At 71.2% G+C, this 56386-nt stretch carries 51 protein-coding genes and 1 riboswitch (1 of these 52 cut by a window edge); of the genes, 30 read left to right on the forward strand and 21 right to left on the reverse strand.

What is annotated here, in order from left to right:
• On the forward strand, window positions 1–702 hold a 702-nt coding region (locus tag AB0O21_RS00005; protein WP_365164207.1), incomplete at its 5' end, for a M24B family metallopeptidase.
• A 48-nt stretch (window positions 703–750) separates the two neighbouring features.
• Here the strand turns inward: AB0O21_RS00005 and AB0O21_RS00010 are convergent.
• Window positions 751–1194 (reverse strand): ATP-binding protein, encoded by a 444-nt coding sequence (locus AB0O21_RS00010; protein WP_365164208.1) that lies wholly within the window; start codon window positions 1192–1194, stop codon window positions 751–753.
• Window positions 1195–1415: 221 nt separating this feature from the next.
• On the opposite strand from AB0O21_RS00010, the gene AB0O21_RS00015 reads away from it, so the two are divergent.
• The 9 genes from AB0O21_RS00015 to AB0O21_RS00055 all read left to right on the forward strand — a co-directional run bounded on the left by AB0O21_RS00015 (window position 1416) and on the right by AB0O21_RS00055 (window position 11169).
• Window positions 1416–2246, forward strand: coding sequence for a hypothetical protein (locus AB0O21_RS00015; protein WP_365164210.1), 831 nt, complete (start codon window positions 1416–1418; stop codon window positions 2244–2246).
• A 109-nt stretch (window positions 2247–2355) separates the two neighbouring features.
• On the forward strand, window positions 2356–3078 hold the full coding sequence (locus tag AB0O21_RS00020) for a YcnI family protein (RefSeq protein ID WP_365164212.1): 723 nt from the start codon (window positions 2356–2358) through the stop codon (window positions 3076–3078).
• Window positions 3079–3147: 69 nt separating this feature from the next.
• Window positions 3148–3801, forward strand: coding sequence for an SCO family protein (locus tag AB0O21_RS00025; RefSeq protein WP_365164214.1), 654 nt, complete (start codon window positions 3148–3150; stop codon window positions 3799–3801).
• On the forward strand, window positions 3798–4280 hold the full coding sequence (locus AB0O21_RS00030) for a copper chaperone PCu(A)C (RefSeq protein ID WP_365164216.1): 483 nt from the start codon (window positions 3798–3800) through the stop codon (window positions 4278–4280). The genes AB0O21_RS00025 and AB0O21_RS00030 overlap by 4 nt, the downstream gene beginning before the upstream one ends.
• Before the next feature lie 28 nt (window positions 4281–4308).
• The gene (locus AB0O21_RS00035; RefSeq protein WP_365164218.1) at window positions 4309–6300 is read left to right on the forward strand and encodes a copper resistance protein CopC; all 1992 of its coding nucleotides are present in this window, start codon (window positions 4309–4311) and stop codon (window positions 6298–6300) included.
• Window positions 6301–6305: 5 nt separating this feature from the next.
• Entirely contained in the window at window positions 6306–7583 is a 1278-nt protein-coding gene (gene efeB, locus AB0O21_RS00040) for an iron uptake transporter deferrochelatase/peroxidase subunit (protein ID WP_365164221.1), read from the forward strand.
• A gap of 42 nt (window positions 7584–7625) precedes the next feature.
• Window positions 7626–8561, forward strand: coding sequence for a prephenate dehydratase (gene pheA, locus AB0O21_RS00045; RefSeq protein ID WP_365164223.1), 936 nt, complete (start codon window positions 7626–7628; stop codon window positions 8559–8561).
• Window positions 8562–9088: 527 nt separating this feature from the next.
• On the forward strand, window positions 9089–10366 hold the full coding sequence (gene serS, locus AB0O21_RS00050; RefSeq protein WP_365164226.1) for a serine--tRNA ligase: 1278 nt from the start codon (window positions 9089–9091) through the stop codon (window positions 10364–10366).
• Complete coding sequence (locus tag AB0O21_RS00055; RefSeq protein ID WP_365164228.1) at window positions 10363–11169, forward strand: HAD family hydrolase; 807 nt, start codon at window positions 10363–10365, stop codon at window positions 11167–11169. The genes serS and AB0O21_RS00055 overlap by 4 nt, the downstream gene beginning before the upstream one ends.
• A gap of 147 nt (window positions 11170–11316) precedes the next feature.
• Here AB0O21_RS00055 and AB0O21_RS00060 read toward each other — a convergent pair whose 3' ends face one another.
• On the reverse strand, window positions 11317–11859 hold the full coding sequence (locus AB0O21_RS00060) for a hypothetical protein (protein WP_365164229.1): 543 nt from the start codon (window positions 11857–11859) through the stop codon (window positions 11317–11319).
• 161 nt (window positions 11860–12020) lie between these two features.
• Between AB0O21_RS00060 and AB0O21_RS00065 the strand changes: the two genes are divergently transcribed.
• On the forward strand, window positions 12021–13016 hold the full coding sequence (locus AB0O21_RS00065) for a histidine kinase (RefSeq protein WP_365164231.1): 996 nt from the start codon (window positions 12021–12023) through the stop codon (window positions 13014–13016).
• Window positions 13017–13026: 10 nt separating this feature from the next.
• Entirely contained in the window at window positions 13027–13677 is a 651-nt protein-coding gene (locus AB0O21_RS00070; RefSeq protein ID WP_365164234.1) for a response regulator transcription factor, read from the forward strand.
• Here the strand turns inward: AB0O21_RS00070 and AB0O21_RS00075 are convergent, their stop codons facing one another.
• From AB0O21_RS00075 to AB0O21_RS00095, 5 genes are all read right to left on the reverse strand, one after another.
• Window positions 13678–14313 (reverse strand): rhomboid-like protein, encoded by a 636-nt coding sequence (locus AB0O21_RS00075; protein ID WP_365164236.1) that lies wholly within the window; start codon window positions 14311–14313, stop codon window positions 13678–13680.
• 82 nt (window positions 14314–14395) lie between these two features.
• A complete protein-coding gene (locus AB0O21_RS00080; protein ID WP_365164238.1) occupies window positions 14396–15115 on the reverse strand; it encodes an ABC transporter permease in 720 nt (239 codons plus the stop codon).
• Window positions 15116–15130: 15 nt separating this feature from the next.
• Window positions 15131–16042 (reverse strand): ABC transporter ATP-binding protein, encoded by a 912-nt coding sequence (locus AB0O21_RS00085; RefSeq protein ID WP_365164240.1) that lies wholly within the window; start codon window positions 16040–16042, stop codon window positions 15131–15133.
• Window positions 16039–16926, reverse strand: coding sequence for an ABC transporter permease (locus tag AB0O21_RS00090; protein WP_365164242.1), 888 nt, complete (start codon window positions 16924–16926; stop codon window positions 16039–16041). Before AB0O21_RS00090 ends, AB0O21_RS00085 begins: the two co-directional genes overlap by 4 nt.
• A complete protein-coding gene (locus tag AB0O21_RS00095) occupies window positions 16916–17905 on the reverse strand; it encodes an ABC transporter ATP-binding protein (RefSeq protein ID WP_365164244.1) in 990 nt (329 codons plus the stop codon). Before AB0O21_RS00095 ends, AB0O21_RS00090 begins: the two co-directional genes overlap by 11 nt.
• Window positions 17906–18121: 216 nt before the next feature.
• Here AB0O21_RS00095 and AB0O21_RS00100 point away from each other — a divergent pair, with 216 nt between their 5' ends.
• From AB0O21_RS00100 to AB0O21_RS00115, 4 genes are all read left to right on the forward strand, one after another.
• Window positions 18122–18979, forward strand: a complete 858-nt coding sequence (locus AB0O21_RS00100; RefSeq protein ID WP_365164246.1) for a M24 family metallopeptidase — start codon at window positions 18122–18124, stop codon at window positions 18977–18979.
• Window positions 18980–18984: 5 nt separating this feature from the next.
• Complete coding sequence (locus AB0O21_RS00105; protein WP_365165382.1) at window positions 18985–20793, forward strand: SDR family oxidoreductase; 1809 nt, start codon at window positions 18985–18987, stop codon at window positions 20791–20793.
• A 68-nt stretch (window positions 20794–20861) separates the two neighbouring features.
• A complete protein-coding gene (locus AB0O21_RS00110) occupies window positions 20862–21746 on the forward strand; it encodes a metal-dependent hydrolase (protein ID WP_365165384.1) in 885 nt (294 codons plus the stop codon).
• A 10-nt stretch (window positions 21747–21756) separates the two neighbouring features.
• A complete protein-coding gene (locus AB0O21_RS00115; protein WP_365164248.1) occupies window positions 21757–22671 on the forward strand; it encodes a MerR family transcriptional regulator in 915 nt (304 codons plus the stop codon).
• A gap of 124 nt (window positions 22672–22795) precedes the next feature.
• On the opposite strand, the gene AB0O21_RS00120 is transcribed toward AB0O21_RS00115, so the two are convergent.
• Complete coding sequence (locus tag AB0O21_RS00120) at window positions 22796–23548, reverse strand: aquaporin (protein ID WP_365164250.1); 753 nt, start codon at window positions 23546–23548, stop codon at window positions 22796–22798.
• Window positions 23549–23681: 133 nt separating this feature from the next.
• Between AB0O21_RS00120 and AB0O21_RS00125 the strand changes: the two genes are divergently transcribed.
• The 3 genes from AB0O21_RS00125 (at window position 23682) to AB0O21_RS00135 (ending at window position 29238) form a co-directional block, all read left to right on the forward strand.
• Window positions 23682–24221 carry an RNA 2'-phosphotransferase gene (locus AB0O21_RS00125; RefSeq protein WP_365164253.1) on the forward strand — a complete coding sequence of 180 codons (540 nt, stop codon included), beginning with the start codon at window positions 23682–23684 and terminating at the stop codon, window positions 24219–24221.
• Between the two features lie 134 nt (window positions 24222–24355).
• Entirely contained in the window at window positions 24356–26224 is a 1869-nt protein-coding gene (locus tag AB0O21_RS00130) for an HSP90 family protein (RefSeq protein WP_365164255.1), read from the forward strand.
• Entirely contained in the window at window positions 26221–29238 is a 3018-nt protein-coding gene (locus tag AB0O21_RS00135) for a tetratricopeptide repeat protein (protein WP_365164258.1), read from the forward strand. The genes AB0O21_RS00130 and AB0O21_RS00135 overlap by 4 nt, the downstream gene beginning before the upstream one ends.
• Window positions 29239–29294: 56 nt before the next feature.
• Here the strand turns inward: AB0O21_RS00135 and AB0O21_RS00140 are convergent, their stop codons facing one another.
• A complete protein-coding gene (locus tag AB0O21_RS00140; RefSeq protein WP_365164260.1) occupies window positions 29295–30191 on the reverse strand; it encodes an LLM class flavin-dependent oxidoreductase in 897 nt (298 codons plus the stop codon).
• A gap of 146 nt (window positions 30192–30337) precedes the next feature.
• Between AB0O21_RS00140 and AB0O21_RS00145 the strand changes: the two genes are divergently transcribed.
• From AB0O21_RS00145 to AB0O21_RS00155, 3 genes are all read left to right on the forward strand, one after another.
• Complete coding sequence (locus AB0O21_RS00145) at window positions 30338–30850, forward strand: SigE family RNA polymerase sigma factor (protein WP_365164263.1); 513 nt, start codon at window positions 30338–30340, stop codon at window positions 30848–30850.
• A complete protein-coding gene (locus tag AB0O21_RS00150) occupies window positions 30840–31325 on the forward strand; it encodes a hypothetical protein (protein ID WP_365164265.1) in 486 nt (161 codons plus the stop codon). The genes AB0O21_RS00145 and AB0O21_RS00150 overlap by 11 nt, the downstream gene beginning before the upstream one ends.
• A gap of 118 nt (window positions 31326–31443) precedes the next feature.
• The gene (locus AB0O21_RS00155) at window positions 31444–32364 is read left to right on the forward strand and encodes a Cof-type HAD-IIB family hydrolase (protein ID WP_365164268.1); all 921 of its coding nucleotides are present in this window, start codon (window positions 31444–31446) and stop codon (window positions 32362–32364) included.
• On the opposite strand, the gene AB0O21_RS00160 is transcribed toward AB0O21_RS00155, so the two are convergent.
• From AB0O21_RS00160 to AB0O21_RS00175, 4 genes are read right to left on the reverse strand one after another with little or no spacing between them, the layout of a single operon-like run.
• A complete protein-coding gene (locus tag AB0O21_RS00160) occupies window positions 32361–34151 on the reverse strand; it encodes a GAF domain-containing protein (RefSeq protein ID WP_365164270.1) in 1791 nt (596 codons plus the stop codon). The genes AB0O21_RS00155 and AB0O21_RS00160 overlap by 4 nt on opposite strands.
• A gap of 24 nt (window positions 34152–34175) precedes the next feature.
• Window positions 34176–37706: a thiol reductant ABC exporter subunit CydD gene (gene cydD / locus AB0O21_RS00165; RefSeq protein ID WP_365164273.1), complete on the reverse strand. Its 3531-nt coding sequence runs from the start codon at window positions 37704–37706 to the stop codon at window positions 34176–34178.
• Between the two features lie 43 nt (window positions 37707–37749).
• Window positions 37750–38751, reverse strand: a complete 1002-nt coding sequence (gene cydB, locus AB0O21_RS00170) for a cytochrome d ubiquinol oxidase subunit II (RefSeq protein WP_365164276.1) — start codon at window positions 38749–38751, stop codon at window positions 37750–37752.
• An 18-nt stretch (window positions 38752–38769) separates the two neighbouring features.
• A complete protein-coding gene (locus tag AB0O21_RS00175) occupies window positions 38770–40275 on the reverse strand; it encodes a cytochrome ubiquinol oxidase subunit I (protein WP_365164279.1) in 1506 nt (501 codons plus the stop codon).
• Between the two features lie 189 nt (window positions 40276–40464).
• Here AB0O21_RS00175 and AB0O21_RS00180 point away from each other — a divergent pair, with 189 nt between their 5' ends.
• Window positions 40465–40833 (forward strand): cyclophilin-like fold protein, encoded by a 369-nt coding sequence (locus AB0O21_RS00180; RefSeq protein WP_365164281.1) that lies wholly within the window; start codon window positions 40465–40467, stop codon window positions 40831–40833.
• A gap of 16 nt (window positions 40834–40849) precedes the next feature.
• On the opposite strand, the gene hisC is transcribed toward AB0O21_RS00180, so the two are convergent.
• The gene (gene hisC / locus AB0O21_RS00185; protein ID WP_365164284.1) at window positions 40850–41929 is read right to left on the reverse strand and encodes a histidinol-phosphate transaminase; all 1080 of its coding nucleotides are present in this window, start codon (window positions 41927–41929) and stop codon (window positions 40850–40852) included.
• Window positions 41930–42290: 361 nt separating this feature from the next.
• On the opposite strand from hisC, the gene AB0O21_RS00190 reads away from it, so the two are divergent.
• The 3 genes from AB0O21_RS00190 to AB0O21_RS00200 all read left to right on the forward strand — a co-directional run bounded on the left by AB0O21_RS00190 (window position 42291) and on the right by AB0O21_RS00200 (window position 45842).
• A complete protein-coding gene (locus AB0O21_RS00190; RefSeq protein WP_365164286.1) occupies window positions 42291–43406 on the forward strand; it encodes a LacI family DNA-binding transcriptional regulator in 1116 nt (371 codons plus the stop codon).
• Between the two features lie 182 nt (window positions 43407–43588).
• A complete protein-coding gene (locus AB0O21_RS00195) occupies window positions 43589–44878 on the forward strand; it encodes a metallophosphoesterase (protein WP_365165386.1) in 1290 nt (429 codons plus the stop codon).
• 148 nt (window positions 44879–45026) lie between these two features.
• Entirely contained in the window at window positions 45027–45842 is an 816-nt protein-coding gene (locus AB0O21_RS00200) for a hypothetical protein (RefSeq protein WP_365164288.1), read from the forward strand.
• Window positions 45843–45912: 70 nt separating this feature from the next.
• On the opposite strand, the gene AB0O21_RS00205 is transcribed toward AB0O21_RS00200, so the two are convergent.
• A complete protein-coding gene (locus tag AB0O21_RS00205; protein WP_365164290.1) occupies window positions 45913–46845 on the reverse strand; it encodes a hypothetical protein in 933 nt (310 codons plus the stop codon).
• Between the two features lie 229 nt (window positions 46846–47074).
• Entirely contained in the window at window positions 47075–48229 is a 1155-nt protein-coding gene (locus AB0O21_RS00210; RefSeq protein ID WP_365164292.1) for a hypothetical protein, read from the reverse strand.
• A gap of 250 nt (window positions 48230–48479) precedes the next feature.
• On the opposite strand from AB0O21_RS00210, the gene AB0O21_RS00215 reads away from it, so the two are divergent.
• Complete coding sequence (locus AB0O21_RS00215) at window positions 48480–49592, forward strand: glycosyltransferase (protein ID WP_365164294.1); 1113 nt, start codon at window positions 48480–48482, stop codon at window positions 49590–49592.
• Window positions 49593–49677: 85 nt separating this feature from the next.
• Here AB0O21_RS00215 and thiC read toward each other — a convergent pair whose 3' ends face one another.
• Window positions 49678–51468: a phosphomethylpyrimidine synthase ThiC gene (thiC, locus tag AB0O21_RS00220; protein WP_365164296.1), complete on the reverse strand. Its 1791-nt coding sequence runs from the start codon at window positions 51466–51468 to the stop codon at window positions 49678–49680.
• Window positions 51463–51608: riboswitch (TPP riboswitch) on the reverse strand. Its footprint overlaps the gene before it by 6 nt.
• 73 nt (window positions 51609–51681) lie before the next feature.
• On the opposite strand from thiC, the gene AB0O21_RS00225 reads away from it, so the two are divergent.
• The gene (locus AB0O21_RS00225; RefSeq protein ID WP_365164298.1) at window positions 51682–53100 is read left to right on the forward strand and encodes a YibE/F family protein; all 1419 of its coding nucleotides are present in this window, start codon (window positions 51682–51684) and stop codon (window positions 53098–53100) included.
• Between the two features lie 232 nt (window positions 53101–53332).
• Here the strand turns inward: AB0O21_RS00225 and AB0O21_RS00230 are convergent, their stop codons facing one another.
• The 4 genes from AB0O21_RS00230 to AB0O21_RS00245 form a co-directional block, all read right to left on the reverse strand.
• Window positions 53333–53782, reverse strand: a complete 450-nt coding sequence (locus AB0O21_RS00230; RefSeq protein WP_365164300.1) for an SsgA family sporulation/cell division regulator — start codon at window positions 53780–53782, stop codon at window positions 53333–53335.
• A gap of 97 nt (window positions 53783–53879) precedes the next feature.
• A complete protein-coding gene (locus AB0O21_RS00235) occupies window positions 53880–54617 on the reverse strand; it encodes a helix-turn-helix domain-containing protein (protein ID WP_365165388.1) in 738 nt (245 codons plus the stop codon).
• Between the two features lie 291 nt (window positions 54618–54908).
• Window positions 54909–55136, reverse strand: a complete 228-nt coding sequence (locus tag AB0O21_RS00240) for a DUF5326 family protein (RefSeq protein WP_365164302.1) — start codon at window positions 55134–55136, stop codon at window positions 54909–54911.
• Window positions 55137–55317: 181 nt separating this feature from the next.
• The gene (locus tag AB0O21_RS00245; protein ID WP_365164304.1) at window positions 55318–55635 is read right to left on the reverse strand and encodes a cupin domain-containing protein; all 318 of its coding nucleotides are present in this window, start codon (window positions 55633–55635) and stop codon (window positions 55318–55320) included.
• 89 nt (window positions 55636–55724) lie between these two features.
• Between AB0O21_RS00245 and AB0O21_RS00250 the strand changes: the two genes are divergently transcribed.
• Together AB0O21_RS00250 and AB0O21_RS00255 are read left to right on the forward strand one after the other, a co-directional pair.
• A complete protein-coding gene (locus tag AB0O21_RS00250) occupies window positions 55725–56105 on the forward strand; it encodes a phage holin family protein (RefSeq protein ID WP_365164306.1) in 381 nt (126 codons plus the stop codon).
• Window positions 56106–56116: 11 nt separating this feature from the next.
• Window positions 56117–56386, forward strand: the 5' portion of a protein-coding gene (locus AB0O21_RS00255; protein WP_365164308.1) for a low molecular weight protein-tyrosine-phosphatase. 228 nt of this gene lie beyond the right edge of the window; 270 of the gene's 498 nt are visible here — the first part of the coding sequence; the start codon lies at window positions 56117–56119; its stop codon lies beyond the right edge, outside the window.

A 56386-nucleotide genomic window follows, 5' to 3' on the forward strand; every position in this document is an offset into this window, starting at 1 on the left:
TACATCGAGGGCACCTTCTTCCTGCGCGCCCGCGTCGAGGGCAACGACGTCGGCTACGGCTCCATCTGCGCCGCCGGCCCGCACGCCTGCACCCTCCACTGGGTCCGCAACGACGGCGACGTCCGCTCCGGCGACCTGCTGCTGCTCGACGCCGGCGTGGAGACCCACTCCCTCTACACCGCCGACGTCACGCGCACGCTGCCGATCAACGGCACGTACACCGACATCCAGCGCAAGATCTACGACGCGGTCTACGAGTCCCAGGAAGCCGGCATCGCAGCCGTCAAGCCGGGCGCCAAGTTCCGCGACTTCCACGACGCCTCCCAGCACGTGCTGGCCGAGAAGCTCGTCGAGTGGGGCCTGCTGGAGGGCCCGGTCGAGCGCGTCCTGGAGCTCGGCCTGCAGCGCCGCTGGACCCTGCACGGCACCGGCCACATGCTCGGCATGGACGTCCACGACTGCGCGGCCGCGCGCACCGAGGCCTACGTCGACGGCACGCTGGAGCCGGGCATGTGCCTGACCGTCGAGCCCGGTCTGTACTTCCAGGCCGACGACCTGACGGTGCCCGAGGAGTACCGCGGCATCGGCGTCCGGATCGAGGACGACATCCTCGTCACCGAGGACGGCAACCGGAACATGTCGGCCGGGCTGCCCCGCACCTCGGTCGAGGTCGAGGCCTGGATGGCCCGCCTCAAGGGCTGACGCACGAACGCCGCGCCGAGCTCGAGCTCTCCTGGCCCTGGGAACGGGTCAGGAGACCTTGAGCAGCGCGTCGTCGCGCCACTTCAGCATCTTGTCGAAACTGACCACCGCTCCCCGGCCCGGCCGGTTGCGGAACCGGACGTGATCGGCGAGCTCCTCGATCAGGTGCAGGCCCCGGCCGCTCTCGGCCAGGGAGGGTCTGCGACGGGCCACCGTCGCGGCAGGGAAACCCGGCCCCGAATCGCTCACCTCGATACGACAGCAGTCCCCGTCCAGATAGGCCGTGACGTGGTACGCCTCGGTCTCGTGCGGGAGATCGCCGTGCCCGCCGTGCTCCACCGCGTTCGCACACGCCTCGCCCAGGGCCACCGATAGGTCGAAGGAGATGTCCGGGTCCACCCCCGCGGTCTCCATCGTCCCGAGCAGCAGTCGCCTGGCGAGCGGCACGCTCGCGGCTTCGCGCCTCAAGTGGAGAGACCACCAGATGCTCATACGGTTACGTATTGCCGCCCGAAGGGGGTCGTAAGCGCTTCGTGGCCGACCGAGCGCGCAATGCCCCCGTTCGGCCGATGGCGACTCTCCCGGACAGCGGTGTATGCGCGTACGGCGCTGCGGCAGCGGCCCCCGTCTCAAGCCATCCCCAGAGCGGACTCAAGGGACCTTCCGGACCTGCCGTATGGAGGGCGTCAGCGCAGTGCGATGATGGCCCGGCCATGACTGCCCCCCACGCGACGCACGCCGGAACCGCCCTGCGGATCATCCGGGCCGCGGTGTTCACCGCGGTCTGTGTCGTGCTGTCCGGGACCGGGCACGCCCTGGCGTCCTGCGCCACCGTGCCGTGGTGGTCGCTGTGCCTCGGCTTCGTGGCGGTCTTCGCGGTCGCCGCCCCGCTCGCGGGACGCCGGCGCACCCTCCCCGGCATCGCCGCAGGTCTCGCCGCCGGACAACTCGCCCTGCACACGCTGTTCGGCCTCGGCCAGCACAGCGCCGCGGCCGGGCGGGCAGCGGCCGGCGCCGCCTCCGACGACGTGTCCCTCGCGGCGCTCGCCGCGCGGCTGGTGTGCGGGGGCAACTCCGTACCGCTGAGCCCCGCCGACGCCCGGCGGATCCTGGAGAGCGCCGGGCTGGACCCGGCCGCTCTGGCCGCACAGACCGGAGACCTCGCCGCGCAGGGCCACGGCGCGCACGCGCACCTGGCCCAAGCCGCCACCAGCGCGCCCGCAACCGGCCTGTTCAGCCCGGCCATGCTCACCGGCCACCTGCTGGCCGCGCTCGCCGCCGGCTGGCTGCTCGGCCGCGGTGACGCCGCACTCTTCCGGCTCGTCGAACTGTCCCGGCTGTCCGCCGAAGCCACCCCGGTACGCCCGCTGCGCGCCGCACTGGCCCTCGTACGCGCCCTCGGCGCCGGACTTCCGGGCGCGCCGGCCCTTGCCCGGCAGACCCCGCGGACCGAAGCCGGCCCCGCCGCGCCCACCGGACGCGAGGCACTCCAGCACACGGTGATCAGGCGCGGGCCGCCCACGGCCCTCGCCCTCGCAGCCTGACGCGGCACCCTCCTCCCCGGGACACACGACGGGACGCCGGTGCCGCGAACTCCGCGCGCGCCCGTGCGCGGAGCCACCGTCACCACTGCTTCCGTGGAGTGTTTCTGCCATGAAGACCTCTCGCGTCTCGTTCGCCGCCGCCCTCGCCGCCGGTACCGTCCTCTTCCTGTCCGGTACCGCCTTCGCGCACGTCGGCGTGCAGCCCGTCGGAGAAGCCGCCAAGGGCGGCTACGCGACCCTCAACTTCAAGGTCCCCAACGAGCGCGACAACGCGTCGACCACCCAGCTGGAGGTCAACTTCCCCGTAGACCAGCCCCTCTCGTCCGTCATGCCGCAGGACGTCCCCGGCTGGACCGTGACGGTCGAGAAGAGCAAGCTCGACAAGCCGCTCACCGTCCACGGCAAGCAGATCAACGAGGCCGTCACCAAGGTCACCTGGTCCGGCGGCAAGATCGAGCCCGGGAAGTTCCAGCAGTTCCCCGTCTCCGTGGGCAAGCTGCCCGAGAACGCCGAGCAGATGGTCTTCAAGTCCATCCAGACCTACGACAACGGCGAGGTCGTCCGCTGGATCGAGGAAGCCAAGGACGGCGCCGCGGAACCGCAGAACCCGGCGCCCGTGCTGAAGCTGTCCGCCGCCAAGGCCGCCGGCCACCACGGTGACGACAAGAACGCCAAGGACGCGAAGAGCGACAAGGACGCGGGGCACAGCCACGACAAGGCCGACGCCGGGCACGGCGCCGACAACACGGCGCGCGCCCTCGGCATCGCCGGCATCCTCGTCGGACTCGGCGGGGTCGCCTTCGGTGTCGCCTCGCGCCGCCGCTCCTCCTGACGCATCCGGGCCCGGCGCGTCCGGGACCCGGCACATCCGAACCATCCCCGATCACAGGGACACCTCTTCATGCGCACCACACGTGTGACGGTCGCCGCCCTCCTCGCGGCGGCCGCACTCACCCTCACCGCCTGCGGCGGCGAACCCGCCAAGACCGGCTCGGTCACCCAGATCTCCGGCGGCCAGAGCAACGCGAAGGCCGCGACCGTCCTGGACCGCCCCTTCAGCAAGCCGGAACTCGTCCTCACGGACACCACCGGCAAGCCGTGGAACCTGCGCGAGCAGACCAAGGGCAAGCCGACGCTCATCTACTTCGGCTACACCAACTGCCCCGACGTGTGCCCGCTGACGATGAGCAACATCGCCGTCGCCAAGAAGGCGCTCCCCAAGGCCGACCAGGACAACCTCCAGGTCGTCTTCGTCACCACCGACCCCGAACGGGACACTCCCGAATCCCTCGGCTCGTGGCTCAAGGCCCAGGACCCGGCCTTCATCGGCCTCACCGGGGACTTCGCCGCCATCCAGGCCGCCGCGCGCTCGCTCGGCATCGGCATCGAGGCCGCCAAGAAGGAGGCCGACGGCAGCGTCGTCTCCATGCACGGCGCCCAGGTCATCGCGTTCTCACCCAAGACCGACGAGGGCTACGTCCTCTACGGCGAGGGCACCACCGTCGACGACTACGCCAAGGACCTGCCGAAGATCATCAAGGGAGAGAACCCGTGAACGCCCGCACCACCCGCACCCTCGCCGCCGCCCTCTCCCTGACGGCGGCACTCGCCATATCCGGCTGCTCCTCGGACTCCGGCGGCTCCGGCGACGGCAAGCCGAAGATGACGGTCAGCGGCGGCTACATGCCCCAGCCCGTCAACGACAAGATGGCCGGCGCGTTCATGGTCATCAAGAACAACTCCAAGACCGCCGACAAGCTCGTCGGCGTCACCTCCGCGCTCTCCGACGATCTGCAGATCCACGAGACCAAGGACCAGAAGATGCAGCAGGTCCCGTCCATGGACGTGCCCGCCAACGGTGAGCTCAAGCTGGAACGCGGCGGCAACCACGTCATGTTCATGGGGCTCAAGAACACCCCCAAGGTCGGCGACAAGGTGACGGTCGAGCTGCGCTTCGAGAAGGCCGACCCGGTCAAGGTCGAGCTGGACGTGAAGGAACGGACGTACAACGCCCAGAACAGCACCGGTCACTGACGGACCCGCACCGAGGGACTGACACGCCATGACGACCACCGCCCCCGCCCCCTCCGCGGCCCGCGTCCGCACCACGGCACTGCTGCCGCGGCTCACGCTGGTCCTCGCAGCCCTGCTGGCAACCCTGTTCACCGCGGCCGCCCCGGCCACGGCGCACGCAGCACTCACGGCGAGCGACCCCAAGGACGGGGCGGTGGTCGCGACGGCCCCCGCTCAGGTCACGCTCTCCTTCTCCGAGCAGGTCGCCATGGGCGGCGACTCCATCCGCGTCCTGGACCCCCAGGGCAAGCGCGTGGACACCGGCGAACTGCACGACCTGTGCAGCGGGAACACCGTCCGCTACGGCACCGCCCTGCGCGCCGGTCTGCCCAACGGCACGTACACCGTCGCCTGGCAGGCCGTCTCCGCCGACAGCCACCCGATCTCCGGCGCCTTCACCTTCTCCATCGGCGCCCCCTCCGCCACCTCCGTCACCCTTCCCGCCCAGCAGGCGGGCGGCGGCCCGGTGGGCATCGCCTACGGCATCGCCCGGTACGCCGCCTACGCGGGCTTCGCCGTCCTCGTCGGCGCCGCCGCCTTCATCCTGCTGTGCTGGCGCCGGGGTGCCGCGCAGCGGCCGCTCCAGAAGCTCATCGTGCGCGCCTGGGTCACGCTGACCGCCGCCACCCTCGTGATGCTGGTGCTCCGCACCCCCTACACCGGCTCCGGGAAGTTCGGCGATGCCTTCGACCTCGATGGTCTGCGCGCCGTGCTGGCGACCAAGACCGGCGCCTCACTCGTCTCCCGGCTCCTCCTGCTGGGCGCCGCCGCCCTCTTCATCGCGGTCCTCCTCGGCGTCTACGCACGCCGCCAGCAGGGCTCCGAAAGCACCGGGGAGGGCGTGGAGCAGGGCTCGGAGGACGCCCGGGAGACCGACGACCTGACCTTCGGGCTCGGCATCGGCGGCGCGGTCGTCTCCGCCGGCATCGCGGCGACCTGGGCCCTGTCCGAGCACGCCTCCACCGGTGTCCAGCCCGGCATCGCCATGCCCGCCGACATCCTCCACCTGCTGGCCGTCGCCACCTGGCTCGGCGGGCTCGCCGCCCTGCTCGTCGCCCTCCACAAGGTCCCCGGGCTCGAGCGCGCCGCCGTCCGGCGCTTCTCCAAGGTCGCCTTCATCAGCGTCCTGGTCCTCACGGTCACCGGCGTGTACCAGTCCTGGCGCCAGGTCGGCAGCTGGTCCGCGCTCACCGGAACCGACTACGGACGGCTGCTGCTCGTGAAGGTCGGCCTGGTGGCCGTCCTCGTCGCCCTCGCCTACGTGTCCCGCAAGTGGACCGGCCGGCTCGCCGACACCCAGCCGGCCCAGGTCGGGGCGCCCAGCGATGTTTCACGTGAAACATCCGCCGACGCCACCGAGGCCACCGACGTTTCACGTGAAGCCGAGCCCGTCACCGTCCCGGCGGACCCCGAGCGAGCCGCCCAGCTGGCCCGCCAGCTCGCCGCCCGCGAGCGCGCGCGAGAGAAGCAGGTCCGCGACGCGGACCCGGACCGTGCCGGTCTGCGCCGCTCCGTGCTCGCCGAGGCCGGTATCGCCGTGGTCCTGCTCGCCGTGACCACGGTCCTCACCAGCACCGAGCCCGGGCGGACAGTGGAGCGGGAGACGGGCCGCGGCTCCGCCGCCCCCGCCGTCCCCGACCGCGCGGTCAAGATCACCCTGCCGTTCGACACCGGCGGCCCGGACGGCAAGGGATCCGTCCGGCTGGAGCTCGACCCCGGCCGGGTCGGCGCCAACACACTGCACCTGTGGGCCGACTCCGGCGACGGCAAGCCCCTCGACCTCCCCGAGATCAGGGTCGCCTTCACCCTCCCCGCCAAGGACATCGGCCCTCTGCCGCTCGTCCCCGACCACGCCTCCCCCGGACACTGGACCGCGTCCGGCGTCCAGCTGCCGCTCGCCGGCGAATGGCGTATCGACGTGACCGTGCGCACCTCCGACATCGACCAGACGACCGTCCAGAAGACCGTGAAGATCGGCTGACCAGCGTGACCGAGAGCAACCCCGACATCGAGATCTCCCGGCGCCGCCTGCTGGGCACCGTCGGCGCCGCAGGCGCCGCGGGCCTCGCACTCGGCGCGACGAGCGGCGCCCTCGCGCACTCCGCACTCGCCGACTCCGGGACCGGCTCCGCCTCCGGCAGCGCCGGGAGCCTGTCCTCCCTCGGCGCCACCCAGGTCGCCTTCCACGGGGACCACCAGGCCGGCATCACCACTCCGCTCCAGGCCAAGGGCCATGTCCTGGCCTTCGACCTGGCCGGCGGCGCCGGCCGCACCGAGGCAGCCGCGCTGCTGCGCCGCTGGTCCGACACAGCGCGCCGGCTGATGGCGGGCGAGACCGCCCCGACCTCCGACAGCGGCATCGCCCTCGACGCCGGACCGTCCTCCCTCACGGTCACCTTCGGCTTCGGCCACTCCTTCTTCGACCGCACCGGCCTGACCGCCCGCCGCCCGGCCTCTCTCGACCCGCTGCCGGACTTCTCCTCGGACCGGCTCGACCCCCAGCGCAGCAACGGCGACCTGTGGATCCAGATCGGCGCGAACGACGGACTCGTCGCCTTCCACGCCCTGCGCGCCCTCCAGAAGGACGCGGGAGACGCCGCCCGGGTGCGCTGGCAGATGAACGGCTTCAACCGCTCGCCCGGCGCCACCGGCACCCCGATGACCGCCCGCAACCTGATGGGCCAGGTCGACGGCACCGGCAACCCGAAGCCCGCGCAGCCCGACTTCGACAAGCGGATCTTCGTTCCCGAAACCGGCCCCGGCCCCGCCGTACACGCATGGATGGCGGGGGGCTCGTACGCCGTCGTCCGACGCATCCGCATGCTCCTCGACGACTGGGACAAGCAGTCGCTCGCACAGCAGGAGCAGGTCATCGGCCGCACCAAGGCCACCGGCGCCCCGCTGACCGGCGGCACCGAGACCACGCCGCTGGCGCTGGACAAGCTCGGGGCCGACGGCAAGCCCGTCATCCCGTCCAACGCCCATGCCCGGATCTCCGCCCCCGCTCAGAACGGCGGGGCCGCCATGCTGCGGCGCCCCTTCTCCTTCCACGACGGGATCGGCGCCGACGGCACCCCCGACGCGGGGCTCCTCTTCATCTGCTGGCAGGCCGATCCGCTGCGCGGCTTCGTACCCGTCCAGCGCAAGCTGGACCGCGGCGACGCGCTGTCGGAGTTCATCCGCCACGAGTCCAGCGGCCTGTACGCCGTCCCGCCCGGCCCGCGCGCCGGGGAGTACGTGGGACAGCGGCTGCTCGAAGGGTGAACGGCACCCCGGGCGCGGGTGCCCCGGTACTAGGCTGACCGCATGTCGGCCACCCGCTTCACGTATCTCGGTCCCGAGGGCACCTTCACCGAAGCCGCCCTGCGCACGCTCCCGGAAGCCGCCACCCGGGAGCTCGTCCCGATGGTGTCCGTCCCGGCCGCCCTGGACGCCGTGCGCAACGGCGAGGCCGCGGCCGCCCTCGTCCCGATCGAGAACTCGGTCGAGGGCGGGGTCACCGCCACCCTCGACGAGCTCGCCTCCGGCGAACCGCTGATGATCTACCGCGAAGTGCTGCTGCCCATCGCTTTCGCGCTGCTCGTCCGGCCGGGGACGGCCCTGTCCGACGTCAAGACCGTCACCGGGCACCCCGTGGCCCAGCCGCAGGTGCGCAACTGGCTGCGGGCGAACCTGCCGGACGCGGTGTGGGAGTCGGCCGCCTCCAACGCCGATGGCGCCCGGCTGGTCCAGGAGGGGCGTTTCGACGCGGCCTTCGCCGGCGAGTTCGCGGCGACCACCTACGGCCTCGTGCCGCTGGTCACCGAGATCCACGACGCCGAGAACGCCGAGACCCGGTTCGTGCTCGTCGGACGCCCCGCCCGGCCCGCGGCCCCGACGGGCGCCGACAAGACCTCCGTCGTGCTGTGGCTCGGCGACGACCACCCCGGTGCGCTCCTGGAGCTGCTCCAGGAGTTCGCCGTGCGCGGGGTCAACCTGATGCTGATCCAGTCCCGGCCGACCGGTGCGGGCATCGGCAACTACTGCTTCGCCGTCGACGCCGAGGGCCACATCTCCGACCGGAGGGTGAGCGAAGCCCTCATGGGTCTCAAGCGGACCTGCCCCCAGGTCCGCTTCCTCGGTTCCTATCCGCGGGCCGGTGTCGCTCAGAGTGACGTCCGCGCGCCCCGGCCGGGAACCTCCGACGGTGACTTCACGGACGCCTCCGACTGGCTGACTCGCTGCCTCGACGGCCGGGCCTAGCCTCCCCGTCCACTGTCCACAGAGTTATCCACAGGCCGGGACGGCAACCTGGGGACAAGTCGACAGAACGGCGCGACAAGGTCGACATATCGGTCGCAGGGCTCAGGTTTCGCGCTGGAGAGCGGAAGGTGAACGGCGTCACCCCCGTATCACCGATCAACTCTTTGGGGCGAGTCATTCCCACCCGAATGAGTGTGTGAGGGCGGTTTGAACCCTGATTCGCCCCGGCCGCCCACCGGTCGCGAATGATCTATTTCCGTGTCCACAGATGCGGCACACAGCCTGTGGATAAGATCGGGGGGCTGTGAATTCCTGTGGACAAGGAACGGCCTCCGCCCCTGCTCAGGGCCCGGCCGCCGGTCGACGTCGTGTCCCTTTTCGGAGAATGGGACGCTTTTATCGACCTCCCGGGAAGGATCACTTCCGGCCGACCACCAAGACTTATCCATTCGCCGCAATTGGGACATAGCGACACGCAGCGTGATATCGGTGTGATCCCAGGAACCCCAGCCCGGTAGCCTGGAGGGGTGATTGACCTCCGGCTGCTCCGTGAAGACCCTGACCGTGTCCGCGCCTCGCAGCGCGCTCGTGGAGAGGACGTCGAGCTCGTCGACGCGCTGCTCTCCGCCGATGAGCGCCGCAGGTCCTCAGGCATGCGCTTCGACGAACTGCGCAATGAGCAGAAGTCGCTCGGCAAGCTCATCCCCAAGGCCTCCCCCGAGGAGCGGGCCGAGCTGCTGAAGAAGGCCGAGCAGCTCAAGCAGGACGTCAAGGCCGCCGAGGCCGAGCAGAACGAGGCCGACGAGGCCGCCAAGCGCCTCCTCCTCCAGCTCGGCAACATCGTGCACGAGGACGTCCCCGTCGGCGGTGAAGAGGACTTCACCGTCCTGGAGACCCACGGCACCATCCGCGACTTCGCCGCCGAGGGCTTCGAGCCCAAGGACCACCTGGAGCTCGGCGAATCGCTGGGCGCCATCGACGTGGAGCGCGGCGCCAAGGTGTCGGGCTCGCGGTTCTACTACCTGACCGGGGTCGGCGCCCTGCTCGAGCTCGCCCTGGTCAACGCGGCGATCGCGCAGGCCACCGCGGCCGGCTTCATCCCGATGCTGACCCCGGCGCTGGTCCGCCCCCGCGCCATGGAGGGCACCGGCTTCCTCGGCCAGGCCGCGGAGAACGTGTACCACCTGGAGAAGGACGACTTCTACCTGGTCGGCACCTCCGAGGTCCCGCTCGCCGCGTACCACATGGACGAGATCATCGACGCCGACAAGCTGCCGCTGCGGTACGCCGGCTTCTCGCCGTGCTTCCGCCGCGAGGCCGGTACGTACGGCAAGGACACCCGCGGCATCTTCCGCGTCCACCAGTTCGACAAGGTCGAGATGTTCTCGTACGTCGCGCCGGAGGACGCCGAGGCCGAGCACCAGCGGCTCCTGGAGTGGGAGAAGCAGTGGCTGACCAGCCTGGAGCTGCCGTTCCAGGTGATCGACGTGGCCACCGGTGACCTGGGGGCCTCCGCCTCGCGCAAGTTCGACTGCGAGGCGTGGATCCCGACGCAGGGCAAGTACCGCGAGCTGACCTCCGCGTCGAACTGCGACGGATTCCAGGCCCGCCGCCTGTCGATCCGCTACCGCGACGGCAAGAAGACCCAGCCGCTGTCCACGCTCAACGGCACGCTGTGCGCCGTACCGCGCACGATCGTCGCGATCCTGGAGAACCACCAGCAGGCCGACGGTTCGGTGCGGGTGCCCGCGGTGCTCCGTCCCTACCTGGGCGGCCGGGAGCTGCTGGAGCCGATCGCCAAGTGAGCTTTCCGTACCGCCTGATCGCGACGGATCTCGACGGCACGCTGCTGCGGGCCGACGAGTCGATCTCCGAGCGGACGCGCGAGGCACTCGCCGCGGCCACCGCGGCGGGGGCCGCGCACATCGTGGTCACCGGCCGGGCCGTGCCCTGGACCCGCCACATCCTCGACGACCTGGGCTACCAGGGGCTGGCGGTGTGCGGCCAGGGAGCGCAGGTCTACCACGCCGGCGAGCACCGGCTGCTCACCTCGGTGACCCTGGACCGGCAGCTCGCCGGGCTGGCGCTGGCCAAGATCGAGGCGGAGCTCGGTCCGGTGTTCCTGGCCGCGAGCCGGGACGGCATCGACGGCGACGTGCTGGTCGGTCCGGGCTACCGGGTGCAGGAGGGGCCGCTGCCGTACGTGTTCTTGAAGGACACGCCGGAGCTGTGGGCGGCCCCGCTCACCAAGCTCTACATCCAGCACCCCGAGCTGGACGACGACTCCCTGGCCACGAAGGCGAGGGAGGTCGTCGGGGCGCTGGTCGACGTGGTCCTGGCCGGTCCGGGCGTGGTGGAGATACTGCCGCTGGGGCTGAGCAAGGCCACGGGGCTCTCGCTGGCGGCGCGCCGGCTGGGTGTGAAGAAGAGCGAGACCATCGCCTTCGGGGACATGCCGAACGACATCCCCATGTTCGGCTGGGCCTCCCACGGTGTGGCCATGGCCAACGCACACCGTGACCTGAAGGCCGTCGCGGACGAGGTGACGACCTCCAACGAGGAGGACGGCATCGCGGTGGTGCTGGAGCGCCTGCTGGGCGCCGCGTAGCGCGCACGGCGCACGACGTACGAGAGGTCCGGGACAGCCCGCGCCGTAAGGCGCGCTCGAAGTGGCTGCCCCGGACCTTTTGTTGCTCCCCGCATGACCCACTCTGCCCCGGGCACAATCCGCGTACCAGCGAATTTCCGCGTGCCGTCAGCCGTGGACCCGCCGCCGGCGCCAGTAGGCCGCGGTCACGATCCCGAGGAGCGGGCCCCAGAGCACCAGCGGCGCGTAGCAGAGGGTCATGAGCCACCAGCCGGCCCCGGTGGGCGCGCCCGGAGCCTCCATGCTGACACTCCAGTGGAAGGCGGCCGGGACGGCGATCAGTGTGACGGCCACGGCTCCGAGGGCGGCGGGTACGACCGCCGCGAGCGGTGGAATCCGGCGGCCGCCCAGCCGGGGGACCCAGCTCGGAATCACCTCGCCCCATCGCTGCACGAGACCGAGGGTGAGCAGGCCGAGCCCTTCGGCAAAGAGGCTCAGGGCCACCAGGTAGAAGGACCACTTGCCGGGGTAGAGCTCGGCCTCCAGCCCGCTGCCGACCCCCCATCCGACGGGAATGCCGACCGCGATCGCGATCCTCCACAGCCCGCTGGGAACGAGGGTGAGGGCGGCCGCGTGGGCGACCCAGCGGATCGGGCGGCTGACGACAGGGCCGACGGTGGTGGTCGGCGCGGGGGCAGCGAGCGTGGTCATCGTCCAAGTCCTTTTCGGGAGGCGGTTGGTGAGGTCTCAAGCCTCTTCCGGCGGGCCCGCCGGAACCATCCGCCGATCAGCAGGTCCGTATCGGGACTGAGCGGGCCGGCTCTGCCGAACGGCCGATGGTCTGCCGAGGGGTGCGCTCATAGGGTCGGCCCATGACCGTGAACCCGCGTGCCGCCTATGCCCCGTTGCTGGCTTCGGCCTCCGTCGTCGGGATCGGTGCGGCGTTCCTGAGGGCCCCCGCGGCGTGGATGTTGCTCGCGGTGTGTCTGCTGCTGCCGCTGCTGGTTCTGGTGGCCCGCTGGTCTCCGGTGCGCTCCGGGAGCGTCGCGGGCGGGCTGGGCGTGGCGGCCGTCGCGCTGTGGCCGGTACCGCTGATGTGGGAGGACGGGTCGTGGCTGGAGGCCTGTGGCGCGGCGGCCTTCTGGGCACTGCCCGGGCTGGGGGCCGTGCTGGCCGGCGGGTACCTGCGCCGTCAGGCGGACCGGCTGCGCAGGGCCGTACGGGATGCGCAGCGCGATCAGCAGCTCGAACTGGCGCGGGATCTGCATGACTTCGTGGCGCACGACGTGAGCGCCATCGTGGTGCAGGCCCAGGCGGCCCGGTTCGTGGCAGCCGGGGATCCCGGTCAGGCGGTCCTCGCCCTGGAGCGGATCGAGACGGCCGGCCTGAGCGCGCTCGCGTCGATGGACCGTACGGTGCACGCGCTGCGGGAAGCCGCGGGCGGGCCGACGGCTCCGGTGCCGGGTCTGGTGGAACTGCCGGGGCTGGTGGAGCGCTTCGAGGGCGGGGCGCTCGACGCGGACCCGGTGGCGGTGGGCGAGCTGTCGCGGGAGGCGGACACCACCGCGTACCGCGTGGCGGTCGAGGCGCTGACGAACGTACGCCGCCACGCGCCCGGGGCGGCGGTGGTGCGGGTCTCCGTACGGCGGGCGGGGGCGGGCATAGAGCTCAGCGTGGCCAACTCCGCGCCGGCGCGGGGCGAGGGCGGGCTGCTGGGGCTGGGGCGCAGGCGCCGGGGCGGGACGGGGCTGGCGGGTCTGCGCGGGCGGGTGGAGGCGGCGGGCGGGACGCTGCGGGCCGGGGCGAGCGCTGACGGCGGGTGGCTGGTTTCGGCGGTGTTCCCGGCGGCGGCCCCGCCCCAGGGGTGATCATGGCGGCGTGACCACACGCATCCTGATAGCCGACGACCAAGAGGACATCCGCAGCGGCTTCCGGCTGATCCTGGATTCGCAGCCGGACATGACCGTGGTGGGCGAGGCCGCAAACGGGGAGAGCGCCGTGGCGCTGGCCCGGGAGCTGCGGCCGGACGTGGTGCTGGCGGACATCCGGATGCCGCTCCTCGACGGGCTGGAGGTGACCCGGCTGTTGGCGCCGCAGACGCGGGTGCTGGTCGTGACCACCTTCGACCTGGACGAGTACGTGCACACGGCGCTGCGCAACGGAGCCTGCGGTTTCCTGCTGAAGCGGTCCGGGCCGGCGCTGCTGATCGAGGGCGTGCGGGCGGCGATGGCCGGGGACACCCTGATCAGTCCGCAGATCACGGTGCGGCTGCTGAGCCGGCTGACGAGCGAGGGTCCGGCTCCCCGGCCCGCCGCCCATCCGTTGACCGGCCGGGAGCTGGAGATCGTGCGGCTGGTGGCGCGGGGGCTGACCAACGCGGAGATCGGTGCGGAGCTGTTCATCAGCGCGGGGACGGCGAAGACCCACATCGCGAACGTCCAGGCGAAGCTCGGGGCGCGCAACCGGGTGGGGATCGCGGCGTGGGCGTGGGAGCACGGCGTGGCGCGGCCCGAAGCGGAGGGCGACTAGTCACGTTTCACGTGAAACAACGTGGCGGGTCAGTGGCCAGGCGAGCAGGCCGACGGTCAGTGAGATGGCGTGGCCGAGGTCGGTGAAGGTGCCGCCGGTGGCGAGGGGGAGGCCGAAAAAGGCGACCGCTCCGACGAGGTAGAACCATCGCCAGGGGCTGGGGAGCCGGTAGGTGAGGACTCCGACCGAGGCGGCGAGACCGTAGCTGACGCCGATGTCCACGACGTGGGTCATGCTGCGCGGGGCTTCGTGGGCCTGGATGGCCGTCAGGAGGACCTTCTGGCTGACCAGAGTGGCGACGATGTGGGCGGTCGCGACGATCGCGAGCCAGCGCAGGGTGCCGAGCCAGCGTTCGACGGGGGCGTGGAAGACCTCGAAGAGCACGGCGTAGAGGGCGAGCGAGGCCGGGTCCTCGATCCAGAAGGCGCTGCTGAGGAGCGCCCGGACGGGATATTTGACGAGCTGGTGGATGTTGCTGCTGTTGCGGTGCATCAGGACGCGCTCGACCTGCTCCGGCGCGATCACGACGACGATGCTGGTGACGGCGATGATCAGCAGCCAGATGTGCGTTCCGGGCGAGGAGGCTATCCAGGACCGTACGGGCCTGGATAGCTCCGGCCCGCTGTGTTCGATCATGAACTGATGATGACCGCTAAAGCTGTGCCCCGCCTGGCCGAATGAGCCGGGCGGGGCACGGTGCGCGCAGGGTCCCGCGGGCCTACTCCTCGCCCGCCAGGGTGAGGCGGCGCAGCTTCTGGCCCGCGTAGGCGGTGGCGCCCACGGTGACCGCGGCGAGCAGGATCGCGGCGGTGGGCAGAGCCACGGTGGCGTCCACGTAGCCGGGGCCGGCGACCTTCTCGGCGAGGGCGAGGGCCCACTGCTGGACGCTGAGGGTCTTGGCTCCGGAGACCAGGCTGCCGAAGAGGGACTCCCAGATCAGGGCGTAGACCAGGCCGAAGACGACCGCGTGCCGGCTGATGGTGCCCAGCAGCAGGAACAGCGCGCTGTAGGCGATCGACGCGACGAGGGCTGCGACGGTGTAGGCGACGGCGATCTGCTGGCCGTTGCCGTTGAGGATGAATCCGGCGATCAGGGTGGGGATCGCGGAGAAGGCCATGGTGACGGCGATGGCCACGATCAGCTTCGTCATGATGATCGTCGGGCGCTTCACCGGCTTGGCGAGCAGGTAGACGATCGAGCCGTCGTCGATCTCCGGGCCGATGGCGCCGGTGCCCGCGATGACACCGATCAGCGGAACCATGGTGGCGAGGGCGAAGCCTCCGAGGAGCTCCGCCGCGACCCTGTCGTCCACTCCGGCGAAGGAGCGCACGGCGAGGGCGATGACGATCAGCAGGGCGGGCAGCGCGAAGAGGATCAGCGCGCGGCGTCGGCCGAGCAGGGCCCGGTAGGTGAGCCGGGCGACGGTGGGGTTGTACATGGGTGCCAGCTCCTTTCAGGCCGTGACGAGGTAGGAGAAGACCGACTCGAGGGACTCGTCGGAGGGCGAGACCGTCAGGAGGCGGATGCCGTGCTGCCGGGCGACCCGGGGCAGCAGCTCGGTGAACCGGCCGAAGTCGACGGCCTGGATGCGCAGGGCGCCTTCCTTCAGGTCGACTTCGATGCCGGCGGTGGAGGGGTCGGCGATCAGGGCCGCGGCGAGGGTGCGGTCGTCGGAGGAGCGGACCAGGTAGCGGTGCGGGCGGTCCGTCATGAGGCGGCGGATCTTGCGGAAGTCGCCGGATGCCGCGTGCCGGCCGGCGACGACGACCTCGATGTGCGAGGCGAGCTGCTCGACCTCCTCCAGGATGTGGGAGGAGAACAGGACGGTGCGTCCTTCGTCGCCCATGCGCCTCAGCAGCTCCATCAGCTGCATGCGCTGGCGCGGGTCCATGCCGTTGAAGGGCTCGTCCAGGAGCAGCACGGACGGGTCGTGCACGAGGGCGGAGGCCATCTTCACGCGCTGGCGCATGCCCTTGGAGTACGTGGAGATCTTGCGGTCCTGGGCGTACTCCATCTCGACGGTGGCGAGCGCCCGCTGGGCGGCCGCGTCGTCGAGGCCGTGCAGTTCGGCGTTGGCGACGACGAACTCCCGGCCGGTGAGGAAGTCGTACATGGCCTCGCGCTCGGGCACGACGCCGACCTGCTTGTAGACCTGCTCGTTGCGCCAGATCGGCACTCCGTCGAGGGTGACGGTGCCCGTGGAGGGGGCGAGGAAGCCGCCCATCATGTTGATGAGCGTGGACTTGCCGGCGCCGTTGGGGCCGAGCAGTCCGGTGACGCCGGGGCCGATGCGCATGGTCACGTCGTTGACGGCGACGACGTTGCCGAACCAGCGGGAGGCATGGTCGATGTCGATGATGGTCACAGCCCGGCCTTCCGGTAGCGGGCCATCAGGGCGGCGTAGGAGCCGGCGATGAGGCCGAGGACGACGAGCAGGTAGGCGATGCCGACACCGGCCGAGGGGCCGTAGCCTTCGGGGAAGGCGGAGCTGGCGCCGAGGAAGGCGGTCTGCAGGCCGTCGATGAGGGTGATCGGGGAGAACAGGCCCATCCACTCGATGGCTCCGGTGTTCTCGGTGGCGACGGCGACTCCCTGCACCGCGGTGACCGCGCCGTAGGGGATCAGCAGCAGGGCGATGACGGCGGCGACGCCGAACCCGCGGCGCGGGGTGAGCGCGGCCATGACGAGGCCGAGGCCGGCGAAGAGCAGCGACAGCAGCAGTACCGACACCAGTCCCTGTCCGAATCCCTTGGTCTGGTCGGCGAAGTCGAACTTCGCGAGGAGCGAGCCGATCCACATGATCAGCAGCGGCGTGGCGGTGAGGATGAACAGGGCCGAGGCCATGGCCGCGTACTTGGCCACGACGTAGTCGACGCGTTCGATGGGCCGCGAGAAGTAGAGCGGCACCGTCTTGAAGCGCAGGTCGCGCGAGACGGACTGCGGGGCCTGGGAGGCGAGGAAGAGGTAGACGATCACCTGGGTGGTCACGGCGTACGTCGTGTACTTGATCGGCAGGTCGGTGGAGCCGGGGATGGCGATGGCGACCGCGACGATGATCAGCGCGGGCACGCACATCACCGCGAAGAGGATCATCGGCAGGACCTTGGACTTGGCGGAGCGGCCCAGTCCGTAGGCGCCGCGCAGGGACTGCGAGAACAGCGACTTGCGGGCGTAGGCACGGCCGAGCCGGGGGCCGTCGTAGGACCGGTAGCCGATGTTGTGGATCTGGGTCGAGGTTTCAGGCGCCATCGGAACCGGCTCCCTTCTGCTGGGCGAGGTGCGCGGGCTGGTCGTTGTCGCGGAAGACCTCCGCGATGTGGTGGCGGCGCTGTTCCATGCGGACCAGGCCGAGACCGAGGTCGGCGACGGTGTCGCGGACGGCGTCGTACGCGTGGTCGCCGTCGGCCTCGACGAGGAGGATGTGGCCGGCGCCGGGCAGGCCCTGCTCCTCGCCCGCGTGGAGGGTGAGGCCGGCCGCGGCGAGCGCCGCGCGCAGGGCGGCGGTGCCGTCCGGGTGGGCGTCGGAGTCGGTGACCTCGACCGCGAGGGTCGCGGTGGTCTGGGTGAAGTCGCTGGTGGAGCTGGAGCGCAGCAGTTGGCCGCCGTCGACGACCACGACGTGGTCGCAGGTCCGCTCCAGCTCGCCGAGCAGGTGGGAGGTGACCAGGACGGAGATGCCGAAGTCGGTGTAGACGCGGCGGATCAGTCCGAGCATCTCGTCGCGGCCGACCGGATCGAGGCCGTTGGTCGGCTCGTCGAGGAGGACCAGCTGGGGGTCGTGGACCAGTGCCTGGGCGAGCTTGACGCGCTGCTTCATGCCGGTGGAGTAGCCGCCGATGGGGCGGTAGCGCTCCTCGTACAGCCCGACGTGGCGCAGGGTGTCGGCCGTGCGCTCGCGGGCGGCGGTCGGCGGGAGCCCGGACATGCGGGCCATGTGGACGACGAACTCGGTGGCCGAGACGTCGGGTGGCAGGCAGTCGTGCTCGGGCATGTAGCCGACGCGTTCACGGATGGCGCTGCCATGCGTGGCGACGTCGAGGCCGAGCACGGCGGCGCTGCCCTCGGTGGCGGGGGACAGTCCCAGCAGGATCTTGATCAGCGTGGACTTGCCGGCTCCGTTGGCACCCACGAGGCCGGTCACACCAGGCCCGATGTCCAGGGAGAGCCGGTCGAGGGCGGTCACTCGGGGGTACCGCTTGCTCAGGCTTTCGGTCGCGATGACAGTCACGGCTTCGACGTTAGTGGTGCGGCCCTCGCGAATCGTCAGACCTTGAGCTGGATCCCGTCTCCGCCTTCCGGCGTATGCCCCCGTACTGGAGGCTGATGTGGCCAGGACAAGTTTGTCCACAGGTCCGTGCACGGGCCTTGACGTGATCTCCGGTCATTGTCACATTCATCAGTGTCAACTTACGGGCGCGTACGGCTACAGGGACGGACTGCTGGCATGGCTGGGGACACCAAGCAACGCACCGCGCGACTCGACACCGACCTGCGCGGGTTCAGGGAAGTGCAACGCCTCTCCTACGAGTGCGCGGAGGCCGTCGCGGCCCGGCTGCGGCCCGGGGTGACCGAGCGCGAAGCCGCGCGGATGCAGCGCGAGTGGCTGCGCGAGCGGGGCGTGCGGGACTGGTTCCACCTGCCGTTCGCCTGGTTCGGTGACCGCACCGCCTTCGTGAACTTCAAGATCCCGCTGCAGTTCTTCCCGACCAACCGGAAGCTGGAGCCGGGGATGCCGTTCATCCTCGACATGGCCCCGGTCTACAAGGGGTACGCGGCCGACATCGGCTACTCCGGCAGCCTCGGGCTCAACCCGGTGCAGGACCGGCTCATGTCCGACCTGCGCGAGCACCGCGTGCTGATCCTGGAGCAGGTGCGCGAGCGCCGCTCGCTGCGCGAGATCTACGAGAACGTCGAGCGGCTGATGAACCGGCAGGGGTACGCCAACCGGCACCGCGCGTACCCCTTCGGCGTCATCGCCCACAAGATCGACCGGGTCAAGGAGCGGCGCTGGTCGCCGACCGCGTTCGGTTTCGGCACGCAGTCCCTCAAGGGGCTGGCCAGTGACGCCCTGCACGGGCACCGCGAGGGCTGGTCGCCGCTGTGGAGCCCCTACCACTTCTCCGACCACGCGCCGCAGCCCGGCCTGTGGGCGGTGGAACCGCACCTGGGCTTCCGGGGCACGGGGGCGAAGTTCGAGGAGATCCTGGTCGTCACCGACTCCCGGGATCCCGAGGAGAGCGCGTTCTGGCTGGACGACGATCTGCCGCACGTGCGGCGCTGGGCCGAGGAGAAGGCAGCATGAGCGGCATGAGCGGCATCAACGGGAAGAACGTCAGCGGCGGAGCGGGCACGGCCGGGCCGGCCGGCGCGCGCGAGCGCTGGGTGGGTACCGGAGGCATCGAGCTGTGCGTCGCCGAGCTCGGCGACGCCGACCGGCCGACCGTGATGCTCGTGCACGGCTACCCGGACAGCAAGGAAGTCTGGTCGGAGGTCGCCGAGCGGCTCGCGGAGAGCTTCCACGTGGTGCTCTACGACGTACGCGGCCACGGGCGTTCCAGCGCGCCGCAGCCGCTGCGCGGCGGTTTCACCCTGGAGAAGCTGACCGACGACTTCCTGGCCGTGGCGGACGCCGTCAGCCCGGACCGGCCGGTGCACCTGGTCGGCCACGACTGGGGCTCCGTACAGGGCTGGGAGTTCGCGACGGTCGCCCGTACCGAGGGCCGGATCGCCTCCTTCACCTCGGTATCGGGGCCCTCCCTCGACCACTTCGGGCACTGGATCAAGAAGCGGATGACGCGGCCCACCCCGCGCCGGGCGGCGCAGCTGCTCGGCCAGGGCGCCAAGTCCTGGTACGTGTACATGCTGCACACGCCCGTGCTGCCGGAGCTCGCCTGGCGCGGGCCCCTCGGCAAGCGCTGGCCGAAGATGCTGGAACGCGTCGAGAAGGTCCCGGCCGGGTCCTACCCCACGGCCTCGCTGCCCTCGGACGCGGCGCACGGCGCCTGGCTCTACCGGGACAACGTCCGGCCCCGTCTGCGCAGGCCGCGTTCCGACGCCTTCGCGCACGTACCGGTACAGCTGATCACCCCGACCGGGGACGCCTTCCTCTCCGAGCGGCTCTACGACGACCTGGAGCGGTGGGCGCCGGACCTGCTGCGCCGGACCCTGCCCGCCAAGCACTGGGTGCCGCGGACCCGGCCCGACCAGCTCGCCGCCTGGATCACCGAGTTCGTCACCAGCCGGGAGGAGCCGGCGACGCGGGCTCCGGAGCTGAAGGCCCCCGGCAAGTACGCCGACCGCTTCGGCGGCCAGCTGGTGCTGGTGACCGGCGCGGCCAGCGGCATCGGCCGGGCCACCGCCTTCGCCTTCGCCGAGGCCGGGGCCCGGGTGGTGGCCGTGGACCGGGACGGCGAGGGCGCGGCCCGCACGGCCGACATGGCCCGCCTCGTCGGCGCCGCCGAGGCCTGGGGCGAGTGCGTGGACGTCAGCGACGAGCAGGCGATGGAGAAGCTCGCGGCGAAGGTCGCCGCCGAGTACGGGATCGTGGACGTCCTGGTCAACAACGCGGGGATCGGCCTGTCCGGGTCCTTCCTCGACACCACCGCCGAGGACTGGAAGAAGGTCCTCGACGTCAACCTGTGGGGCGTCATCCACGGCTGCCGGATCTTCGGGAAGCAGATGGCCGAGCGCGGCCAGGGCGGGCACATCGTCAACACCGCCTCCGCCGCCGCCTACCTGCCCTCCCGGACCCTGCCGGCCTACAGCACCTCCAAGGCCGCGGTGCTGATGCTGTCGGAGTGCCTGCGCGCGGAACTGGCCTCGAAGTCGATCGGCGTCTCCGCGATCTGCCCCGGCATCGTCAACACCAACATCACCGCCACCTCGCGCTTCGCCGGGGTGGACGAGACCGAGGAGAAGCGTCGCCAGGAGCGTTCCTCGCGCCTCTACGGGCTGCGCAACTTCCCGCCGGAGAAGGTCGCCGACGCCATCCTGCGGGCCGTCGTGCGCAACGAGGCCGTGGTACCGGTGACTCCCGAGTCCAAGGGCGCCCTGTGGATGTCCCGCTTCGCGCCCCGGACCCTGCGGCGCATCGCGAGGCTGGAGCCGAAACTGTGAGCGGGGACGGGGACCGGGACGGGGACGGGGCCACGGCCGGGCGGCCGGCCGGCGGGACCTCGTACGCCATCAGCCCGCGCCGGGTGTCCTTCGACTGGCAGACCACCCCGCTGCACTGGATACCCGACGAGCCCACCGCCACCCACGTCATCAACGTGCTGCACCTGCTGCTGCCCGCCGGGGAGCGGTGGTTCGTGAAGGTCTTCAAGGAGGGCCTGCCCCTGGTCACCGACCCCGCGCTGCGCAGGGACGTCAAGGGGTTCATGGGCCAGGAGGCCACGCACAGCGTGCAGCACTCCTACGTGCTGGACCACCTCGCCGGGCAGCGGCTGCCGACGGAGGCGTACACGCGGCACGTGGACTTCCTCTTCGAGAAGCTCCTCGGGGAGACCCCGCCCTTCGGGGCGCCGATCACGGCCCAGGAGTGGCTGCGCTTCCGGCTCGCGCTGGTCGCCGCGATCGAGCAGTTCACGGCGGTCCTCGGGGACTGGGTGCTGCGCGCCGAGGGGCTCGACCGGGCCGGTGCGGACGAGATCATGCTGGACCTGCTGCGCTGGCACGGCGCGGAGGAGGTGGAGCACCGCTCCGTCGCCTTCGACATGTACCAGCACTGCGGCGGGAGCGGCCTGCCCCGTTACGCGCGGCGCATCGAGGGGATGGTGGTGGTCGCGCCCGTGCTGGCCTGGCTGTGGGTGTGGGGGGCCTCGTACCTCATGCGCAACGACCCCGAACTCGGCGGCCGGCTGCGCTATTCGCTGCGCGAGCACAACCGGGCCGTCGCCAAGGGGCTGCTTCCCACGTGGAGAGAGCTCGGCATGGCCATACCCCGCTACTTCCGGCGGTCGTACCATCCCTCGCAGGAGGGCTCGCTGCGCAGGGCGGTCGAGTACCTTGCGGCTTCACCTGCCGCCCGGGCCGCGGCGGGCGCGCTCGGCCGAGCCGCGATGTCGTAGGGAGCCGGGATTGTCCGAGCAGGCGGTAGCCGAGTACCGGATCGAGGATCTGGCGCACCACAGCGGGGCGACGGTGCGCACGATCCGTGCCTACCAGGACCGCGGTCTGCTGCCGAAGCCGGAGCGGCGGGGCCGCTCCAACGTCTACCGGGACACGCATCTGGCGCGGCTGCGCCAGATCGCGGACCTGCTGGACCGCGGCTACACCCTGGCCTCCATCAAGGAGCTGCTGGAGGCCTGGGACGCGGGGCGCGGGCTGGGCGGCGTACTGGGTCTGGTCGCCGAGGTGAACGGGCCGTGGACCGACGAGGAGGCGGCCCGGATCACCCGGGAGGAGCTGAACGAACGGTTCGGCGGCAAGCCCGACGACGACGCCGTGGGCGAGGCCTGCGAGCTGGGGGTGCTGGAGCGGATCCCGGGGCGCCCGGACCAGTTCCTGGTGCCCTCCCCGCAGGAGCTCGCGGTGGCCGCCGAGCTGTACGCGGCGGGGGTGCCGCTGCCGGCGATCACCGGGCACCTGCGGGAGCTGCGCGGACAGGTCGAGCACATCGCCTCGCGGTTCCTGGAGTTCACCACCGAGCACGTCTTCGCGCGCTACCTCGGGCAGGTGCCGCCGACCGACGCGGACGCGGCGGAAGCGGCAACGATGGTGCGGCGGCTCCGGCCGCTGGCGCAGCAGACCGTGGACGCGGAACTGGCGCGGGCGATGCGGCTGTTCGCGACCCGGCACCTCCAGCGGCACCTGGGGGCGGCGGGCGCTCCGCAGCCGTCGGGCCCGTCGCCGGTGGCGCTGCCGGCCGGGACGGTGCGGGCGGTGCAGGAGCTGGTGGGTGCGGAGCACGTCGCGGAGTTCGTCCGGGCCGCGACGGAGCGGGAGCTCCAGGCCCGGACGATGAACGATCTGGCACGCAGGGGCGAGCGGTAGCGCGGTCGAGGGGGTGTGTGACTGCCGGTCGGTAGTCCACAGGGCGGATCACTCGTTTGCCGTCAAAACCCACCCAACCGGCTGTGGACAAGTCCACTTGCCTGTGGGCAACGGAGCCAGGCTCTCAGCCGATGGTCTCGAACTCGGTCTTGGCGGGCGCGGTTCCGGCCGCCACGACCACCGTCCTGTGGGTGCGCGCGCTCCCGTAGAGGATGCCCGCGAGGGCGATGCCGACGATCCCGCCGACCAGCTGAGCGGCGACGAACCCGAGCAGCGACTCCGGAGCGATACCCGTGAAGGAGTCGCTGAAGGACCGCCCGATGGTGCCGGCCGGGTTGGCGAAGGATCCGGAGGAGGTGAACCAGATCGCGGCGGCGATGTACGCGGCGACCGCGGCCGGGATGAGCCTCGGGCGCCCGATGCGCCCCAGGCCCTGGATGACCAGCACGAGCCCGGCGGTGGCGATCACCTCGCCGAGGAGCAGGTTCCCGCCGTCGCGGACCTGGGTGGCGAAGGCGCCCGGGACGCGATCGAACATGAGCTCGGCGAGGACGGCGCCGGCGATGGCCCCCACGATCTGGGCCGCCGTGTAGACGAGGGCCTCCCGGCCGCTGAGCCCGTCGCCGCCGGTGCGCCGGGACCACCAGCTGGTGAGGGTGACCACCGGGTTGAGGTGGGCGCCCGACAGCGGTCCGAGGAGGGTGATGATCAGCCCGAGGCCGATGGCCGAGGCGACCGAATTGGCTATGAGGGCCACGCCCGTGTCGGAGCTGAGCTGGGCGGCCTTGATTCCGGAGCCGATCACGACCACGAGGAGAGCGGCGGTTCCGATGATCTCCGCGGCTGCGCGGCGCGGCAGAGAGGTACGGGCTGTCATGATTTCTCCCCCTGGTCGGAAGTGGCAGCGGAAAATGTATTCCGTATCTTGGAAAAACGATAGCGGTGTCCAGCGCTGCCCGGCACCACGAAAATCCCTTTTCGGAAGGTCCTCCGACCGGCACGCTGGGCTTATGGATGAAAGACGCACCGTGAAGGTGTCCAAATACGTCTCGAAACACCTGCGGCATCAGCCGGAACGGATCGGACTGGTGCTCGACCCCCACGGCTGGGTGGAGATCGACGACCTGCTGAGCGCGGCATCGGCCCACGGATTCCCCTTCACCCGCGCCGAGCTCGACCACGTCGTCGCCACGAACGACAAGCGCCGGTTCGCCGTCGACGGCACCCGGATCCGCGCCAGCCAGGGGCACACCGTGCCCGTGGACCTCGACCTCCCGGAAGCCGAACCGCCCGCCTACCTGTACCACGGCACCGTCGCCGCCTCCCTGGACGCGATCCGCGCCGAGGGCCTGCGCCCGATGGCCCGCCACCACGTGCACCTGTCCCCCGACCGGGAGACCGCGACCCGGGTCGGCGCACGGCGCGGCCGACCGGTGGTGCTCAGCGTGGACGCGGCCGCGATGCGCGCGGCCGGACACGTCTTCCGGATCAGCGCCAACGGGGTGTGGCTGGTGGATTCGGTGCCGCCGCGGTTCCTGCGCTTCCAGTAGCCGCACCCGGGAGCGCGGGAATTCACGCTGAGATTGTCGGACCATCCCCCTAATGTGTGTCCCACTCCGGGATCAGTGAGGGGGGCACCTCGCGATCGCCGAACCACCACTGCACGCACGCGAGGTGACGCACCATGACGTCGGCATCCCCGTCTTCCGAATCCCATAGCTTCCAGGTAGATCTGCGCGGTCTGGTCGATCTCCTCTCCCACCACCTCTACTCCAGCCCGCGCGTCTACGTCCGCGAGCTCCTGCAGAACGCCGTGGACGCGGTCACCGCCCGCCACGCCCTCGACCCCGACGCCGAGGTCCGCATCCGGCTGTCGGCCTCCGGCGGCCGCGTCACCATCGAGGACAGCGGCATCGGACTGACGGCCGCCGAGGCCCACTCGCTCCTCGCCACCATCGGCCGCAGCTCCAAACGCGCCGACGGCGGTGCCGACTTCAACGAGCACGGCCTGGAGGCCACCCGCCGCGAATTCCTGGGCCAGTTCGGCATCGGCCTGCTCGCCTGCTTCGTCGTGGCCCGCCAGATCCGCGTCGTCACCCGCTCCGCCCGCGACCCGCTGGCCGCGCCCGTCGAATGGCTGGCCACGGACGACGGTTCGTACACCGTCCGCGAACTGCCCCACGAGGCACGCCCGGAGCCCGGCACATCCGTCGTACTGGAGGCCCGTCCCGGCGCCGCGGAATGGACCGTCCCGGCCAAGGTCGAGCAGCTCGCCCGCGACTACGGCTCCCTGCTCCCGTACGACATCACCTTCGACGACGGCACGGGCGGCGAGCCGCGCCCCGTCACCGACCGGCCCGCCGTGTGGGACCGCCCCTTCCCCACCCCCACCGCCCGCCGCGTCGCACTCGCCGGGCACTGTGCCGAGCTCTTCGGCTTCACCCCGCTCGACAGCATCGACCTCGACCTGCCGGTCGCCGGGGTGCGCGGCGTCGCGTACGTGCTGCCCGAGCCGGCCAGCCCCGCCCACCGGGCCGTGCACCGCGTCCACCTCAAGGGCATGCTGCTGACCGACCGGGCCGACAACCTGCTGCCTGACTGGGCGTTCTTCGTCCGCGTCGTCCTCGACACGGACACCCTGCGCCCCACCGCCTCCCGAGAGAACCTCTACGACGACGAGACCCTGTCCGCCGTGCGCGAGGCCCTCGGCGCGCGCGTCCGCGGCTGGCTCGGCGAGCTCGCGGCGAGCGACCCGGAGCGGCTGGCCGCCTTCCTGCGCGTCCACCACCTCGGCGTGAAGTCGATGGCCCGGCACGACTCCGACCTGCTCGGACTGATGCTGCCCTGGCTGCCGTTCGAGACCAGCGACGGCTCGATGAGCCTGCAGGAATTCGCCGCCGCCCACACGGACATCCACTTCACGCGCACCGTCGAGGAGTTCCGCCAGATCGCCCCGATCGCCGCGGCCCACGGCCTCGGCGTCATCAACGCCGGCTACACCTACGACGCGGACCTGCTGGCCCTGCTGCCCGCCGTGCGCCCGGAGCTCAAGGTCACCGAACTCGACGCCGGAGCCGTCACCGAGCGGCTCGACCCGGTGCCGACCTCCGCCGAGCTCGCGCTCGCGCCCTTCCTGGCCACCGCGCGCACCCGGCTGGAGCCCCAGGGCTGCGACGTGGTCCTGCGCGCCTTCCAGCCCGTGGCCGTCCCCGCGCTCTACCTCGACGACCGGCAGGCCCGCCAGGAACGCGACCGGACCGCCGCCCTGGAGAGCGCCGACTCCCTGTGGAGCGGCATCCTCGGCGCCCTGCGCGGTTCAGCGCCCCGCGCCCGCCTGGTCCTCAACCACAACAACCCGCTGATCCGGCGGATCTCTGCCCTCCCCGACGAGGCGCTGACCGGCACGGCCGTCGAATCGCTGTACGGCCAGGCCCTGCTGATGTCCCAGCGGCCGCTGCGCCCCGCCGACTCGACCCTGCTCAACCGGGCCTTCCTCGGACTCCTGGAATGGGCGACCCACTCGGACCACTCGGACCAGGAGGACCAGAAGTGACGACGCTGACGCGCGAGGAGATCGTCCGGGGTCTGGCGGGGAACCGCGAAGCACCCAACGGCTCCGCACGCAACGCGCACGCCGAGGCACTGGCCGGGGCCGCGGAGGCGAGCGGCGACCGCGCCCTGTTCCGCGAGGCCCTCGACAACCTGATCAACGCCTACCTGTTCAGCTCCGAGTCCCCGAAGATCCTGGTGCCCTTCGCCCGACTCCTCCAGGAGTACGACAAGGACCCGGGTGCCTTCGGCGAATGGGACGCTCACTCGCTGTTCTGGCAGTTCAAGTGGGTGGCCTCGGCCATCTCCGACTCCCCCGACATTCCCCTGGAGTCGGCCACCGGCTGGCTGGAGGAGATGGAACGCCGCTACCGGACCGCCGGATACAGCGAGCGGCCCGTCCGCGAGGCCGAACTGTGGCTCGCCCACGCGACGGGCCAGGACGAGCGGGCCGAGCGGGCGTTCGCCCGCTGGCAGGCCGCGGACCGCGACTCCATGAGCGACTGCCGGGCCTGCGAACTCAACGGGCAGGGCCAGTACGCCGTCGTGCACGGGGACGACGGCGAGGCCCTCGACATCTGGAAGCCGGTCCTCGAAGGCGATCTCACCTGCGCCGAGGAGCCCCACCGGGTGCTCGCCACCTCGCTGCTGCCGCTGCTGCGGCTCGGCCGGACGGACGAGGCCCGCTCGCACCACGTACGCGGGTACCGCCTGGCCAGGGGCAACGACAGCCTGCTCCCCGCGATCGGCCGGCACATCGAGTTCTGCGCGCTCACCGGCAACGAGTCGCGCGGCCTGGAGATCCTGGCCGAGCACGCCCCGCACGTGGGCCCGCTCGCCAATGTCGACGACCAGCTGGCCTTCCACGGCGGCATCCTCGTACTGCTGCGCCGGCTGCGGGAACTGGGGCACGGACCGCTCCCCGCCGTCCCCTACGAGGGAACGCCCCGGACCGTCTCCGAGCTGTACGAGATCCTGTACGCGGGCGCCCTCGACATCGCCCGGAGGTTCGACGCGCGCAACGGCACCGCCCGCGTATCGGAGCAGTTCCTCGAGCGCGTCGCGCGCGAGCCGCTGGTCGGCGTGCTCCCGCTGGGCGTGCGCGGCACGGCGCTGCCGCAGGCCGACGTCGCCGGCACGCCCGCTCCGGCCGCCGTCCCCGGCTCCGACTCCGACTTCGATGGGCTCGTGGAGCGGGCCCGCAACGCCCGTGACCTGGGGCATCCGGGCGCCGACGCGCTGTGGGCCGAGGCCGCCGTACGCGTGGACGCGCAGCCGGAACCCGATCCGCTGGTCCTCGCCGACCTCGCGGACCACCGCGCCCTGGCCGCCGCTCGCAGCGGCGCCGAGGGTGCGGCGCAGCTGCTCACGGCGGTCCGGGACGAGTACCGGGCGCTGGGCCGGGCGGAGCGCGCGGCGCTGGCCGAGCTGCGGCTGGCGAGCCTCGCGGCGCAGTCCGGGGCCGCGCCCGCGCGGATCCGGGAACTGCTGGCGACCGCCGTGCGGGCCGCCGAGGCCCTGGACCCGGCCGAACCGCTGCGCACCCGCCGGATCGCGCTCGCGGAACTGTCCGCGATCCGCGTGGAGTCGTACCTGCGCTCGGTCGAAGGGGCCGAGGCGGAGGAGCACGGCCAGGAACACGGGCAGGAGCACGGGCACGGCGAGTTCGCCGCCGAGCTGACCGCCTTCGTCGCGGCCTACCAGGACGCACCGCCCGCGGACCTGGTCGCGGACGCCCAGGAGATGCTCGGCCGGGTGGCCCTGTCGCAGGGTGATCCGGAGCGCGCCGTGGCCCTGCTGGCGGATGCCGCCGCGCGTGCGGTCGGGGCGGGCCGGCCGTGGCAGGCGGTGGACCCGCTGGTGCTGCGCGCGGGGGTGCTGATGTCGCTGGACCGTCCCGACGAGGGGGAGCGGGTGGCGCGTTCCGCGCTGGGGCACGCCAGCGAGGTGACCGACGCCGAGGCGCAGGGCGTCGTGCGGCTGACGCTCGCGGACATCCTGCTGCGGCGCGGTGACGCGGCGGCGGAGGCCGCCGGGCACGCGCTGTCGGCCTCCCACTGGTTCGACCAGGCCGGTCTCACCGCCGACGGCGGGGCGCAGGCCCGGCTGCTGCTGGCCCGGGCGTACGCGCAGGACGACCGGTCGGCCGAGGCGGCGGAGGTCCTGCAGTCGGCGCTGCCCGATCTGCTGGAGCACGGCGACCAGCAGGCGGTGTTCGTACGGGAGTTCCTCGGCGATCTGCTGCGCCGGCTGAACGAGCCCGGGCCGGCGGCGGAGCAGTACCTCCTCGCCGCGGAGCTGACCAGGGACTGGGAGGATCAGCGCCCGCAGGCGAGCCTGGCGCAGTCGGCCGCCGACACGCTTTCCGACGCGGGCCTGGCCGTGGAGGCGGTCGCCGCCTACGAGCGGTCCCTGGACCTGCACCGGCTGGCGGGAGGGGCCCCGGTCCCCGAGGTACGGATCCTGCGCTCGCTGGCCTGGCTGGGACTGCGCGAGGAGGTCACCGGCGAGGTGGTGGCGCTGGCCCGCGCCCGGATGGACGAGGCCGCCGGGGTGCTGGAGGCCGCCGTGGCCGCGGATCCGGGCTCGGCCGAGCTGCGCGCCGAACTCGCCCAGACCTGGCACCAGCTGGCGCAGGTCCTCGACCGGCACGTCAACGCGAACGGCCGGTCCCACGAAGACGAAGAGGACGACGAAGAGGACGGAGGCGGAGACGGGGACGACGTGTCCGCCGCGCCCTCCCTCGGCCCGGCGGAGGTCGACGCGCTGCGCGTGGAGGAGATCGAGCTGTGGGACCGGGCCGCCCGGGCCTACGCGGAGCTCGGCCCCGACCAGCTCCGTGACCGGTTCCAGTGCGTGACCAACGCCGCCTGGACCGAGCAGGAGCGGGGCGACGCGGAAGCCGGCGCCGCCCGCGTCTCGGCGCTGGCCGACGAGGTACGGCTGCTGCCCGAGGACGAGCTGCCGGACTGGCTGCTCCCTTCCGCGGAGCGGGTGATCGCACAGCTGCGGAGCTGAGCAGGGCGGCCGCCGCTTCCCCCGTGTACGCGCGGGAAGCGGCGGCCGCCGGCCGGTCAGCCCTCCAGCTGGGCCAGGGCCTCGGTGGCGATCTTCTCGAAGACGCCCTCGTCGGCGGCGAAGCCGGAGTCCGGGATCGGCGTGTGGATCACCAGCTCCGTGAAGCCCAGCTCGCGGTGGCGGCCGGCGAAGTCGACGAACGCGTCCACGGACTCCAGCACACGGTTGGCCTCCGGCGTGAAGCCGGTCAGGAGGATCTTCTCCATCGGCTCGGACTCCCGCCCGATCTCCGCCAGCGCCTTGTCGAGCCGTTCGATCTGTCCGCGCAGGGCCTCCCGCGACTGCTCGGGCGTGCCCTCCTCGAAGAGCTTCGGGTCGCCCGTGGTCACCCAGGCCTGGCCGTGGCGCGCGGCGAGCCGCAGGCCGCGCGGCCCCGTGGCGGCCACGGCGAACGGCAGCCTCGGCCGCTGCACGCAGCCGGGGATGTTGCGGGCCTCCTCGGCGGAGTAGAAGGTCCCCTCGTGGCTCACCGCCCCCTCGGTCAGCAGCCGGTCGAGCAGCGGCACGAACTCCGCGAAGCGGTCGGCGCGCTCCCGCGGGCTCCAGGCCTCCTGGCCCAGTGCGGTCGCGTCGAAGCCGTTGCCGCCGGCACCGATGCCGAGGGTGACGCGGCCGCCGGAGATGTCGTCCAGGGCGATCAGCTCCTTGGCCAGCGTCACCGGGTGCCGGAAGTTCGGCGACGTGACGAGCGTGCCCAGGCGCATTCGGTGCGTCACCGTCGCGGCGGCCGTGAGCGTGGGGATCGCACCGAACCACGGCCCGTCCCGGAACGACCGCCAGGACAGGTGGTCGTACGTGTACGCGGCGTGGAAGCCGAGGTCTTCGGCCCGCCGCCAGATCTTCTGTCCCTCGCCCCACCGGTGGATGGGGAGGATCACCGTACTGAGTCGCATACCGGCGACCCTACGGGAGCAGCCGGCGATGCAGGCGGCAGAGCCGCCCGGTCCCCCTCCGATCCGTATTGCCCCTGTGGAACGGGCCAACGAATCGCGGCGGTCGTTCGTGGGAGTCCATGACACGGAGAGAAAAGGGGTGAGGGGTGAACTGGAATGACGTCGCGGGCGAGCTTGTGCAGGTCAGGGGATCCGCGCTGAAGAGGTACGGGTACCTGCTGTGCGGCGACCCCGCAGAGGCCGACGATCTGGTGCAGGACGCGCTGGTCCGGGTGTTCGCCCAGCCCCGGCGGAGCTGGGACGTCGAGTCCGCGGAGCCGTACGTACGTCGCGTCATGCTGAACCGCTACCTCGACCAGCACCGTCGCCGGGCTCGCTGGACCAGCCTGCTCCCCCGCTTGGCGACGCCGGCCTCGGTCGTCGACTTCACTGCCGCCAGCGGTACTCGGATGGACATCGTCAGCGCACTCGACGCACTCTCCCCGCGGCAACGGGCCTGCGTGGTCCTGCGCTTCTACGAGGACCTGCCGGTCGCCGAGGTGGCCGACCGGCTGGGCTGCAGCGCGGGGACGGTCAAGCGGCACCTGAGCGAGGGCGTCGCACGGCTCGGCAAGGTCTTGGTGCTCACCCATCACGAGGGGAACGCAGATGACAAGTGAGCAGGACGTGATCAAACAGCTGCTGCTCGACGCGGCAGACCAAGCCGGGCCACTCGATGCGAGCCTGAACGCAGTCACTGCGCGCATCAGACGGCGTCGGCGCGTGCGCATCGGCGCACTGGGGCTTGCGGTCGGCTGCATCACGGCCGGCGCAGTGCTCACGATCCAGCTCGCCGTAGGATCGTCGTCCCACTCGACGGACGGCACCGTATCGGGACAGCCGACCGGTGTACCCACGACAGGGGTCTGTGTTGCCACACCGCCGCCGTCGGCCCAATCCTTTGGGGACACTCGGTCCTGTCAGTACATCGGGCTGACATTGGAGGCCGCTCGTGCGCAGGCAGCCACGGAAAATCGGGACCTGCAGATCACCAGGCAGGACGGGGTCAGCCACCCGATCACCTTCGAGTTTCGAACCACTCGGGTGTGCGTCGAGGTCGTCAAAGGCCGTGTGACGTCTGCCCACATCGGCTGACAGTGCCTGATCGGAGAGCGGGAGGGGCGATGTTTCACGTGAAACATCGCCCCTCCTCCGGCCCGATCTTCGGCCCGATCCGGCCACGGTGCGGCCGCGGTCCGGGCGGCCCGGGGCCATGGGCGAAGATGGAGCCGTGACCTCGGCTTCCCAGCGTCCGGACGGGACGACCCCCGTGACCCGGCTCATCGCCACCGACCTCGACGGAACCCTGCTGCGCGACGACAAGTCCGTATCGGACCGCACCGTCGCCGCGCTCGCCGCCGCCGAGGAGGCCGGCATCGAGGTCTTCTTCGTGACCGGCCGCCCGGCCCGCTGGATGGATGTGGTCAGCGACCACGTCCACGGGCACGGCCTCGCCATCTGCGCCAATGGCGCGGCGGTCGTCGACCTCCACGCCGGGCGGGAGTTCGTGCAGGTCAGGGCCCTGCCCCGGAGTGCCGCGCTCTCCGTGGTGGAGGCACTGCGCGAGGCGGCCCCCGGGACCTCCTTCGCGGTGGAGATGACCACCGGCATCAACTACGAACCGGACTACCCGCCGTTCTTCATGGACCCGGGCGCCAACGTGGCCACCGCCGAGAAACTGCTGCGCGAGGACACGGACGGCAGTGCCGCTCCGGTGCTCAAGCTGCTCGCGCACCACGCCGAGCTCGCCCCGGACGAGTTCCTGGAACTGGCCCGCTCCGCCGCCGGCGCCTACGCCTCGATCACCCGCTCCAGCCCGACCGCCCTCCTGGAGATCAGCGGGCACGGCGTCTCCAAGGCGAGCACCCTGGCGCTGTGCTGCGCCGAACGGGGCATCTCCCCCGACGAGGTGGTCGCCTTCGGGGACATGCCGAACGACGTGGAGATGCTCGGCTGGGCGGGCACCTCGTACGCGATGGGCAACGCCCACCCCGATGTGATCGCGGCCGCGTCCGGCCGTACGACCGCCAACAACGAGGACGGGGTCGCCGTCGTCATCGAGCGCATCGTGGCCGAACGCCTCGCCCGGCGGCGGCAGCAGCAGCAGGGGCACGTCCAGCCCTTCCGGCCCTAGAGCGGGGCCTCCCACACCAGGGTGGTGCCGCCGCCGTCCTCGCCGAGCCCCGGGCCGTACGAGCTCGCGCCGCCCAGCGACTCGGCCCGTCGGCGCAGGTTCCGCAGACCGCTGCGCCGGCCGCCCTCGGGGATGCCCACCCCGTCGTCGGCGACCTCCAGCCGGACCCCCGGCCGCCCGTCGGGGAGGGTGATGGTGGAGTCCAGGACCACCTCGATCCGCGACGCGTCCGCGTGCCGGAAGGCATTGGACAGGGCCTCGCGCAGCGCGGCGATCAGGTTCTTGCCCACGAGCTCGCCGACCACCGCGTCGATCGGGCCGAGGAAGCGGTGCGCGGGCTTGAAGCCCAGAGGTACGGCGGCCATGTTGATCTCCCGCAGCACCCGGGTGCGCAGCCCGGACGGGGCCTCGGCCGGGCCCTGCTGGAGGGCGAAGATCGCGGTGCGGATCTCCTGGATCGTCACGTCCAGCTCGTCCACCGCCTTGCCCACGCCGTCGCGGACCTCGGGGACGATGGAGCGGCGCTGGGCGCCCTCCAGCATCATTCCGGTGGCGAACAGCCGTTGGATGACCAGGTCGTGCAGGTCGCGGGCGATCCGGTCGCGGTCCTCGAAGACGGCGAGCCGCTCCCGGTCGCGCTGGGCCTCGGCCATCATCAGGGCGAGCGCCGCCTGGGAGGCGAACTGCGTCGCCAGCGTCCGCTCGGCTTCGCTGAAGGGGCGCTTGCCGCGGGCCCTGGGGGTGACCAGGGCGCCCAGCACCCGGCCGCCGCTGTGCAGCGGCAGCATCATGCAGGGCCCGTACTGGCTGGTCAGCTTGCTGATCATGCGGGGGTCGGAGGAGGCGTCCTCCACGAAGACCGGCTCGCCCTGGAAGAGCTTGTCCACCACGGGACTCTCCGCCGGGATCACCACGCCCAGCGAGGTCGCCGGGTTCTCGGCGGAGACCGCGACGATCTCCATCCCACCCTCCTCGGCCGGAAGCATCACGATCCCCGCGGCGGAGTCGGCGAGGTGGCGGGCCTGTTCGGCCACCACCGCGAGGGCGTCGTCGGCATCCCCGCCGGACAGCAGGGCGGTGGTCACGGCCACCGAGCCGTCGATCCAGCGCTCGCGCTGGGTGGCGGCCTCGTAGAGCCGGGCGTTGCCGATGGCGATGCCGGCCTCGGTGGCCAGCACCCGGACCATGTGGACGTCGTAGTCGTTGAACTCGCCGCCGTTGTTCTTCTCCGCGAGGTAGAGGTTCCCGAAGATCTCCCCCTGCACGCGGATCGGGACCCCGAGGAAGGTCTTCATCGGCGGGTGGTGCGCAGGGAACCCGGCCGCCCGCGGGTCCTTGGTCAGGTCGGCGAGCCGCACCGTGTCGGGGTGCGAGATCAGCGCCCCGAGCAGGCCCCGCTTCCCGTCCGGACGGTGCCCGATCTTCCGGGCCAGTGCGGAGCTGATCCCGAAGGTGACGAAGTCGGAGAGCCCGCGGCCCTCCGTGTCGACGACGCCGATCGCCGCGTAGCGGGCGTCCGCGAGCTCGGCGGCGGTCTCGCAGATGCGGTCGAGCGTCGAATGCAGCTCGAGCCCCGTACCGACCGACCTCATGGCCTCCAGCAGTTGCGGCACCCGGGCCGTGAGCTCGGTGGACAACCCCTGCAGGCTCCTGGCGGCCTGGGTGGCGGCCTCCAGCGGGTCCGGCGTGGCGGGGCTGGCGGAAGTGGCCCGTGTGCCCGGCTCTCCCCGCTTGGCCCGCTTTCCGGGTGACGGTTCGGGTGATTCCTGAGACTCCTGCACTGACATGCCCTTGAGCCTAGTTAGTACCCATTAGCGGGGAAAGTCGGCCAACATCCCGTCCGCTGCCCGTTCCCGCTCCAGCAGCCTGCGCAGCGGCCCCTCGGCGTCGGCGAGGTCCGCGTACGCGCCGCGCTGTACGACGTCCCCGCGATCCAGTACGAGCACCTCGTCGACCGCTTCCAGACCGGCCAGCCGGTGCGTGATCAGCACGGTCGTACGGCCCTCGGTCGCGGCCAGCAGGTCCGCCGTCAGGGCGTCCGCGGTGGCCAGGTCCAGGTGCTCGGCCGGTTCGTCGAGGACCAGTACGGGGAAGTCCGCGAGCAGCGCCCGGGCCAGGGCCAGACGCTGGCGCTGGCCGCCCGAGATCCGCTCCCCGTGTTCGCCGACCAGCGTGTCCAGCCCGTCGGGAAGGCCATCGGCCCACTCCAGCAGCCGGGCGTCAGCCAGGGCCCGGCGCAGTTCCTCCTCGCTCGCCCCGGTACGGGCGAGCCGCAGGTTCTCCCGGACCGAGCTGTCGAAGATGTGCGCGTCCTGGGCGCACAGGCCCACCAGCGCGCGTACGTCGTCGCCGTCGAGGGCGCGGGCGTCGCTCCCGCCCAGGGTGTAGGTGCCTTCGCGCGGGTCGAGGAACCGCAGCAGGACCTGGGCCAGGGTGGTCTTGCCGGAGCCCGAGGGACCGACGACGGCGATGCGGCGGCCGGCCTCCAGGGTCAGGTCGAGCCCGCGCAGCGCGTCGCGGTCCTGCCCCGGGTGGCGGGCGGCGAGCCCGGTGAGCCGCAGCGGGAACGGCGAGGCGGGCACCGCGGCGGGCCGCTCCGGCTCGACGACCGGCACCGGCGCGTCGATGACCTCGTACAGCCGCTCGGCGCTGCGGCGCACCCGCCAGCGGTACCGGACGGCGAGCGGCAGGCCGCTGACCGCCTCGAAGGCGGCGAGCGGGGTCAGGACGGCGACGGCCATGGACACCCCGGAGAGCCGCCCTTCGTGCACCGCGTTCGCGGCGAGCGCCGAGGCGGCCACCACGGTCAGTCCGCACACCAGGGCGGACAGCCCGTCACCGAGCCCGCTCGCGGCGGCGCCCCGCGCGGCGATCCGCGTCAGCAGGCCGTCGCTCTCGCGCGCCCGGCCCTTGCGGTCCTCCAGCGCGCCGGCCACGGTCAGCTCCGCGGTGCCGGTCAGCAGATCTGCCACCCGAGTGGCGAGTTCGCCCCGGGCGGGTGCGAGCCTGCGCTCGGCACGGCGGGCACAGGCCCCGCTGACCAGCGGCACCCCGATGCCGGCGGCGAGCAGGCCGACGGCGAGCACCGCTCCCGCTTCGGGCAGCAGCCAGGCGGTGAAGGCGACCGAGCCGGTCCCGACGAGCACCGCGGTGCCGACCGGCAGCAGCCAGCGCAGCCAGTAGTCCTGCAGCGCGTCGGCGTCGGCGACGAGGCGGGCCAGCAGGTCCCCGCGCCGGTGCTCGCGCAGTCCGGCGGGCGCGATGCGCTCCAGCCTCCGGTACACGGCGACGCGCAGGTCGGCGAGCATCCGCAGGACGGCGTCGTGCGAGACGAGCCGCTCCGCGTACCGGAACACGGCGCGGCCCATGCCGAAGGCACGGGTGGCGGTGACGGCCACCATCAGGTACAGCACGGGCGGCTGCTCGGAGGCCCGCGAGATCAGCCAGCCGGACACGGCCATCAGCCCGACGCTGCACCCGACGGCCAGCGCCCCGAGCAGCAGCCCGAGCCGGAACCGCCCCTGCCAGGCCTTGGCCGCCGCCCGCACCCGGGCGAGCGGGTTCGCCCCCGGCCCGCCGGCCGGGGCCCGCCCGGCCGGCACCGCGTCATCGGTGTGCGGGGCGAGGTCCCGCTGCGGGCCGCGGGGGCCGGGCCCGGCAGCCCCGGGAAGGGGCAGGGCGGGGGAGATCCCCGGCAGCGCCGTGGGGCGCACCTCCACGACCCGGTCGGCGAGCGCGAGCAGCGCCGGGCGGTGCACGACCAGCAGCACGGTCCGCCCGACGGCGAGCCGGCGTACGGCCTCCACGATCCCGGCCTCGGTCTCCCCGTCCAGGGCGGCGGTCGGCTCGTCCAGCAGCAGCACGGGCCGGTCCGCGAGGAACGCCCGCGCCAGGGCGAGCCGCTGGCGCTGGCCGGCGGACAGGCCCGCACCGCCCTCGCCCAGCGGGGTCGCCGTCCCGTCCGGCAGCGCGGACACGAACGGCCACGCCCCGGCCTGCTCCAGCGCGGCGGCGACCTCGGCGTCCGAGGCCCCGGGCCGGGCCAGCCGCACGTTCTCGGCGATCGTCCCGGCGAACAGGTGCGGCCGCTGCGGCACCCACGCGATCCGCGACCGCCACTGCTCCGGCGCCAGGCCGGCCAGGTCCACTCCCGCTACCCGGACCCGCCCCTCGGTCGGCGCCACGAACCCGAGCAGGACCTGGAGCAGTGTGGACTTGCCGGCCCCGCTCGGGCCGGTGAGCGCCACGCACTCCCCCGGCCCGATGCTCAGCGAGACGGGGCCGGGCGAGTCCTCGCCCCGGCCCTCGTAGCGGACGGCGACTCCGTCGATCTCGATCCGCAGCGGAGCGCCGGCCGGCAGCTCCGCCCCGCCGGCCGGGCCGGGGAGCGGGGTCTCCAGGACGTCGAAGATCTCCTCCGCGGCCGCCAGCCCCTCGGCGGCGGCGTGGTACTGCGCGCCCACCTGCCGCAGCGGCAGGTACGCCTCGGGCGCCAGGATCAGGATGACCAGCCCGGTGTAGAGGTCCAGGCCGCCGTGGACCAGCCGCATGCCGATGGTCACGGCCACCAGTGCCACCGACAGGGTGGCCAGCAGCTCCAGTGCGAAGGAGGAGAGGAAGGCGATGCGCAGGGTCCGCATCGTCGCGCGCCGGTAGTCATCGGTGATCCTGCGGATGGACTCGGCCTGCGCCTTGGCCCGCCCGAAGACCTTCAGGGTCGGCAGGCCGGCCACCACGTCCAGGAAGTGGCCCGACAGCCGCGACAGCAGCCGCCACTGGCGGTCCATCCGGGACTGGGTGGCCATGCCGATGAGGACCATGAACAGGGGGATCAGCGGCAGCGTGACCACGATGATGGCCGCCGACACCCAGTCCTCACTGACGATGCGGGCGAGCACCGCCACCGGTACGACCACGGCGAGCCCCAGCTGGGGCAGGTAGCGGGAGAAGTAGTCGTCGAGGGCGTCCACTCCCCGGGTGGCCAGCGACACCAGCGAGCCGGTCCGCTGGCCGGTCAGCCAGCCGGGGCCCAGGTCCGCGGCGCGCTCCAGGAGCCTGCCCCGCAGCTCCGACTTGACGGCCGCGCCGGCCCGGTGCGCGGCCAGTTCCGTCAGCCACGCGACCAGGCCGCGCCCCAGCGCCACCGCCGCGAGCAGCAGCAGTGGCGTCCGGAGCGCGGTCCCGTCCAGTCCGTCCTCGAAGGCACCGACCACGATCTCGGCGATGAGCATCGCCTGACCGACGACCAGCCCCGCCCCGGCAACGCCCAGGGCCACCACCGCCCCCAGGAAGAGGCGGGTGGCTCGGGCGTACCGGAGCAGGCGCGGGTCGATCGGTTTCACGTGAAACATCCCTCGGGCAGGGGTCAAACGGGAGGGTCGGGCGTCAGTGCGCGTCGACGATGTGCTGCGTGCCGATGCGCTTGCGGAACACCCAGTAGGTCCAGCCCTGGTAGAGCAGGACGAGCGGGGTGGCCACGGCCGCGCACCAGGTCATGATCTTCAGGGTGTACGCGCTGGACGAGGCATTGGTGACCGTGAGGTTCCACGCGTCGTCGAGCGAGGACGGCATGACGTTCGGGAAGAGCGTCAGGAAGAGCATCGCGACGGCGGCCGCGATGGTGACCCCGGACAGTGCGAACGACCAGCCCTCGCGGCCCGCCTGGTTGAGGGCGAGGGCCCCGACCAGCGCGAGTACCGCGATGGCCATCGCGATCAGGCTCTTGGCGTCGCCGCGCGTGAACTGGGTCCAGGTCAGGAAGACCAGGGCCAGCACCGCGGTGACCACACCCAGCCGGGTCGCCAGCTTGCGCGAGCGCTCCCGGATGTCACCGACCGTCTTGAGCGCGGTGAAGACCGCGCCGTGGAAGGTGAACAGGGTGAGGGTGACCAGGCCGCCGAGGAGCGCGTAGGGGTTGAGCAGGTCGAAGAAGGTGCCGACGTACTCCTTGTGCTGGTCGATCTTGACTCCGCGCACGATGTTGGCGAAGGCCACGCCCCACAGGAACGCGGGGATCAGCGAGGTCCAGAAGATCGCGTGTTCCCAGTTGGTCTGCCAGCGCTCCTCGTCCCGCTTGTGCCGGTACTCGAAGGCGACACCGCGCACGATGAGGCAGCCCAGGATGAGCAGCAGCGGCAGGTAGAAGCCGGAGAAGAGGGTGGCGTACCAGTCGGGGAAGGCGGCGAAGGTCGCGCCGCCCGCCGTGAGCAGCCAGACCTCGTTGCCGTCCCAGACCGGCCCGATCGTGTTGATCAGGACCCGCTTCTCGGTGCGGTCGCGGGCGAGCAGCTTGGTCAGTACGCCGACTCCGAAGTCGAAGCCCTCCAGGAAGAAGTAGCCGATCCACAGGACCGCGATGAGTACGAACCAGACGTCGTGGAGTTGCATGGTGTGGTCTCCCCAGCCTCAGTACGAGAAGGCCATCGGCCGGTCGGCGTGCTTGTCGTCCCCGCCGATCTTGGTGGGCGGGTTCAGGTCGGCCTCGGTGAGCTCGGGCGGACCGATCTTGACGTACTTGACGAGGAGCTTGACCTCGATGACCGCGAGCACGGCGTACAGCAGCGTGAAGCCGATCATGGAGGTGAGGACCTCGCCCTGCGAGACGCCCGGCGAGACCGCGTCCCGGGTGCGCAGGACCCCGTAGACCACCCAGGGCTGGCGGCCCATCTCGGTGAAGATCCAGCCCCAGGAGTTGGCGATGAGCGGGAACAGCATCGTCCAGAGCGCGACGACCCAGTACAGCCGTCCCCACTTGGGGCTCAGCGCCTTCTTGAACAGGACCAGGTTCGGGACCTCGTCCTCCGAGGTGCGCAGCCCCGGTGGCAGCATGAACTTCTTGCGGGTCAGCCAGAGCCCCAGGACGCCCACGCCCAGCGAGGCCATGCCGAAGCCGATCATCCAGCGGAAGCCCCAGTAGGCGACCGGGATGTTGGGCCGGTAGTCGCCGGGCCCGAACTTCTCCTGCTCGGCCTTGTTGACGTCGTTGATTCCCGGGACGAAGGACGTGAAGTCGTCGTTCGCCAGGAAGGACAGCAGGCCGGGGATCTCTATTGCCACCTTGTTGTGGCCCTGGTCGACATCGCCGTACGCGAAGATCGAGAAGGGCGCCGGCGCCTCGCCGTCCCAGAGCGCCTCCGCGGCGGCCATCTTCATCGGCTGCTGCTTGAACATGACCTTGCCGAGCAGGTCGCCGCTGATGGCGGTGCCCAGCCCCGCGATGATCATGACGACCAGGCCGAGCCGCAGCGAGGTGCGCATCACCGGGACGTGCTTCTTGCGCATCAGGTGGAAGGCCGCGATGCCGACCATGAACGCGCCGCCGACCAGGAAGGCCGCCGTGATGGTGTGGAAGAACTGGGTGAGGGCGGTGTTCTGGGTGAGCACGAGCCAGAAGTCGGTGAGCTCGGCCCGGCCCCGCTCCTCGTTGATGCGGTACCCGACGGGGTGCTGCATCCAGGAGTTCGCCGCCAGGATGAAATAGGCGGACAGGACGGTGCCGATGGACACCATCCAGATGCAGGCCAGGTGGATCTTCTTGGGCAGCTTGTCCCAGCCGAAGATCCACAGGCCGATGAAGGTCGACTCGAAGAAGAAGGCGATCAGCGCCTCGAAGGCCAGCGGCGCTCCGAAGATGTCACCCACGAATCGCGAGTAGTCGGACCAGTTCATGCCGAACTGGAACTCCTGGACGATGCCGGTGACGACACCCATCGCGATATTGATCAAGAAAAGCTTTCCCCAGAACTTGGTGGCCCTGAGGTACTTCTCCTTCTCCGTACGCACCCACGCGGTCTGCAGGCCGGCCGTGAGGGCGGCGAGCGAGATCGTCAGTGGCACGAAGAGGAAGTGGTAGACGGTGGTAATGCCGAACTGCCAACGCGCCAATGTCTCTGGCGCCAAAGCTAGGTCCACGTCGTCTTCTCCTTGTCGTCGCCGTGGTCACAGCCGCAGTCTGCCTGGCGGGTTCCCTCCATACCGGGAGGAAGCAGGACACGCTTGTGAACGCGTTCACATTCACAAGCATTATGTCGCACCGGTTTTCGGCACCGCACAGCGGGGGTCCCCTAGCCAATCCATTCAACAAATTGTTGAATACGACTCATGAAGATTCGAATCTCCTGGCCTGCGGGCCTGCTCACCGCGACCCTCGACGAGACCCCGACCAGCAAGGCGCTGGCCGCGGCCCTTCCGATCTCCGCCTCCGCCAACACCTGGGGCGAGGAGGTCTACTTCGACACCGGCGTTTCCGTGGCCCTGGAAGACGACGCCCAGCAGGTCGTCGAGCCCGGCACGGTCGCGTTCTGGACCGAGGGCGACGCGCTCGCGCTGCCCTACGGCCCCACGCCCATCTCGCGCGGAGGCGAGAGCCGCCTGGCGAGCCCGTGCAACGTGCTCGGCTCGTTCGACGGCGACCCCCGCCTGCTGGCCACCGTCCGCGACGGCGACCCCATCCGCGTGGAACTGGCCTGACGGCCTCCAGCTCCCGCTACAGCTCCTTGAAGAACGCCCCTGCCGTGTGCAGGAAGATGTCGTTCGCCTCGGGCTCGCCGATCGTGACCCGCAGGCCCTCGCCCGCGAAGGGCCGGACCACCACACCGGCCTTCTCGCAGGCCGCGGCGAAGTCGACGGTCCGCTCCCCCAGCCGCATCCACACGAAGTTCGCCTGGGTGTCCGGCACCGTCCAGCCCTGAGCCAGCAGCGTCTCGTGGACCCGGGCGCGCTCGCCCACCAGCGCCCCGACGCGCCCCATCAGCTCGTCCTCGGCGCGCAGCGAGGCCACCGCCGCGTCCTGCGCGAGCTGGCTGACGCCGAAGGGCACCGCCGTCTTGCGCAGCGCCGCGGCCACCGGCTCGTGCGCGATCGCGAAGCCGACGCGCAGGCCGGCGAGCCCGTACGCCTTGGAGAAGGTGCGCAGCACGGCCACGTTCGGGCGGCTGCGGTACAGCTCGACGCCGTCCGGCACGTCCGTGTCGCGTACGAACTCCCGGTAGGCCTCGTCCAGCACCACCAGGACGTCCGACGGCACCCGGTCCAGGAACCGCTCCAGCTCGGCCCGGCGCACCGCCGTGCCGGTGGGGTTGTTCGGGTTGCACACGAAGATCAGCCGGGTCCGGTCGGTGATCGCCTCGGCCATCGCGTCGAGGTCGTGCACGTCGCCCTCGGTCAGCGGCACCTGGACCGAGGTGGCGCCGGAGATCTGGGTGATGATCGGGTACGCCTCGAAGGAGCGCCAGGCGTAGATGACCTCGTCGCCCGGGCCGGCCGTCGACTGGATCAGGGACTGGGCCACGCCGACGGAGCCGGTGCCGGTGGCCACGTGCTCGACCGGCACTCCGAACCGCTCGGCGATCTCGTTCACCAGGCCGGTGCACGCCATGTCGGGGTAGCGGTTGAAGCTGCCGGCGGCCGCGACCGCGCTCTCCAGCACCCCGTGCAGCGGCGGATACGGGTTCTCGTTCGAGGACAGCTTGTACGCGACGGCACCGCCCGCGGCAGCCGGCTTGCCGGGCTTGTATGTCGGAATGCCGTCCAGCTCGGCGCGCAGCTTCGGGCTCTTCTCGCTCACCGCAGGTCCTCCTCGACCATCCCGTACGACGTCGCCGTCGACTCAATACTGCTCACCTTATGAGGATTCCGCCCTCCCGAGAATGGGGGCGCCTGGAATGCGGGGGAGCGCGCGCATATATGCGCGCGCCGGTGGCCTGCGCCGTGGCGCGCATCCCTCGTGCAGGTGAGTTGAGATCGGTCCGAGACCTCACCGGCTTGGCATGCCCGGCGCCGCCGACAAGCGGCACCATCGGCGTACGGGATCAAATACCTTCGTTTCCAAGGTCATTGGGGGTGGCGAAACATGCAGAATCGTGCCTGTCAACGGGTGCATATGCACCCGGGCCGGGCAGGCCCCGGAGCCCTACTATCGGCTCGCCATGACAGCAGCAGGGAAGCATCAGGTGAGCCGGACCGAGACCACCCGGCGGGCCGCCGGCCGACAGGGCCGGGCAGGCATCAGGGACGTGGCCGCCGCGGCGGGCGTCTCCATCACGACCGTCTCCGACGCGCTCAATGGCAAGGGACGTCTCCCGGACGCCACCCGCCGCCACGTTCGCGAAGTGGCCGACCGACTCGGCTACCGCCCGTCGGCCGCCGCCCGCACCCTCCGTACCGGCAAGTCGGGCCTCATCGGCCTGACCGTGACGACGTACGGGGATGAACCTTTCACCTTCACCGAATTCGCCTACTTCGCGGAGATGGCCAGGGCCGCCACCTCCGCCGCACTCGCCCGCGGCTACGCCCTCGTCATCCTCCCCGCCACCTCCCGGCACGACGTGTGGTCCAACGTCGCCCTCGACGGCACCGTCGTCATCGACCCCTCCGACCACGATCCCGTCGTCACCGAACTGGTCCGCCAGGGACTTCCGGTGGTCTCCGACGGGCGCCCCGCGGGCTCCCTCCCCGTCACCGCCTGGGTCGACAACGACCACGAGGCCGCCGTACTGGGCCTGCTCGACCACCTCGCCGCCGCCGGCGCCCGCCGCATCGGGCTGCTGACCGGCACCACCACCGACACCTACACCCGGCTCTCCACCACCGCCTACCTCAGGTGGTGCGAGCGCGTCGGCCAGGACCCGGTCTACGAGTCCTACCCCGCCCACGACCCCTGCGCGGGCGCCGTCGCCGCCGACCGGCTCCTCGCCCGCCCCGACCGGCCCGACGCCGTCTACGGCCTCTTCGACCCCAACGGCACCGACCTGCTGGCCGCCGCCCGGCGCTACGGCCTGCGCGTCCCCGAGGACCTGCTGCTCGTGTGCTGCAGCGAGTCCACCGTCTACGCCAACACCGAACCGCCGATCACCACGCTCTCCCTCAAACCCCGCCGCATCGGCACCGCGGTGGTGCAGCTCCTCATCGACGCCATCGAGGGAGTGGACACGGGACGACCCGTGGAACAGGTCGTTCCGACCGAGCTCATCATCCGTACCTCGTCACAGCGCAGGCAGCCCCGTACGACCGTCAGCCCGCCCCGTTCCCCGGCACAGGACTGACCTCCGAGCAGTTCAACAACGCCCATTTCGGGAGAAAGCGGCAGGAACGACTGGTTCCGCACAGGATTCACCACCCCTGGTGCGTCACAGAGCGCGAGCTGCATTCCTATGATGGGCGCACGACATCACGGACCCTCCTCCCCGGAGGTCAGGAGGGTCCGCAGGTGTACGGCAGCGCGACGGTGGTGGAGGGGTCGATGACTCAGGGGGCCGGTCAGGGACCCGCGATGCGGACGGAGACGCTGCGGGACTTCCGGGTGCCGGTCGGCGAACCGGCCACCGAACCCGCCCCGTACGCCGTGCCCGCCCGGATTCCCGGCGAGGCCCCCGGGTACGGCGCGTACCCCGCGTACTACGCGGACGCCGGCGCCCCGGCCGCGCCCCCCTCCGCACCGCCCGCCCCGCGGCCCGTCGCCGAGCCCGAGGGCGTGTACCCCCTCGCCGGGCACGAAGCCCCGTACGAGCCCCCGTACGAGCCCGCGTACGACGCGTCGCCCGAGAACACCTCGCACGACACCGCCGACGACGACCCCGACGGCTACACCCCCACCTTCCGCGACCTGCCGGTCATCGGCCGCGGCGCACTCGGCGGCCCCGGCGACACCGTCCAGGTCCACTACGTCCCCCAGGACGACCAGGCCGCCGGCCCCGGCCCGCTCTACGTCGTCGGCGACGTCCACGGCTACATCGAAGAACTCGTCGCCGAACTCCAGGTCCAGGGCCTGATCGACGCGGACCTGCGCTGGTCCGCCGGAAACGCCCGGCTCTGGTTCCTCGGCGACTTCACCGACCGCGGCCCCGACGGCATCGGCGTCATCGACCTCGTCATGCGGCTGTCCGCCGAGGCCGCCGCCGCCGGCGGCTACTGCAAGGCCCTCATGGGCAACCACGAGCTGCTGCTCATCGGCGCCAAGCGGTTCGGCGACACCCCCGTCTCCTCCGGCGCCGGCACCGCGACCTTCCAGGCCGCCTGGCTCCTCAACGGCGGCCAGCGCACCGACATGGAACGCCTCCAGGACGTGCACCTGCAGTGGATGTCCCGCCTCGACGCGGCCGTCCTGGTGGAAGACCACCTCCTGCTGCACTCCGACACCACGGCCTACCTCGACTACGGCGACAACATCGAGGACGTCAACGACACCATCCACGAGCTGCTCAACCGCGGCGACGCCGACATCACCTGGGACCTCTTCCGCAAGTTCACCAAGCGGTTCGCCTTCCGCGACGAGGAGACCGGCCCCCAGGCGGTCCGCGAACTGCTCGGCACCTACGGCGGCAGCCGCGTCGTCCACGGCCACAGCCCCATCCCCTACCTGCTCGGCGAAGTGGGCACCGAGGACGGCGACGAGGCCCGCGGCCCGGAGGCCGTCGACGGCCCGCACGTGTACGCGGACGGCCTCGCCATCGCGATGGACGGCGGGGTCACGATGGCCGGCAAGCTGCTCGTCGTACAACTTCCCCTGGACGACTGAGGGTTCCCCGGGCTGGGTATTTCCGGAAAGCCCCTGTCACCCTGCGGCGTGGGCGCTCTACCATCGCTCTATCCGTAGCAGGCTCTCCTCCGTTTGTGCCGGCGCCCGGGTCTACGCGGGCATACCGGCTTCCACGGAGCATCGGGGGATGCACATGACCAGCGCTCCGCACCTGCTGACCGAAGACCGACCGGAGTTCGATCGGCTCCTCGACGAGGCGCTGCGCACCGCGCACGAACGGCCCGAGCTCGCCACCCTCGGCGAACGGCTGAACGCCGAACAGCTGCGCACCATGGCCCTCGGGGCCCGCGCGCTGCTCACGGCCGCGGCGGCCGCCGAGTACGACCACTACGTGAAGATCCGCGAGGAACAGCGCGACGAGCTGCTCTCCACCCCGGGAACGACGGGCGAGGAGAGCGGCGAGCAGGACAACGGCGGCGGCGCGGGCGTCAGTGCCGTGGTCGCGGTCCTCGCACCGGTCCTGGCGGGCACCGCCATGCTGATCTTCCTGCTCGTCGGCTACAGCCTGAAGATGGTCGAGCCCGAACCGGCGTTCGCCGAGACGATGCTGACGGCGGGCTGGCTCTTCGGCGCGCTCACCGCCGCCGCCCTGCTCTTCGCCGTGATCGGACTGCTGGTGACGGCCGTCCGCAACAGCGCGACCGAGGTGGGTGCGGACGAGGCCGAGGCGATACCCGACGAGGTCGCGCGGGCCCGGGAAGCCTGGCGCAACGCCCTGCTGGAACGGGGGATCATGCCGTTCCTGCGGGACGCCCTGGCCGATCCGAGCGCGGGCCCGGGCCTTCCCGGACCCCGCAGGCGTGGCGGCCGGATGCCCGAACTGGGCTACACGGCCCCTGATTTCACCAGTCCGGGGACCCCCTCCGAGGGCCCCCGGCCGGGTTACACGTCACCGGACTTCACGAGCCCGGACTTCGGCGGCCCGGAGCACGAGCCGGACTGACCTGTCCGACCGGCACTCCGGGCCGCCGGCGGCGCGGGCCGATGGCCGCGCCGCCACTACCGCATGACCGCTACTTCATGTCTTTCGGAGCGTGGTTGACCGCGGAGCGGCTCAGCGGGATGACACCGCTCGGGCCGGGAATCCTCTGAACCCAGGGACCCGCCCCGTTGTCCTGCGGCACCATCGGGGTGTCCGTGCAGTCGAGCTCGAAGTTTCGCGGCGTCGCCGGATTGCCCTCGGGGACGACGAAGCAGAGGGTCTCCCAGAGCTGATTGGACTCGGTCAGCACCTGGATCGAGATGTTGTTTGCCTGGTGGGCGATGGAGATCGCGCAGGCGTCCCTCGGGTAGTTCGTGTGCGGCGGGTTGATGGTGAGGTTGTGCCAGCTGAACTCGGTCGCGTTGTTGCCGGCGAACGAGCCCTGGACGTCTCGGATTCCGACGAAGGCGATGCGGTCCGCCGTCAGAGCGGCCTTCACCTCCCAGGCGTTGTTGTCCGCGACGGCGTCGACGTCCACGCACCTCGCCGGACCGGTCGCACCCGTGGGGCCGGTCGGCCCCGTGGGACCGGTCGCGCCGGTCGCGCCGGTGGCACCCGTGGCGCCCGTACCACCCGTGCCACCCGTGGCGCCCGTGGGACCGGTCGGACCCGTGGGACCGGTCGCGCCCGTCGCACCGGTGGCACCCGTCGCGCCCGTGGCACCGGTCGCGCCCGTCGGACCCGGCTTGCCCTTGTCGCACTTGTCGCCGCCGACGGGGCCGGCGGCTTCGGTGTGGGCCGCCTTCGGCTTGTAGTTCGGCCTGTGGTCCTTGCAGTGGTCCCCACCCGAGGCCCTGGACGCCTTGACCGCCTCCGCCGCCTGGATGGTCTGCCCCGCGGCGAGCGCGGGGCTGGCGACTCCCATCATGACCAGGGCAAACGAGGCGAGGGTTCCGCCGGCCAGCCAGCTGCTCCTCCTGGGCAGGGGGCCGAGGGTTGACCTGGTCTTGTTCTCGGGGCTCATGTACGCCGCTCCTTCTCGAATCCGGATCGAACGATCTGCGCTGTGGGCCTGTGGACCACCTCGGCCATCGTGAGGATCCGGGTCTCGAGCGGCGCGACACCTCGCACGAAAGTCCACTTATCGGACTAGCGATAGGCACCCAATGGCGGCTCGGAACGCCGGAGGCCCGGAGCGCGAGCCGGACGTGATCGTCCGACGGCGCTCCGGGCCGTGTGGGGTTACTGCTGGACTACTTCTTGTTCAGCATCTTGCGGTCCTTGAGGATGCCGGCCTTGTCCTTGAACCTGTTGTTGAGCTGAGTCGGAGGCGGGCCGTCGGAACCCGGCGTCGGCTGGGTCAGTTCCTCCCAGATCTCGGTGCACTCGAGTCGCCGGGACCCGAACGGCGGCGGCGGGTTGCCCACGTTGGTGATCTCGCAGGTCGTCTCCCATACCTCTCCGTCTTCGGTGAGCACCTGAACCGAGACGCCCGAGTCGCTACTCGTCTGGGAGGCGATGGAGATGGCGCAGGCGCCATCGGGGTAGGTCGGCTGGTCGCTCGGGTCGGGGCCGTTGTTGTCCGTGAGGTCGTACCAGATGAAGGGGGTGACCGCGCTCTGCAGGTCGCGGATACCGGCGTACGCGATCGGGTTGCCCTGGGCGTCCGGGGTGAGGACGGCCTTGACCTCCTCGCTGCCGCTGGGCTTGTAGGCGTCGACGTCACTGCAGATGGCGGTTCCCGTGGCACCGGTCGCACCGGTACCACCCGTCGCACCGGTGGCACCCGTCGCACCGGTGGCACCCTGCTGGCCGACGCCGGTGGCACCCGTCGGGCCCGTGGGGCCCGTCGGGCCGGTCGCACCGGTCGCGCCGGTCGCGCCCTGACCCGAACCCGTCGGACCCGTAGCGCCGGTCGCGCCCGTGCCACCCGTCGCGCCCGTCGCACCGGTGGCACCCTGCTGGCCGACGCCGGTGGCGCCGGTCGGGCCCGTCGGACCGGTCGGGCCGGTCGCGCCGGTCGCGCCCTGACCCGTACCCGTCGCGCCCGTGGCACCGGTCGCGCCCGTGGCACCCGTCGCACCCGTGGCTCCGGTGGCACCGGTCGCTCCGGTGGCGCCCGGCTTGTCCTTGTCGCACTCGTCGTCACCGTGCGGCTCGTCGAACCAGACGTCCGCTCCCCACGGCTCGTCGTGGTCCGGCTTGCCGTGGTCCTCGCAGTGCTCATCACCCGGAGGGTTCGCCGCCTGGACCGTCTGGGCAGCCTGGATGGTCTGACCCACCGCCAGCGCGGGGGTGGCGACCCCCATCAAGACCAGGGCAAGCGAGGCGAGGGTTCCGCCCGTCACCCAGCCGCTCCGCCGGGGGAGGGGGCCGAGGGTGGTCCTGGTCTTGTTCTCGGGATTCATATACGCCGCTCCTTCTGGAAACCGGATCGAACGATGCGATGGCGCCTTGCGGGCCACCTCGGTCATCGTGAGGATCCCGGTCCCGAGCGGCGTGACGCCTCGCAATGACATCAACGGATCGGACCAGTGATGCGCCGCCAAATGGCGCCTTTCTCGTATTGCGGTCACGCTTCCTTGCATGGAATTGCGCGGATCCCTACCGTCGACGTGCGACGTGCGGGCACTGTCATCACCACAGTGGATGGGACCCTTGAAAGCAAAAATCTGCTTGAATATGATCGTAAAAAACGAGGCCCCGGTGATCCGGAAATGCCTGGAATCGGTGCGGCCCCTGATCGACACCTGGGTGATCGTGGACACCGGCTCGACCGACGGCACCCAGGACATCATCCGCGAGTGCTTCAGCGATCTACCCGGTGAACTGCACGAACGCCCGTGGAAGGGCTTCGACGGCAGCCGCAGCGAGGCCATCGACCTGGCCCGCCCGACGGCGGACTACCTGCTTTTCATCGACGCCGATGATGTGATGGAAGTACAGCCAGGATTCAGCATGCCGGAGCTGACGCACGATGTGTACCGGATCGCAATTCATCACGCGCCCGTCATTCACTGGCGTCCCGTTCTGGTATCGACGCGATTGCCGTGGCGATACGTCGGCGTGCTCCACGAGTACCTGGAATGCGAATCGGCCCAGTACAGCAGCGCGGTTCTCGAAGGCATCAACATGCTCATCGTCGGCGGCGGGGCGCGCCTCAGAGACGGAGGCGAACGGCAGAAATACCTGCGCGACGCCGAAGTCCTGGAACAGGGCCTCATCAAGGAGCCGGAAAATACCCGCTACGTGTTTTACCTGGCCCAGAGCTGGCGCGACGCGGGAGAACCGGAGAAGTCCCTCGCCGCCTACGACCGCCGGGCGGCCATGGGCGGCTTCGCCGAGGAGGCCTACTGCTCCCAGCTCTACGCGGCACGGATCGCGGCGAGCCTGGACCGGCCGCCGGCCGAGGTGACGGACCGGTTCCTCCGCGCCCACGAGAGCCGCCCCTCGCGCGCCGAGTCGCTCGGCAGCCTCGCCCGCCTCTGCCGCCAGCAGAACCGCTTCCCGCTGGCGTACCTGTTCGCCCGGCAGGCCGCGGCGATCCCCCGCCCGGACGACATCCTGTTCGTCGAGTTCGACTGGTACGAATGGCGCGCGCTCGACGAACTCGCGGTGGCCGCCTACTGGGTCGGCGAGTACCGGGAGACGGCGGACTGCTGCGAGCGCCTCCTCCGGTCCGACGCGCTGCCGGCCGACCAGCTCGACCGAGTCAGCGCCAACCTGGACTTCGCGCGGCGCAAGCTGGACCCGAACCTCGTCCCCGCCTGACCGCCAACCCCCGCGCCTGGACGGCGGACGGGCCCGCGACTCCCCCCAAGGGTCGCGGGTCCGTCCCGTTTTCCGGTGCGCCGGGTCAGTCGGCCAGCGGCAGGTAGACGCGGTTGCCCGAGGCCGCGAACTCGGCGGACTTCTCCGCCATGCCCGCCTGGATCTCCTCGGCCTTCAGGTCGCCGCCGTGCTCGCGCCGGATGTCCTGCGAGATCTTCATCGAGCAGAACTTCGGACCGCACATGGAGCAGAAGTGCGCGGTCTTGGCCGGCTCGGCGGGAAGGGTCTCGTCGTGGAACTCGCGGGCCGTGTCCGGGTCGAGGGCCAGGTTGAACTGGTCCTCCCAGCGGAACTCGAACCGCGCGTCCGACAGGGCGTCGTCCCACTCCTGGGCGCCCGGGTGGCCCTTGGCCAGGTCGGCGGCGTGCGCCGCGATCTTGTACGTGATGACGCCGGTCTTCACGTCGTCCCGGTTGGGCAGGCCCAGGTGCTCCTTGGGCGTCACGTAGCAGAGCATCGCGGTGCCCCACCAGGCGATCATCGCGGCGCCGATGCCCGAGGTGATGTGGTCGTACGCGGGCGCGACGTCCGTGGTCAGCGGGCCGAGCGTGTAGAACGGCGCCTCCTCGCAGATCTCCTGCTGGAGGTCGATGTTCTCCTTGATCTTGTGCATCGGGACGTGGCCCGGGCCCTCGATCATGGTCTGGACGTTGTGGCGCTTGGCGATCGTGTTCAGCTCGCCCAGCGTCTTCAGCTCCGCGAACTGCGCCGCGTCGTTGGCGTCCGCGATGGAGCCGGGGCGCAGGCCGTCGCCCAGCGAGTACGTGACGTCGTACGTCGCGAGGATCTCGCAGAGCTCCTCGAAGTTCGTGTAGAGGAAGTTCTCCTTGTGGTGCGCCAGGCACCACGCGGCCATGATCGAGCCGCCGCGCGAGACGATGCCGGTCTTGCGGCGGGCGGTCAGCGGCACGTACGGCAGCAGCACGCCGGCGTGGACCGTCATGTAGTCGACGCCCTGCTCGGCCTGCTCGATGACCGTGTCCTTGTAGATCTCCCAGGTCAGGTCCTCGGCACGGCCGTCGACCTTTTCGAGGGCCTGGTAGAGCGGCACGGTGCCGATCGGCACGGGGGAGTTGCGCAGGACCCACTCGCGGGTGGTGTGGATGTTGCGGCCGGTGGAGAGGTCCATGACCGTGTCGGCGCCCCACTTGGTCGCCCAGGTCATCTTGTCGACCTCCTCCTCGATGGAGGAGGTGACGGCCGAGTTGCCGATGTTGGCGTTGACCTTCACCAGGAACCGCTTGCCGATGATCATCGGCTCGATCTCGGGGTGGTTCACGTTGGCCGGAAGCACCGCGCGACCTGCGGCGATCTCCTCGCGAACGACCTCGGGGGAGACGTTCTCGCGGAGCGCGACGTACTCCATCTCCGGGGTGATCTCGCCCCGGCGGGCGTACGCGAGCTGCGTGACGGCGGCGCCGCCACGGCCCCGGCGGGGCTGGCGGGGGCGGCCCGGGAAGACCGCGTCGAGGTTCTTGAGGCCACCGCGCGGCGAGGTGTGCTTGATGCCGTCGTCCTCGGGGCGCACGGGGCGGCCCGCGTACTCCTCGGTGTCGCCGCGGCCGATGATCCAGTTCTCGCGCAGCGGGGGCAGGCCCCGGCGCACGTCGGTCTCGATCTGCGGGTCGGTGTACGGACCGGACGTGTCGTAGAGCGTCACGTCCTTGCCGTTGGTGAGGTGGACCTGCCGGACCGGCACCCGAATGTCGGGGCGGGAGCCCGCCAGGTATCCCTTGTGCCAGCCGGGCTGGCGCTCGGTCTGGCCGTCGTTGTCCTGGCTGACGGCAGGTGTGCGTGCGTCGTCCTGAATGGTCATGAGACCTGATCTCCCTACGCCGGCATTACCCGGTAACAGGTTCGGCGGTCGACGCAGCCTCTTCCCGTACGCATCTGTGATGCGCGTACGGTGATCAGCGCCCTCTCAGCCCGGTGCTCCGAGCTCCCGCGTTGTGCAAAGTAGCCCCCACGCTAGCGCCCTCCATGGCGTGCTGAACAGTGGGCCCCCCTCATCTCTTGCGATGATCTGCCGGTGACCTCCTCGCCGCAGCCTCCCATCGAGCCCACAGAGCCCCATGGCCACACCGGCCACGAGCACTCAGGTGCCGGGCAAGCATCCGGTCACTCACACGGGAACAGCCACGGTCACGGCCATGGCCACAGCGGGCACAGCCATGGCCATGGTCCGGCGGCCCCCGTCTCGAAGCACCTGCGCAAGGTCATCGCGGCCGTACTGATCCCCTTCGCCGCCGCCGTCTTCATCGGGATGGCGGTGCTCTGGCCGGGCGGTGCCCCGGCCCACGAGCGCACGGGGGTCGGTTTCGACCAGCAGACCCAGCAGGCCACGGTCGTCTCCCTGGAACGTGTCGACTGCAAATCCGTGAACGCCTCTCAGGTGCCGCCGACGGGCGACACGTCCACCCCCGAGGGGCGCGAGGCACAAGCCGCGCAGACGGGGGAGTGCAAGAAGGCCACCATCGAGGTCGGCACCGGCTCGGACAAGGGGCGGACCTTCGTGGAGGTAGTCCAACCGGGCGCGCCACGGCAGTTGGAGAAGGGCCAGGGGGTGGTGGTGGCCTATGCGCCGGACGCCCCGCGCGACCTCCAGTACTCGGTGATCGACGTCAACCGCAAGTTCCCGATGGCAGTGCTGGCCCTCATCTTCGCCGTGGCGGTCGTGGTCGTCGGGCGGATGCGCGGGCTGTTCGCGCTGATCGCGCTGGTCATCAGCTTCGGCGTGCTGACCCTCTTCATCCTCCCGGCCATCCTGCAGGGTTCGAACCCGCTGCTCGTCGCGATCATCGGGGCGAGCGCCATCATGCTGATCGCCCTGTACATGTGCCACGGACTGACGGCCCGGACCTCGGTCGCCGTCATCGGCACGCTCGCCTCATTGCTGCTGATCGGGCTGCTGGGCTCGGTATTCATCGACTGGGCGTTCCTCACTGGCAACACCGATGACAACACCGGCCTGATCCACGGGCTCTATCCGGACATCGACATGAGCGGTTTGCTGCTCGCGGGCGTGATCATCGGCTCCCTGGGCGTGCTCGACGACGTGACGGTCACTCAGACCTCCGCGGTCTGGGAACTCCACCAGGCCGACCCGTCGATGGGCTCGCGCGGGCTATACCGGGCAGCCATCCGGATCGGCCGCGACCACATCGCGTCGGTGGTCAACACGCTCGTGCTGGCCTACGCCGGCGCCGCGCTGCCGTTGCTGCTGCTGTTCTCGATCGCGAACAGCAGCATGGGGTCCGTGGCCACTAGCGAGCTGGTCGCGGTGGAGATCGTACGGACCCTCGTGGGCTCGATCGGGCTCGTGGCCTCGGTCCCGGTGACCACGGCGCTGGCCGCGCTGGTCGTTTCGGCCGACCGACCGGGATCCCCGGTCGCCTCGCCGGCCTCGGGGCCGGTCCGCGGCGGCCGGGGCCGGCGGCGCAAGCGCTGAAGGATGGTTCCCGGACGACGGGAACGAAGGGCCGGCGGTCGCGGCTGGTCAGGTCGCGCGTGGTGCCGGCCGGTGAAGATCGGCGGGACGTGGCGCTCAGCGCGTCGGCACGCTGAGCCTGTCCTCATGGTCGGGGCCGTCCGTTGGTCAGCGGACGCCGGTGTTGCCTGTACGGCTGGTGCTGCTGGTGGAACCGATGCTGCCGGTGGTGCCGGTGTGCGGTCGTGGTGCGTCAGCCCGCGTTCTGCTCGTTCTGCTTCGACTCGGCGAGGATCTTGTCGAGCGCCTCGTCAAGGTTCTCCTCGAAATCACCCAGGTTCCGCTCCTGGCCGAGCGGAACGATCCGGTCGGTGCGGTCGAGGAACGCGACGAGCGGGGCCGCGCTGGCGCGGAACAGAGCTCGGTCGGCCCCGACCTGGAGCCGGATGTGGACGTCGGACAGTTCCTCGGGATCGGTGGGGGCGATGTGCACATCGCCGTCACCGCACGGCTTGTTGATGCCGTCGAGGAGAAGCTCCCGGCCGAACGCCCAGGTCACGGGCGCGTCTCCGGGAAGGTGGAAGGTCAGGCGGACTGCGTAGGGGTCACGAGCGTCGTACCGGAGTTCCACCGGAATCCGGAACGAGAGCTCCTCGGAAACGAGGAAGCTCATCATGACCTCTGCCTGTACCGACTCGCGCATTGCCTACCCCGCTGTAGTGGAAGTGGCCAGGAATGATCCCCCAAGGCCCTCTTGACAAGAGTGGTGGAAGCGCTAGCAGATCACAAGGAGTGAGTTTTCAGATACTGATAGAGAACGAGAGGGTGCTCAACAGCGCGCCTACTTCACTCCGTAGCCGATCAACCGCATACAGCAATCGATCTTCTTGGTGTAGAGGCAGAGAAATCGCCATGGTCGCGGCGGTATCGCCCGCCGTGATGGGGATCGCGGCACAGACTGTGCCGAGGGCATATTCCTGGCGTTCGGTCACTGGCTGCATTCGCCCGAGCGCCCCGATCCGGTTCTCCAGGGAGCGCAGATCCCGCACGGTATAAGGGGTGATGGCCTCGACCGGGTGGCGGTCGTAGAAGTCCTGGCGGGCCTCGTCGTCGAGCTGGCCGAGCAGGCACTGCCCGATGGCGTGCGCGTGGCCGGTCGCCCGGAAGTCCGCCCACTCCTCGCAGGCCGGGTTGGCCGGGGTGTCCGAGACGCCCACGACCTCGATCTCGCCCTCGCGGTAGACCGCGAAGTAGACGGGGGCCCCGACCGCGTCGCGGAAGTGCGCGAGCGAGTCGAGGATCATGCTGCGACGTTTCTGCTGAAGTCCGCCACCGGCGAGCCGGCCGGCGGCGTCGCCCAGCACGAACACCCCGCTCTCCCTGCGGAGGTATCCCTCGTGCGTGAGGGTGCGCAGCAGGTGGTACGCGGTGGGAAGCGGGAGCCCGGCTTCGCGTGCCAGCTGTTTCGCCGGGGCTCCCTCGCTATGGGATCCCACTGCTTCGAGCAGCCTCAGCGCCCGCTGCACCGAACCGATCAGAGTCGGCACACCGGCATTGTGAACCGAAGACAAAGCTCACCCCCAGGCGTGGCAGCGGGCCTTTGGGGAGGCCCGCCCTGCGGGGGCCGCCCCCGCGCATGCCATCGATCCTGGGGGGCGTACTCGGCGGCTACTTGACATAACCGCAGGTCAGGGCGGCAGAACCGGCTTTCGGTGCCCAGGGAACGGCACAGATTGCCACTCTATCCGCCGATTCCCGGCGTGTGAGCGGTTTCCGCCGTCACGTTCCCTCACCTGGCGCAATCGCGGAACCCTCCGGTCCGCATACTTCTACCACTCGGTGGACGAGGACTTCGAACCGCCCCGGCCGACCTTCTTCACGACGAAGACCAGGGCGCCGACGAGGCCGGCGAGGAGGAGCAGCTTGAAGACGAACCCGATCAGCAGGCCCAGGATGCTGGTGATCACACCGCCGAAGACGAACAGCACCAGCAGCGGAATGGCGACCCACTTGACCCACCAGGGCATCCCCGCGAACGTCTCTCGGATCCCGTCCATGTCTCCTCGACCTCTTCCTCTTCTTCGGCCACGTCCGTGACTTCCTGCTCTCGATGCTAGGAGTCGGCGGACGCCGACGGGGGCCCGCGAGCCCCCGGAGTCCCCTGATCCGCCCCCTAGGGGCCGGACGCCGGATCAGGGCCCCGACCCTGATCCGCCGGCCTCGGCCCCGGGCGGGTCCTCATGCCTCCGGCGGGGAGAACACCACCATCACCTTCAGGTCCTCACTGATGTGGTGGAACTTGTGCGGCACCCCCGCCGGGACGTAGACGACACTGCCGCGCGCGACCATCGTCGTCTCCTCCCCGACCGTGATCGAGGCCCTCCCGCTCACCACGAAGTACACCTCGTCCTGCCGGTGCGGCTGCTGTGGGTCGCTCTGCCCCGCGTCGAGCGCGTACAGCCCGACCGACATGTTCCGCTCACGCAGGAACTGCAGATAGGCGCCTTCGTTGGCGGCCCGCTCCGCTTCGAGCTCGTCCAGCCGGAACGCTTTCATCGTCCTTGTGCCCCTTGTGCTCCGTCGTTCCCGGGTATCCGCTGATCTGCGGATGTCCCCCCGGGATCTTCTCTGCCACGATCAGACACATGACGAATTTCGTAGTCAAGACGCTCGCCAACGCGGCCGCCCTGGCCGTTGCCATCTGGCTGCTCGCCGGCATCACCCTCGACGACGGCAGCAGCCTGGGCCGCCGGACGCTGACGCTGCTCCTGGTCGCGCTGGTCTTCGGCCTGGTCAACTTCATAGTCAAGCCCATGGTGAAGCTGCTCTCGCTGCCGCTGTTCATCCTCACCCTGGGCCTGTTCACCCTCGTCGTGAACGCCCTGATGCTGATGCTGACCTCCTGGCTGGCCAAGCAGCTCGACCTCAGCTTCCACGTCGACGGTTTCTGGACCGCCGTCCTGGGCGGCCTGATCATCTCCATCGTCAGCTGGGCCGTGAACATGGTCCTGCCCGACAAGAACTGAACGGGCCTCCCATGTACCGCGTGTGCTTCGTCTGCACGGGCAACATCTGCCGCTCGCCCATGGCCGAGTCCGTCTTCCGCGCCCGCGTCGCCGAAGCCGGACTCGACTCCCTGGTCGAGACGGACAGCGCCGGGACCGGCGGCTGGCACGAGGGCCACCCGGCCGACCCGCGCACCGTGTCCGTCCTGGAGGCCGCCGGGTACGAGCAGGACCACCGGGCCCGGCAGTTCCGGTCCTCCTGGTTCGCCGGTCTCGACCTCGTCATAGCCCTCGACGCCGGG

The organism is Streptomyces sp. NPDC091371 (assembly GCF_040684275.1).
GTDB lineage: Bacteria > Actinomycetota > Actinomycetes > Streptomycetales > Streptomycetaceae > Streptomyces.

What these genes read in the sequence shown, in the direction of transcription:
- AB0O21_RS00010 (WP_365164208.1), bottom strand. Translation starts at nt 1,194, where the DNA reads ATGAGCATCTGGTGGTCTCTCCACTTGAGGCGCGAAGCCGCGAGCGTG.
- AB0O21_RS00015 (WP_365164210.1), top strand. Translation starts at nt 1,416, where the DNA reads ATGACTGCCCCCCACGCGACGCACGCCGGAACCGCCCTGCGGATCATC.
- AB0O21_RS00020 (WP_365164212.1), top strand. Translation starts at nt 2,356, where the DNA reads ATGAAGACCTCTCGCGTCTCGTTCGCCGCCGCCCTCGCCGCCGGTACC.
- AB0O21_RS00025 (WP_365164214.1), top strand. Translation starts at nt 3,148, where the DNA reads ATGCGCACCACACGTGTGACGGTCGCCGCCCTCCTCGCGGCGGCCGCA.
- AB0O21_RS00035 (WP_365164218.1), top strand. Translation starts at nt 4,309, where the DNA reads ATGACGACCACCGCCCCCGCCCCCTCCGCGGCCCGCGTCCGCACCACG.
- pheA (WP_365164223.1), top strand. Translation starts at nt 7,626, where the DNA reads ATGTCGGCCACCCGCTTCACGTATCTCGGTCCCGAGGGCACCTTCACC.
- AB0O21_RS00060 (WP_365164229.1), bottom strand. Translation starts at nt 11,859, where the DNA reads ATGACCACGCTCGCTGCCCCCGCGCCGACCACCACCGTCGGCCCTGTC.
- AB0O21_RS00065 (WP_365164231.1), top strand. Translation starts at nt 12,021, where the DNA reads ATGACCGTGAACCCGCGTGCCGCCTATGCCCCGTTGCTGGCTTCGGCC.
- AB0O21_RS00075 (WP_365164236.1), bottom strand. Translation starts at nt 14,313, where the DNA reads ATGATCGAACACAGCGGGCCGGAGCTATCCAGGCCCGTACGGTCCTGG.
- AB0O21_RS00080 (WP_365164238.1), bottom strand. Translation starts at nt 15,115, where the DNA reads ATGTACAACCCCACCGTCGCCCGGCTCACCTACCGGGCCCTGCTCGGC.
- AB0O21_RS00090 (WP_365164242.1), bottom strand. Translation starts at nt 16,926, where the DNA reads ATGGCGCCTGAAACCTCGACCCAGATCCACAACATCGGCTACCGGTCC.
- AB0O21_RS00100 (WP_365164246.1), top strand. Translation starts at nt 18,122, where the DNA reads ATGGCTGGGGACACCAAGCAACGCACCGCGCGACTCGACACCGACCTG.
- AB0O21_RS00105 (WP_365165382.1), top strand. Translation starts at nt 18,985, where the DNA reads ATGAGCGGCATCAACGGGAAGAACGTCAGCGGCGGAGCGGGCACGGCC.
- AB0O21_RS00120 (WP_365164250.1), bottom strand. Translation starts at nt 23,548, where the DNA reads ATGACAGCCCGTACCTCTCTGCCGCGCCGCGCAGCCGCGGAGATCATC.
- AB0O21_RS00125 (WP_365164253.1), top strand. Translation starts at nt 23,682, where the DNA reads ATGGATGAAAGACGCACCGTGAAGGTGTCCAAATACGTCTCGAAACAC.
- AB0O21_RS00130 (WP_365164255.1), top strand. Translation starts at nt 24,356, where the DNA reads ATGACGTCGGCATCCCCGTCTTCCGAATCCCATAGCTTCCAGGTAGAT.
- AB0O21_RS00140 (WP_365164260.1), bottom strand. Translation starts at nt 30,191, where the DNA reads ATGCGACTCAGTACGGTGATCCTCCCCATCCACCGGTGGGGCGAGGGA.
- AB0O21_RS00150 (WP_365164265.1), top strand. Translation starts at nt 30,840, where the DNA reads ATGACAAGTGAGCAGGACGTGATCAAACAGCTGCTGCTCGACGCGGCA.
- AB0O21_RS00155 (WP_365164268.1), top strand. Translation starts at nt 31,444, where the DNA reads ATGGGCGAAGATGGAGCCGTGACCTCGGCTTCCCAGCGTCCGGACGGG.
- AB0O21_RS00160 (WP_365164270.1), bottom strand. Translation starts at nt 34,151, where the DNA reads ATGTCAGTGCAGGAGTCTCAGGAATCACCCGAACCGTCACCCGGAAAG.
- cydB (WP_365164276.1), bottom strand. Translation starts at nt 38,751, where the DNA reads ATGCAACTCCACGACGTCTGGTTCGTACTCATCGCGGTCCTGTGGATC.
- AB0O21_RS00180 (WP_365164281.1), top strand. Translation starts at nt 40,465, where the DNA reads ATGAAGATTCGAATCTCCTGGCCTGCGGGCCTGCTCACCGCGACCCTC.
- AB0O21_RS00190 (WP_365164286.1), top strand. Translation starts at nt 42,291, where the DNA reads ATGACAGCAGCAGGGAAGCATCAGGTGAGCCGGACCGAGACCACCCGG.
- AB0O21_RS00200 (WP_365164288.1), top strand. Translation starts at nt 45,027, where the DNA reads ATGCACATGACCAGCGCTCCGCACCTGCTGACCGAAGACCGACCGGAG.
- AB0O21_RS00205 (WP_365164290.1), bottom strand. Translation starts at nt 46,845, where the DNA reads ATGAGCCCCGAGAACAAGACCAGGTCAACCCTCGGCCCCCTGCCCAGG.
- AB0O21_RS00210 (WP_365164292.1), bottom strand. Translation starts at nt 48,229, where the DNA reads ATGAATCCCGAGAACAAGACCAGGACCACCCTCGGCCCCCTCCCCCGG.
- thiC (WP_365164296.1), bottom strand. Translation starts at nt 51,468, where the DNA reads ATGACCATTCAGGACGACGCACGCACACCTGCCGTCAGCCAGGACAAC.
- AB0O21_RS00230 (WP_365164300.1), bottom strand. Translation starts at nt 53,782, where the DNA reads ATGCGCGAGTCGGTACAGGCAGAGGTCATGATGAGCTTCCTCGTTTCC.
- AB0O21_RS00240 (WP_365164302.1), bottom strand. Translation starts at nt 55,136, where the DNA reads ATGGACGGGATCCGAGAGACGTTCGCGGGGATGCCCTGGTGGGTCAAG.
- AB0O21_RS00245 (WP_365164304.1), bottom strand. Translation starts at nt 55,635, where the DNA reads ATGAAAGCGTTCCGGCTGGACGAGCTCGAAGCGGAGCGGGCCGCCAAC.
- AB0O21_RS00250 (WP_365164306.1), top strand. Translation starts at nt 55,725, where the DNA reads ATGACGAATTTCGTAGTCAAGACGCTCGCCAACGCGGCCGCCCTGGCC.